A 54,816-nucleotide genomic window follows, 5' to 3' on the forward strand; every position below is an offset into this window, starting at 1 on the left:
ACGCTCTTCCGATCTGCGGCGCTCTGCGCGCATCAGATTTTCGACCTCGCCGATCGTCCCCGCGCCGACGAGGTGGATCGCGCCCGGGCCCAGTTGAAGGCGTCGCAGTTCATTGCAGCGGAGTCTCTCCTCTCCCGGGCTGAGAAGGCCGCGCATCAAGTCCTGACCCATGGTCGGCTTGTTCCCCCGTCCGAGATCGCAGACCGGATTGACGCCTGCGACTTGGCGGCGGTCCGGCGAGCCGGGTCGCGGGTGCTTGAGGCGGGAACCTCCGCAGCGGCCGTGCTTGGGCCGCGCCAAGCGCACGGAGCGGCCGAGCGGTTCAGGCTCGCCCTCGGGCGTACGGATCGGCGCACCGGACCGTGACTTGACGGGCCTGAAAAACGGCGGACTTTTCACCCATGGCGCTTCTGGACTGGATCACGCCGGGCGAAGGCCTCAGGCTCCAGGGGGACGGGATTGAGATACGTCCCCCTCGACCCTCCGACTTTCCGGAATGGAGCGAACTCAGGCGAGCCTCACGCGAGTTCCTCCAACCCTGGGAGCCCTTGTGGCCCGAGGATGACCTGACCCGGGCGGCCTGGCGGCGGCGCCTTGCGTCATATGCCCGGGACATAGACCTGGGGTCGGCCTATCCCTTTCTGGTGTTCCGGAAGGCCGACGGGGCCCTGACTGGCGGCATCACCCTCTCGAATATCCGCCGCGGCGTGGCTCAGATGGGGACGGTCGGCTATTGGTGCGGGTCATCCTATGCCCGGCAGGGCCTCACGCTCGCAGCGGTCCGGACCGTGACCCGCTTTGCGTTCAGAACCCTGTCATTGCACAGGCTCGAAGCCGCTTGCGTCCCCGAGAACGCGCCCTCCCGCACGCTGCTGGGTCGCGCGGGGTTTAAGGAAGAGGGCATGGCGCAAGCTTATCTGAAAATTAACGGCGAATGGAGAGACCATGTCCTGTTCGGGTTGGTCGCGCCCTCATCGCGCACCGACCCGCCGAAGGAAGTGTTTTCCGCCTGACCGGGACGCCGGATGTTCAACGACCGCTGGACTTGGGACCCGACGACGACGCTTGAGGCGCTTGGGGCCGCGATGGTGGCGCTGTGGCTGTGGGAGCCCGCGACGGATCGCCTGAGTTTCACCGGTCCCACCCGTTCGCTGGGCCTTGGACCACTTGCGCCCGAGTGCTCGGGCGGCGCCCTTCGGGCCCTGATCCAGGCGGAAGACCGTCCGGCTCTCTCTGAACTCCTTCAGATCCGGCCTCCCGGCGCCGAAATCGAGCTTCGCCTCCGTTTGCTTGGCGGGGTCGACCCCTGCCTCTGGCAGGGCGTCTGGCTCGAGGATGGTGTTCGGGCCGCCGGCATTGTGAGGGCTGAGTCCCGTCGCAGCGTCTCGGGGTTCGATGGCCTTACCGGCCTGCTTGATCGCCGGACCTTCCTCGCGAGGGCGCAGGAACAGCTCAGATCCTCCCGGCACAGCGTCCTTGTGGTGGCGGATCTGGATCGGCTCAGGCGGTTGAATGAGGCGCTCGGGCCTGAGCGTGCGGATCTGGTCCTTGCGGCCCTCGGCGCCCGACTCAGCGCCGCCTTCCCATCAGGGGCGCTGACGGCGCGGGTCGGGGAGGATGAGTTCGCTGTCCTGACCCCGATGAGCCAGCCCAAGCCTGAGGAGGTTCTTCGTCGCGCCCTTGAGCAGCCTCTTCGCATCTCCGGCCTGGACATTCATCCCACCCTTTCGCTCGGGGCGGCCGAGGCGGCGGAGGGTGACGAGGCGGAGGCCAGCGAACTCCTGCGTCGCGCCGAACTGGCGGTGGAGACAGCCAAGCTCGAGGGGCGCGGCGCGGCCGTGGCCTACGGTCGCACACTGGAATCAGACGGCCTCTCCCGGCTCGCCCTTGAGGGCGACTTGCGCGGCGCCATTGGTCGGGGGGAGTTGCGAGCCCACTACCAGCCCATCGTCAACCTGGGGACAGGCGCGCTCTCGGGATTCGAAGCCCTGGTGCGCTGGAGCCACCCCCGTCGGGGGCTCTTGGCGCCGGACGCCTTCCTTGGCGTCTGCGAGGAGATGGGCCTGATCAGCGAACTCGGCGCCTATATGCAGTGCGACGCCGCCGTCCAGCTGGCGCGCTGGCGAAGGGATCACTGGGCCGCCGGAGACCTGACGGTCTCGGTGAATCTCTCAACCGGCGAGATCTACCGGGAGGGACTGGTCAACGATATTCGCAGGATCCGCCGTGAGACCGGCCTGCCGCCGGGCGCACTGAAGCTGGAGGTCACGGAGGGCGACGTCATGCGCGACCCGGATTCCGCCGCCTGCATTCTCGCGGATCTCAAGGGCGCGGGCGCGGGCCTGGCGCTGGACGACTTCGGGACCGGTTTTTCATCCCTCAGCTATCTCGCCCGACTGCCCTTCGACATCCTCAAGATCGACCGCTATTTCGTCCGCACCATGGCGGTCAATGAGGGGTCGGCCAAGATTGTCTCGTCAGTCGTGAAGCTGGGGCGGGACCTGTCCATGGAAGTGGTCGCAGAGGGCGTGGAGAACGCCCAGATCGCCCGTCGGCTACGCGCCCTCGGCTGCAATTACGGCCAGGGCTACGGCTATGCACCGGCGCTCTCCGCCCAGGAGGCGGAAGTCTACCTGAATGAGTGCTACGTCGATGGAGCCGCCCCTCTGAAGACCCGGGGATGAGCCCGCAGGGTCAGGCCTGTCCGGCCTCGGAGGTCAGGAGGGAGGGGTCCACTCCAAGTCGAGCGAGCGCCGCTGTCCAGACCTTCGACTCCGGGGTTTCGAAGACGATCTCCTGATCCGCCGGACAGGTCAGCCAGACGTTCCGGCGGATCTCTTCCTCCAGCTGACCTGGTCCCCAACCTGCATAACCGAGAACCAGACGGGACTGGCTCGGTCGACCGGTGTCTCGGGAAATCGCCTCCAGAGCCTCCCGGGTCGGCGTGCAAGCCAGGCCGCCCGGCGCCAACAGCGTGGCCCCGTCCTTCGCCCGGAAGTCATCGCTGTGTATGACAAACCCCCTCTCTGGCTGGACCGGTCCCCCGATCAGGACGGGCTCCAGGCGACGGGATTCGGGGGAGGGGAGGCCCAGCTGCTCCAGCACTTCGCCGAGCCTGAGGCCTTCAAGGCGACGATTCAGAACCAGGCCCATCGCGTGGTCGGCATCATGAGCGAAGATGAGCGCCACCGCCCGATCAAAGCGGGGATCGCCGATCGCGGGAAGGGCGATCAGCAGCTGACCGGTCAGATAGGCTGCAGGCTCCATGGCGGGGTTCTCCGACTCTCTTGGGGCGGTTTCAAGACATCGCGTCGCACTTCGCCTTTGCAGGCGGTCCGTCAGGGCTCATCTGTGCGCCATCCCGAACTCACCGCCATCCGGAGACAGGCCCATGACCCTCAAGGTCGGAGACACCCTTCCCGCCGCCAATCTCATCGCCGGCACGGCCGAGGGGCCCAAGCCCACCACGGTCGACGAGATCTTCAAGGGCCGGAAGGTGGCCTTCTTCGCCGTCCCCGGCGCCTTCACCCCCACCTGCTCGGCTCGCCACCTGCCCGGCTACAAGGACCTGGCCGCCGACCTGAAGGCGAAGGGCGTCGACGCCATTGTCTGCCTGTCCGTCAACGACGCCTTCGTCATGAAGGCCTGGGGCGAGAACCAGGGCGTGCTGGGCGAGATCGAGATGATCGCCGACCCCGCGGGCGACTTCACCAAGGCCGTGGACCTGATCATGGACGGCTCCAAGTTCGGCCTCGGGCTGCGATCACAGCGCTACTCGATGTACGTCGTGGACGGCGTCGTGAAGCAGCTGAACATTGAGGCGGCGGGTGAGTTCAAGGTCTCGGCCGCCGACTACCTGCTCGCCCAGCTCTGATCTCGCCGGAGGCCCCGTCCGCCGCGGCGGGGCTTGACCGCCGCGCCTCCCCGGTCCGAAGTGTCTCCAGGCAACAAATGGGGGAGGTCGGCCCATGCCCTATGTCGAGGGTTTCACGGTCCATGACGCGGACTCACACGTCATGGAACTGCCCGGAGAGATCGACCGCTATGTCGAGCCGGGCCTGAGGGCGGCCTTCTCCGAGGCGATCCGCAAGCCGGGCGACCTGACCGGCTGGGCGGACAAGGCCCGCGCCCAGCACGATGACCCGGAGTTCCGGTCCGGCGATGAGGCCAACCTGCTCCTGCGCAAGAATTACCAGGCCCTGGGCGCCTTCCGCCGGGAGGACCGGCCGCGCTCCCTCGACCTCCTCGGCTTCGCCAGCCAGCTGGTCTTCACCACCCACGCCCTGGGCAACTATGGTCTGGAGGAGGCGGGCAGGGTCGAGCTCGCCCTGGCTGGCGCCCGGGCCCACAACCGGATGATGGCGGACTTCTGTTCGGTGGACCGCCGGTTGCTGGCGACGGGCTACGTGCCCCTCGTCGACATCGAGGCTGCGCCCCGGATCGCCCGCGAGGCGATCGAGCTGGGATGCCGGGGCCTGATGATCCCCTCGCGGTGCCCCCCCGGTCACAGTCCCAGCCATGTGGGCCTTGATCCTCTCTGGGCCCTGATCCAGGAGGCGGGCCTGCCGGTTCTCTTCCACGTGGGCGGCGAGGAGAAGATGAACCCCGCCTACTTCGAGAACGGCCTGCCGCGGGTCCTGGACTTCCATGGCGGCGCCGAGAACTTCACCTCGCTGTCCTTCATGACCATTCCGGTGGCGGTCTGGCAGACCCTGGCGGCCCTGGTCTTCGACGGGGTCTTCGACCGGTTCCCGCGCCTGAAGTTCGGAGCCATCGAGCTGGGCGCCTCCTGGGTCCCGAGCCTGATGAAGTTTATGGACTCCGGGGCCGCGGCCTTTGGTCGCGAGGAGCGGCTCCAGCGTCTGTCGGCTCGCCCGAGCGAAATCCTGCGCCGCCAGTTCCGCGCCACGCCCTATCCGCACGAGGATGTGGCCTGGATCATCGAGAACGCCGGAGAAGAGGTCTGCATGTTCTCGTCGGACTTTCCGCACATCGAGGGCGGTCGAAATCCGCTGAAGCGTTTCGGCGAGGCCCTCGAGGGCGTGCCCGAAGCGTCGCATCGCCGGTTCTGGCGCGATAACTTCATCGATCTGATGGGCGAAGGCCTGCCTGTCGAACTTCACGACCTGCCGGGCCTTGAGGCAGCCTGACATTTCGAGGACACCGTGGACCCATTCTCAGGGGTTGTTGGCGGCAGGGAAACGCCAGAACCTCAGGATGCCGAGCTCCGGGAGGTCGCCTTCGCCTTGAAACTGGAGTTCCCCGCCGCCAGATGACGAGCGCATCGCTCACTGATCTGGAAAAGCCTCTGATGATCGCCACCCTCAAGCGTGACCTTCAGTTCGCCTCGGGCTTGTTCCGCACCATGGGCCGGGTGCGCGGCATACACCCGTCGAACCCCCGCCGTATCTGCGATGACCTCGAGGCCGCAGCGGCGCGTTGGAGCGATCGGGAGGCCTTGAGGTTCGAGGGGCGGAGCCTGAGCTATGGGCAGATGGAAGCCTTGGCCAACCGGTTCGCCCGCTGGGCGCTCGAAGGCGGACTTCGGCCGGGAGACAGGGTGGCCATCTTCCTTCCCAACCGGATCGAGTATCTGCCGGCCTGGTACGGACTGTCCAAGGTCGGAGTGGTCGCGGCTCTCATCAACAACCAGCTCACCGGGAAGGCGCTCGCGCACTGCCTGGGCCTCTCTGAGGCTCTGGAGGTCATTGTGGACGCCGAGACTTCGCCCGCACTCCAGGATGTCCTCGGGGATCTGGAGCGTGTTCCGCGGCTGTGGAGCCTGGACTCTCCCCTGCCGGGCGAGGGCGACCTGACAGCCGTCCTGGAGGGGCTTTCGGAAGCCCCCCCGCCGCCCTCGGTGCGTGATGGCCTCACGGCCGCTGACACCGCCCTCCTGATCTACACCTCTGGGACGACCGGCCTGCCCAAGGCCGCCCGGATGACCCATGTCCGTGTCCAGCTCTACATGCGCGGATTCGCCGGCGCCACCGGAGCGAGACCGAAGGACCGGATCTATGTCGCCCTTCCCCTGTATCACGCCACCGGGGGGCTTTGCGGGATGGGCGCGGCGCTCCTCAACGGCGCCTGTGTCGTGCTGAAGCGTCGCTTTTCCGCGAGCCAGTTCTGGGAGGATGTCCGGAGGGAGGGTTGCACCCAGTTCGTCTACATAGGCGAGCTCTGCCGTTACCTTGCGAACCAGCCGCCCCACCCCGACGAGCGCCGCCACAGTCTGCGGCTCGCCTTCGGAAATGGCCTGCGACCGGACGTCTGGCCGGCGGTCGTCGACCGCTTCGGCCTTCCCTCGGTTCTGGAATTCTACGGATCGACTGAGGGTAATGTCTCCCTTTTCAACTTCGATGGTCATCCGGGCGCCATCGGCAGGATTCCCGGCTTCCTGAGGCGGCGGTTCAATGGTCGGATCGTTCGCTTCGATTATGAAGCGGAGGCCCCCCTGAGGGGGCCGGACGGCCTGTGCATCGAGGCGGCTCCAGGGGAGGCGGGAGAGTGCCTCGGGCGTATCGACAGCGCGGACCCCAGGGCGCAGTTCACCGGCTATCTGGACCCCGTCGCCTCGGAGAAGAAGGTGCTCCGCGACGTCTTCGCTCCCGGTGACGCCTGGTTCCGGACTGGCGACCTCTTGCGACAGGACGCGGATGGATACGTGTATTTCGTGGACCGTGTCGGAGATACCTTCCGCTGGAAGGGCGAGAATGTCTCGACAGCGGAGGTGGCTCTCTGTCTGCACGGCGCCCCCGGGGTGGTAGAGGCGAACGTCTATGGCGTAAGCGTTCCCGGGGCTGACGGCCGCGCGGGCATGGCCGCCCTGGTGACCGGGCCGGACTTTGACATCGACATGCTCGCCTCGCGTATCGCAGCCGACCTGCCGGAATATGCGAGGCCAGCCTTCGTCCGGCTTGAGCCCGAACTCGCCGTCACGGGCACCTTCAAGCAACGCAAGGCGGACCTTGTGGCGGACGGCTTCGATCCGGGAAGGGTCACGGCCCCCTTGTTCTATCGCGCCGCTGATGGCGGCTACAGGGCATTGGACGCCACCGCCTACGCAGCCATCACGAGCGGCCAGATCCGCCTCTGAGTCCCCAAGGCGTCGAAAGGCGGACCTTTGTCTTGGGGGTCTTCCGCCCCCTGGCGAACGAAGCCCCCGACGGGGTCCCCAGCCGGGCGGGAGTCGCCTATAGGTGAGGGATGTCCACGGACGTCGAAGCTCCAGCGCAGGCCGACGACCCACCCCTCACCGGGGCGGCCCTGATCCGCGATCAGGTGCGGAGGTTGCCCGACTCTCCCGGCGTCTACCGCATGATCGGCGAGGCCGGAGAGGTCCTCTACGTGGGCAAGGCCCGGTCACTGAAGAAGCGGGTCCTGCAATACGCCCAGGGCCGCTTCCACACCCAGCGCATCGCCCTGATGGTCGACCTGACCCGGGCCATGGAGTTCGTCACCACCCGGACCGAGACCGACGCCCTGTTGCTTGAGATCAACCTGATCAAGCAGATGAAGCCGCGCTTCAATGTCCTGCTGCGCGATGACAAGAGCTTTCCCGAGATCGTCATCCGGCGGGACCATCCCGCCGCCCAGCTGCGAAAGCACCGGGGCTCCCACACCCTCAAGGGGGACTATTTTGGCCCCTTCGCCTCCGCGAACGCGGTCAACCGCACCCTCAACACCCTGCAGAAGGCCTTCCTGCTGAGGTCCTGCACGGACAGTGTCTACGAGGGCCGGACCCGGCCCTGCATGCTTCACCAGATCCGCCGCTGCGCTGCGCCCTGTACGGGCGCGATCAGCCTTGAGGACTACGCCGCCCTGGTGGACCAGGCCGAGGACTTCCTGCGCGGCCGCAGCCGGGCGGTGATGACCCGGCTGTCCGAGGCGATGCAGGCGGCGTCCGACGAGATGGAGTTCGAGCAGGCGGCCCGCCTCCGCGACCGGATCCGGGCCCTGGCGGCCGTGAGCCAGGAGACCCTGGTCAATCCCGAAAGCCTGGAGGAGGCGGACGTCTTCGCCCTGCACAGCGATGGCGGTCAGGCCTGCGTCCAGGTCTTCTTCTTCCGCGCGGGCCAGAACTGGGGCAACCGGGCCTACTTCCCGCGGATTGACCGCACCGACCCGGACCCGTCGATCCTGGCGGCCTTCATCGGCCAGTTCTATGACGACCGGCCGATCCCGAAGCTCATCCTGGTGAGCTGCGAGCCCGACGAGGTTGATCTCCTGTCCGAGGCCTTCAGCCTGAAGTCCGGCCGCAGGGTCGAGATCCGCCGGCCGGAACGCGGCGAGAAACGCGCCCTGGTCGACGAGGCGCTGACCAACGCCCGGGAGGCCCTGGGCCGGCGCCTGGCGGAAGGGTCCGCCCACTCGAAACTCCTGGCCGGGGTCGCGGAGGCCTTTGGCTTGGACGCTTCCCCGGAGCGGATCGAGGTCTATGACAACAGCCACATCATGGGGACCAACGCCGTTGGCGGCATGATCGTCGCCGGGCCGGACGGCTTTCAGAAGGCCCAGTACCGCAAGTTCAACATCCGCAGCACGGACCTTACCCCCGGGGACGACTACGGCATGATGCGCGAGGTCCTCAGGCGACGCTTCGGCCGCCTGGTCCGTGAGGGCGGTTCCGGCGAAACCACGGTGCGACCGGACCTGGTGCTGATCGACGGGGGTGCGGGGCAATTGGCCGCGGCCCTTGAGGTCCTGACCGAGCTGGGGGTTGACGACATTCCGGTGGTCGGTGTGGCCAAGGGACCCGACCGTGACGCCGGCCTCGAGCGCTTCTTCCTGCCCGGCCAGCCGCCTTTCATGCTGGAGCCGAAAAGCCCGGTCCTCTATTTCCTCCAGAGGCTGCGGGACGAGGCCCACCGCTACGCCATCGGGAGCCACCGGGCGCGCCGGGCGGCCGACCTGAGGCGCAATCCGCTGGATGAGATCGACGGTATCGGGCCGGCGCGCAAACGGGCGCTGCTGCACGCCTTCGGGTCCGCCGCCGGCGTCGCCCGGGCCTCCGCCGAGGATCTGGAGAAGGTGGAGGGTGTCAGCCGGCCCCTCGCCGAACGCATATTCGCCGCCTTTCACAAGGAGCGTTGATGAAGGCCCTTCCCAATATCCTCTCGGTCGCCCGGATCCTGCTGACCCTCGCCATGTTCGCCGCCCTCGTGGCGGTCGGTGCTGGCCGTGATCCGGACGGGGGGCTGATTCACTTCGCCTTCTGGGGCTTCGTGATCGCGGCCATCACCGACTTTCTCGATGGCTGGCTCGCCCGCCGGTATGACGCCGTGACGGTTTGGGGGACCATCCTGGATCCGATCGGCGACAAGATTCTGGTCTGCGGCGCCATAGTGGGTCTGATGGCGGCCGGAGCTGGGCCAGCCTTCGCTGTTCCCGCCGGACTCATCCTGTTCCGCGAGTTCGCCGTGAGCGCTTTGCGCGAGGTCGGAGCGGCCAGAGGGCTGAAGCTGCCCGTCACCGGACTCGCAAAGTGGAAGACCGCATTCCAGCTTTTCGCTCTGGCGGTGGTGATGGGCGCCGGTCTGGTCACGGGCTTCCCGGAGGTCCTTGCCCTCGGACTTGTCTGGCTTGCCGCGATCCTGACCCTCTGGACGGGGCTGGACTACCTGCTGAAGACTCGCCGCGGTCTCAGCGAGCCATCCCCCGGCGATCCGGGTGCTAGACTTCCAGATAAGGCGTGACGAGGCCCAGCGGCGCGGCGGTCGTATTCTTGACGGACCGGATCACGATCCGGCTCTCGATATTCGAGACCAGGCCCAGCGACAGGAGCCTGTCGCGCAGAAAGGCGTCAAAGGCCGGCATGTCGCGGGTCACGACGCGCAGCTCGTAGTCCGCGGCGCCTGTGACCGTGGCGCACTGCACCACCTCCGGCATGTCCGAGATCGCCCGGTCGAAGGCGTCCAGGTTATCCTTGGTCGGCAGGGCGAGCTTCACCGTGCAATAGACCTCGAACGACAGGCCCAGCTTTTCACGATCCAGGATCGTGACCCGCTTCTGGATCACTCCGCTCTCCTCGAGCCGCTTGATCCGGCGCCAGCAGGGACTGGAAGAGAGGCCAACCCGGTCTGCGATCTCTGCAACAGACAGGGCGGCGTCAGCCTGGATCAGATCCAGGATCCGTGCATCGATGGCGTCCAGGGTTTCGGCCACGCAGGCTCCTTGCAGGATTACGTCTCAGTATCTCCTGTGCATGAGGAGACACGTCGCTTTCGCGCAGACTTTTGCCCGAAAAACGCTGTCTTGCGCAATACACTTCCTATGAGCTTCGAAGGAGAGGCGGCGGCTTGCTTTCCGCTCCCGGTCAGATAGGCCATGGGGCATGGTCAGCTTTGATTTCGATGCGGCGGTGGTGGGTGCGGGCGCGGTAGGGCTTGCCTGTGGCTACGCCCTTGCGCGGCGCGGTCAGTCTGTCGTCGTCCTGGAGGCCGGGGCGCGCTTCGGCGAGGGCGTGTCCTCGAGAAACTCCGAGGTGATCCACGGCGGACTCTACTATCCGACCGGATCCCTGAAGGCGCGGCTCTGCGTGACCGGCCGCAGGGCGCTCTACGCCTTCCTTGAGGCCCATGATGTCGCCTTCAGACGGTGCGGCAAGCTCGTGGTATTCAACGGTCCGGAGGAACTGGCGCGCATGGACGGCCTGCTCGCCCAGGCCCGCACCAACGACGTGGAGGGGATCGCGCCCCTCACAGCGGATCAGGCCCGGTCCCTCGAGCCTGAGCTCAGGTGCGACGCAGCCCTGATCTCCCCGGAAAGCGGGATTTTCGACAGCCATGGCTACATGCTCGCCCTGGTTGGAGAGATCGAGGCGCATGGAGGCGCCCTGGCCTTGTCGACTCCCTTCGAACGCGCCGAGGCTCTGCCCGGCGGGGGATGGTCCGTCCTCGCCGGGGGCGCTGACCCGACCCGGCTCTCCGCCAGGTGTCTGGTGACGGCCCCAGGTCTGGGAGCCCAGGCCGTCGCCGCCCTGATAGACGGCTTTCCCGCCGGGTCGATCCCGGCTGCGCATTTCGGCAAGGGCGTCTACTTCCGGCTCGCTGGCCGCGCGCCTTTTGATCGCCTGATCTATCCGCCCCCAATTCCCGGGGCCCTTGGGACACACTACCGCCGCGACCTGGGTGGGCAGGCCGTTTTCGGTCCCGACCTCGAGTTCGTACCCGCGCCTGACTATTCGGTAGATCCGGGTCGGGCGCGGGAGTTTGCGGCCTACATCCGCAAGTTCTGGCCGGGTCTGCCCGACGGGGCGCTGCAACCCGACTACGCCGGGGTCCGTCCCAAGCTGCATGGCCCGGGCGAGCCCCAGCCGGATTTCAGGATCGACGGGCCCGAGGCCCATGGCCTCGAAGGCCTTGTGGCGCTGTTCGGCATCGAGAGCCCCGGACTGACCAGTTCCCTCGCCATCGGCGAGGAAGTCGCCGGGCGGCTCGGCCTCTAGGCCGCCCAGCCGGCGATCCAGTCCGCCAGGGCCTGAGGCGACATGCCGCGTGCATTGGAGAGCGCAGAGAAGTTGTTTGGATTCAGGAGCTTGTCCGTCCGCGCATCGATCACCAACAAGGCGGGGACCCCAGGAAGGCGGCCGGTGATCCCGTACCGGGCTGGGATCTGCAGGTTGCGGTCGAAGCGGCCGACATCAACCATCACCGTCACGAAGTAGGCGTTGAGGAACCGGTCGAGTTCAGGAAGCGCCATGGTTCCCGCCAGAATCCGGCAATCCGGACACCAGTTCCCGCCCAGGTCGATCAGCAGGCGCTTGCCTTCGCGGCGGGCCTTGCGGCGTGCGGCGTCCACGGCGGCGGTGGCGTCCGCGCCCTCGTCGTACGGGAGCGGCAGGGGCGTCTTCAGCTCCGCAAAACTGCGGATCGAGAGGCGTGGGGCCGGCCGGGCCGCTAGGGCGGGGCCGGCGGTGAAGAGGGCGAGGGGCAGGGTCAGAAGGCTTCGGCGTTTCATGGGCGGTCTCCAGGCGGGCTCCCCAGACGGGCGAGGGCCTGTCCGGGGAGATCAGGATGGGGAGGAAGGCGGGTCCAGGCAACCGGCCCGGCGTCCCGCCCCAGCTGGGCGGTCAGGGTCTCCGGGGTGGCGTCGGAGGCGTCGCCCTCGCGGCGGGTGAGACGGTCCCGCAGGACGTCCTCTGGCGCCTCGAGCCACAGCCCCTCGAGGGCGAGGCCCAGCCGGGTGGCCAGGGTTCCGGCCTCAGACCGCCGACCGGCCTCCAGGAATGTTGCATCGAGGATCACGCTCCGCCCGGCGGCGACCAGCTCTGAGGCCTCGGCGAAGAGGGTGGCGTAGACCCGATCGGTCATCTCGGGATCGTAAGCGGACGCCGGCGCCCGCTCAGAAGGCCGCAGGCCGGCAAGGCGCTTTCGGACTTCATCGGAGCGCAGCACCACAGCCCCGGGCGAGGCGCCGAGGAAAGGGGCGATGGCGCGGGCGAGGGTGGTCTTTCCAGTCCCCGAGACGCCGCCGACCGCGACCAGCCGGGCCGGAGCCGGAGAGAGGTGTCGAAGGGCGGCGTTCAGGTAGTCGCGGCCCGTGGCGTCATGCCCGGAATTCGCCTCCACGTGCGCCCTCACGACCGCCCGTACCGAGAGCATCAGGGGAAGGGCGGCAAGGCCCAGGTGCAGGCCGGCGGACTCCCTGCGAGCGGATTCGTCCAGCCAGGCGTCGAGCACCCGGCAGGCGGCGTCACGCCGGTTCCGGAAGTCCAGGTCCATCAGCAGGAAGGCGAGGTCGTACTGGATGTCGATGTCCGAAAGCCGGTCGTTGAACTCGATGCAGTCGAAAAGGACCGGGCGTCCGCCCTCCAGGAGGATGTTCCCGAGGTGGAGGTCGGCGTGGCAACGGCGCGTGAACCCTGCGCCACGCCGGGCCTCAAGAAGGGGCGTCGCGGCGGCGAAGGCTGCGGCGGTCCCTGCGATGACCCTCTCCACCGCCTCGCGGCCAAGTCGATCGGCAAGCCCCGTCAGCAGGCGGGCGTTGGAGTCGACAGTGTAGCCAAGGCCCGCGGCGCCGCCTCCTTCGGGACGCAGGGGCGCCGATGCATGGAGCCGGGCGATCTCGCGACCGAGGGCTTCCGCCAGGACCCCGTCCACCGCCTGTGGTTTGGCCGAGAGCACGGCGTCCTCGTCGAACCGCCGCATCTCGACGGCGTAGTCGACCGTCTCGCCGGGACCGTCGAGCTCCAGGCCAGCGGCCGAGCGGGTGACGGCGTGGACCCGCCTGTAGATGTCAGGGGCGGCGGATAGGTTGAAGGCGATCTCCCGCTCGGCGGCCTCGCGCCTCTGCTCCAGGGTGGTGAAGTCCACATAGCCGAGGTCGACCGGGCGCTTGACCTTCCAGGCTGTGTCGCCGGCGAGGTAGATGCGGTTGCAGGCTGTCTCGATCCGCCGGCCTCCAAGGGCGGAGAAAAAGGCGTCGACCGCGGATTCGTCCGGCGAAGCGGAGCTCACGGATAGAGCCGACTCGTGGTCCAGCCGGCGGGAGTGGCGTCGAAGACAAGCCGTTCGTGGAGACGGAAGGGCCGGTCGCGCCAGAACTCGATATGCAAGGGGGTCAGCCGGAAGCCTGACCAGTGCGGAGGCCGGGGCGCCTTGCCCAGGCCGAACTTCAGTCCGTAGGCGGCGATGGCCTTCTCGAAGGCGAGGCGGTCGGGCAGGGGGCGAGACTGCTCAGAAGCCCAGGCGCCCAGCTGGGCGGGTCGCGCCCGGGTGGCCCAGTAGGCGTCGGCCTCGGCGTCGCTGACTGGCGAAACCGTCCCCCGGACCCGGACCTGGCGACGAAGGGACTTCCAGTGAAACAGGAGGGCCGCCTTGCCGCTCGCCGCCAGCTGGCGGCCCTTGGCGCTGCCGAGGTTGGTGTAGAAGACAAAGCCATCCGCCCCCGCGTCCTTCAGGAGGACCATCCGCACATCGGGCAGCCCGTTCTCGTCCGCCGTGGCCAGAGCCATGGCGTTGGGATCGTTCACCTCTGACTTCACGGCCTCGGAGAGCCATTCTGCAAACAGGGCGATCGGGTCGTCGGCCGTAAGGGGCGGCAGGTCCGCGGCGGCGACACCCTTGAGGTACTCGTCCTCTGTGGGGGAGGGGGGAATGGGAGGCTTCTTGATCATGCGCGCCCTATAGCGCAGGCCGGCCGCCGACGGTATGGCTAGCCGCACACGGGACGAAGGAGGGATCTCCATGGCCACGCGCGGACAGATGATCCGGATGACGATGAGCGACGGCGCCGAGATCGGCGTCTACCATGTCGAGCCGAGGGGACAGCGTCGTGGCGGCCTGGTGCTGATCCAGGAGATTTTCGGCGTCACCGAGCACATCCGGGAGCAGTGCGACCTGTTCGCCGAGCACGGTTACGAGGTCCTCTCACCTGCGTTGTACGACCGCGAGGTCCCGGGCTTCGAGGCCAGCTACTCCGAGCAGGATATCCAGCGCGCCATCCAGGTCGCCCGTCAACTTCATGACTTCGAGGTCTCGCTCAAGGATGCGCAGACCTGCGTCGACGCCCTCAAGGACAAGGGACCGGTCTTCATGACGGGCTATTGCTACGGCGGATCGGTGACCTGGGCCATGGCCTGCCGTTCAAGGGATCTGTCGGCGGCCTCCGGCTACTACGGCTCGATGATCCCCGCGATGGCCGACCGCAAGCCCAACTGTCCGACCATCCTGCATTTTGGCGAGCACGATCACGGCATTCCGATGGAGGGCGTGCGCAAGGTGGCTGAGCTGCACCCCGAAGTGGCCGTCCATGTCTATGACGCCGGGCACGGCTTCCAGTCCGACCGCCGAAGCGATTATCACGAGCCAAGTGCGAGCCTGGCCCGCGAGAGGACGCTTGCCCTTTTCTTCGCCAACGGCGGCTAGGCCGGGCGGAATGTCGCACAACACCTTCGGACACCTTTTCCGTGTGACGACCTGGGGCGAAAGCCATGGGCCAGCCCTGGGCTGCGTCGTTGACGGCTGCCCGCCCGGATTGCCGCTGACGACGCAGGACATCCAGGTCTTCCTCGACCAGAGGCGGCCGGGGCAGGGCAAGTTCGTGACCCAGCGCCAGGAGCCCGACGCCGTCCGGATCCTGTCGGGGGTTTTCGAGGATGAACGTACGGGCGGGCAGGTCACCACCGGAACGCCGATATCGCTGATGATCGAGAACGTCGACCAGCGTAGCCGGGACTATTCCGAGATCGCCCAGGCCTTCCGGCCAGGCCATGCCGACTATACCTACGCCGCCAAGTACGGGGTGCGCGACTACCGGGGCGGCGGGCGCTCGTCCGCGCGGGAGACTGCGGCCCGGGTAGCCGCTGGGGCTATAGCCCGCAGGGTCATTCCGGAGGTCGCGATCCGTGCGGCGGTTGTACAGATCGGCCCGCACGCCATCGACCGGTCGCGCTTCGACTGGGACCAGAGGACAGAGAACCCCTTCTGGGCGCCCGACGTCGGAATCGTCCCGGTCTGGGAAAAGCACCTGGAGACGGTGCGCAAGGCAGGCTCTTCCACCGGCGCGGTCATCGAGGTGGAGGCGACTGGTGTCCCCGCTGGCTGGGGCGCGCCTCTTTACGGCAAGCTGGACGCTGAACTGGCCGCCGCCCTCATGTCCATCAACGCCGCGAAGGGGGTGGAGATCGGCGACGGCTTCGCCGCTGCGGCGCTTTCCGGCGAGGAGAACGCCGACGAAATGCGCATGGGTCCGGAAGGTCCGGTCTTCCTGTCGAACCATGCCGGAGGAATCCTGGGCGGCGTCTCCAGCGGTCAGCCAGTCACGGCGAGGATCGCGTTCAAGCCGACATCCTCGATCCTCACCCTTCGCCGTTCAGTGAGCGAGGACGGGGAGGAGATCGATCTGCGCACCAAGGGCCGTCACGACCCCTGCGTGGGCATCCGCGCTGTGCCTGTTGTGGAGGCCATGACCGCCTGCGTCCTGGCCGATGCCTTCCTGAGGCACCGGGGGCAGACCGGCGGGTGAGGCGGGATCGGCGCGACCCGCCGTCACCAGGCCGCGCGGTAGAGGGCTTCCAGAGCCTCGGCATCCACGGGTCGCGGGTTTGACCGGTTCACGGGATCCGCCACGGCGTCCTCGACAAGCGTCCGGAGCAGGTCGTCCGCCCCGCCGAGCTCCCGGATCGATCTTGCGAGGCCGATCTCCTCGCGCAGCTTCAACACGGCGTCGACGGCATTGCTTCCGGATGCTGGCCGCCCGGGATCGAGGCACTCCGAGACGGCTGCATACTTCGCCTCCGCCACGGGCAGATTGTAGGCCATGACGTGCGGGAGCATGGTCGCAAGCGTCTGCCCGTGGGCGGCCGAGAGCCTCGCGGAGAGCGCATGCCCTGTTCCATGAGCCGATCCGAGACCCGCCACATTGAACGCAATGGCCGCCATGCTTGAGGCAAGAAGCATCTGCGACCGGGCTTCCAGGTTCGACCCGTCTCGAACAACGGTGCGTGCGTTCGCATGGACGCTCCGGATGGCCTCAAGGGCGACGGCGTCCGAGTAGGGGGTGGATCGCAGGGACACCAGGGCCTCGATCGCATGCGTCAGGACATCGAAGGCGCAGGTCGCTGTCGGATAGGCCGGAAGCCCGAGGGTCAGCTTGGGGTCCAGAACGGCGAAGGCGGGCGTGATGCTGGGGTGCATCACATAGGTTTTCCTGCCCATTTGACTGTTGGTGATGACGCAGGCGCTGTTGGTTTCCGAACCGGTGCCTGCGGTGGTGGGGACTGCGATGACCGGAGCTCCGGGATTGGCCGGTGGCCCGGCCTGGAGGGCGGGGACGGTCTCTGCGTTCCTCGCCAGGAGGGCGATGGCCTTGCCGCAGTCCATCGAGGAACCACCTCCGAATGCGATCACGCCCGCCGATCCCAGCTTTCGGAGCCTCTCCGCCCCTGCTTCCACATTCCGGTCCGTGGGATTTGGCTCGACCCCGTCGAAGACGTCGACCTCGATGCCCGCCATCCGCAGGGCGTCGATGACGGGTTCAGCCAGTCCGGTCCTGCGAAGGGACTGGTCGGTCACGAACAAGACGGCCTTCAGTCCTAGGGACTTTACGTGGCCTCCCAGCTGGAGGCTCGTATCGTCGCCGAAGACGAGGGTGGGAAGAGGACGTACGATAAAGGACTGTCCTGAGAGCATGGGGTTCCTGCTACGGAGTGTTAGGCGTCAAAGGTCTGTCGTGGCGAGGGCGGCCGCCCGATCTCCAAAAGGATCTGGTGGACAGCGTCCAGGATGGCCGACTGGGGAACCCATTCAGCCTGGGCCGCCGCAATTCCGGGGTCCAGCAGGCGCCGGGCGCGCTGAACATCCTCTTCGTGGACCATCCTGAGGAGTTCCTGTCTCTCCTCATCGCTGAGGCTCTGCCGGATCGACACTGAAGCCCTCCCGAAGTCGAAGACGGCCGCCAAAAAGCCGCCGTCAAAAGTAACATTATATCATAACATTCATGATCCCAGAACGTCTACTCTCGATGTGCGACTGGCGGGCGTCCGCCAGCACACGGGCGCCGTCGTCAGGTCGGGCGTTGCGGTCTCGTGGACTTCGCTGCAGAGCAGGACGCCAGACTTCCTTGGTCGGGGAAACACCGCGACATAAGCCCGCAGCGGGCCCATCCAAATGATCTGCCCTGATGTCCTGAGAGACCTTAGGGCCCTTCGAAGGTCTGCCGTGCGCGGTCCTTCAGAGGCTACCGCCCCGATGCGGGCTTGAATCTGCGGTACAGTCAGGGGGACCCTTGCCGAGCGCAGCGCGCCAAGGACGACGGCCTTCAGTTCCGACTTCCCGAGGGGGTGCGCATCATGCGGGGGGCGGAGGCGCCCCTCGCAAGCCAAAGTGACCTTGAAGGGCTCGATCATTGCGGCGGACTTGCCGCTCCCCAAGTGGGGAAGGGGTCCGGCAAGCGGGCCCAGGCCTTTGGACCCTTCTGCATCTCCGAGGGGGTGAGGAGGGCGGCGTCAAACATGGCGGTGAGCGCTGCCCGGTCCATATCCTTGCCAATCAGGACGATCTCCTGCCTCCGGTCGCCATACGGGCTGCGCCAGACATTTGAGAGGAACCGGCGGCTCTCGGTGTCCTGGGGGCGCCTCTCAGGCGGGATGGACGCCCACCAGTATCCGCCCCACTCATGCGTCGCAGCCGCTCCGGCCTGGCTCCATGAGCCCACAAAGCGCATTCGGGTCGCAAGCCAGAAGAACCCCTTTGATCTCCACACTCCCGGCCACTCGGAGTCGAGGATCGCTTTCAGGCGCATCGGGTGAAAGGGGCGTCGCGCGCGGTAAACAAAGCTGGAGACCCCGTATTCCTCGGTCTCGGGTGTTTTGCCGAACTCCAGTGCCTGCCGCCAGCCGGCAGCGCTCTGGGCGCGCGCCATGTCGAACAGGCCGGTGTCGAGGATATCCCCGAGGGGCGCAGCGCCACGCTCCGCATGCACGATCCGGGCCAGGGGGTTCAGCTGGCGACAGAGCGCCTCGACCACCGCCAACTCCGCCGGTGAGACAAGGTCGGTCTTGTTCAGGACCAGGACATCGGCGAACTCGATCTGGTCTACGAGCAAATCGACGACGGTTCGGGCGTCCTCCTCGCCGAGGCTCTCGCCGCGATCGGCAAGGAAGTCGCTGGAGCCATAGTCCCGGTGGAAGTTGAAGGCGTCCACCACCGTGACCATCGTGTCCAGCCGCGAGACGTCCCGGAGACTTTCGCCATCCTCGGAGATGAAGTCAAAGGTGGCCGCCACGGGCATGGGTTCGGAGATGCCGGTGCTCTCAATGAGGAGGTAATCGAAGCGCCCCTCGGCGGCGAGGCGGCGAACCTCTGCGAGCAGGTCCTCTCGCAGGGTGCAGCAGATGCACCCGTTGGACATTTCCACGAGGCGCTCTTCGGTCCGCGACAGGTCTGCGCCGCCCTGGCGGACCAGCGCTCCGTCGATATTGACCTCGCTCATGTCGTTCACGATGACAGCGACGCGGAGGCCTTCGCGGTTTCGCAGAACATGGTTCAGGAGGGTGGTCTTTCCGGCGCCGAGAAAGCCGGACAGGACAGTGACAGGCAGCTGGACCAAGGGCGCCCTCCGGGGCTAGACATTTGTTACAATATAACATATCTAATGAGCTGCAGTCGGCCGGGCAAGGTGAAACCAGTAATGTCAGTCTCTTCGAGCGGTGTGCCGGACGCCGTAGCCGTCGGAATTTCGGGCCTCTGCCTGGCGCACTGCCTGGCGCTTCCGCTCCTGGCGGCGGTCGTCCCCGTCCTTGGCGCACTGTCCCACGCCGGGTGGGTCCACATCCTTTTCTTCTGTGCGGCGACCCCGGTGTCCGCCCTGGCCCTGAGGGCTACGGGCGGCTGGCGTCATCCCGGCGTAAGGGCCCTGTTCCTTCTGGGCGTCACCGGCCTGGCCGCCGGCCTTCCCTGGGGTTGGCCTGAGTGGATCGAGGTCGCCCTGACCAGTCTCGGCAGCGCCGCCCTGGTCGCCGCCCACCTCCTCAATCTCCGTCGGCGCGCCGTTCATCCGGCGGTTGTGGCTATGGCTGCAGAGAATTGACGCGAGCGCCTGCGCCCACCATTTAACGGGCCGAGGGCGTCCGCGCTCTTCCTCCCCGTTCTTCCGAGAGAGCCAGGACCCCCGACATGCCCGCCGTAGTTCGCATCGCCGCCGCCCTCGCCCTCGGCCTTGCCGGTCCCGCCCTGGCCGCTCCCGCCCCGGCCGTTCCCGCTGTAACGACCGCCCCCGCGCCCGCCGCCGAGCCCTTCTCCCTAGCGCCACTGCCCTATGCCTTTGAGGCTCTCGAGCCGGCGATCGACTCCCAGACCATGCGTATCCATCACGGTCGGCATCATCAGGGCTATGTGAACAACCTGAACGCTGCCGTGAAGGCGACCCCCGCCCTGCAGGGCAAGTCCCTGGAGGCCATCATGGCCGAGGTGCAGAATTATCCGCCTGCAGTCCGCAACAACGGCGGCGGTCATTACAATCATACCCTCTTCTGGTCGCTGATGGCGCCGCCCGGGCAGGGCGGCGAGCCCTCCGCGGCTCTGGCGGCCCAGATCCAAAAGGACTTCGGCTCCATGCAGGCCTTCAAGGATGCCTTCCAGGCCGCCGGCGCCCAGCGTTTCGGATCCGGCTGGGCCTGGCTGGTGTGGACCGGCGACCGGCTCGCCGTCACCAGCACGCCGAACCAGGACAATCCCCTCATGGGCGACGCCCCCGTGAAGGGCGCCCCGGTCATCGCCAATGACGTCTGGGAGCACGCCTACTACCTGAAGTACCAGAGCAACCGCGGCGCCTACCTCACCAACTGGTGGAGCGTCCTGAACTGGAACGAGGCCAACCGGCTGTTCGCGGCGGCGACCCGATAAGCCAACCCGGACTCAGCCGAGGGTGAGGGTGCAGGACTCTCCGAGGGTGGGTCGGGACACCGTGATCCTCGAGAGATCCGGATAGCGCGCACAGAGCCGTTCGGCGAACCACGAGCAGAGAGTCTCCAGGGTCGGGCGTTCCAGCCCCGGCGTATCGTTGAGGAGGCCGTGGTCCAGCTCACCCGCCGCCGAGCGGAGGTCAGCGTCGAGGTCGGCGAGATCCGTGACCCACCCGACCGAGCCGTCAGGCGTCCCACGGACCGAAGCCTCCACGCGGAAAGAGTGGCCATGAAGACGACGATAGGGCCGCTCTTCCGGACCCTCGGGCAGGTAATGCGCCGCGTCGAAGGTCGCGGCCTTGGTGATCTCGAACTGTCTTGGGGTCATGTCTTGGGGACCGCCGGGCGGTCAGGGGATGCCGAGGGACTTGTGAGTCTGGACGCTTAAACGCCAGAGCGGGTGTGAAAGGCAATAGTCGATCGCGGCCTGCGTATTCTCCGCCAGCCGTGGGCCGTCCATGGGTTGGAGCCTGAAACTCTCGAAGTCCCAACCCACAAGGTCGGCCGGATCGATCCCGGGCTGGGGATAGACAAGCTTGAGCTCCTGCCCCGATCGCTGGACGACGGGGACGCGGCCCTTGGGGCTGACGCAGATCCAGTCGACGCCGGACGGGCAGGGCAGGGAGCCGTTCGTCTCGATAGCAATCCGGAACCCCCGGTCGTGAATCGCGGCGACCAGGGCGTCATCGACCTGCAGGAGGGGCTCGCCCCCGGTCAGAACAACCAGGCGGTTCTCCGGACCTCCGCGCCAGGCCGAAAGGATGGCCTCGGCCAGGTCCCCCGGCGAGGCGAACCGTCCCCCTCCGGGCCCATCCATCCCGACGAAGTCGGTGTCGCAGAACGTGCAGGCGGCGGTTGCGCGGTCCTCCTCGCGCCCGGACCAGAGATTGCAGCCGGCGAACCGGCAGAAGACAGCAGCCTGGCCTGCCTGACCGCCCTCGCCCTGGAGGGTCAGGAAGATCTCCTTGACGGCGTAGCTCATGGGGAAAGGGCGGGCCGGCCCGCCGCCTCCCACTCGCGCCAGCCGCGGGCGCGCAGGTCGCAGGCGGGGCAAACTCCGCAACCGTACCCCCAGTCGTGCCGATCGCCTCGCTCCCCGGCGTAGCAGGTGTGGGTGTCCTCCAAGGTGATGTCCACCAGCGCCTGGCCGCCCAGCCCATAGGTCAGGGCCCAGGTCTGAGCCTTTGTCAGATGCATCAAGGGCGTATCGATCACGAAGTCGCGGTCCATGCCCAGGTTCAGGGCGTTCTGCAGAGCGTCAAGCGTCCGCCGCCTGCAATCCGGATAGCCTGAGAAGTCCGTCTCGCACATGCCGCCCACAAGCCGGCCCAGCCCCCTTCGATCCGCCAGGGCCGCCGCCCAGGTCAGAAAGACCAGGTTCCGGCCGGGTACGAAGGTGTTTGGCAGGCCACGGGCGTCCATCTCGAACGCGCGTTCGGAGGTCAGCGCCGTCTGGCCGATCGTTCCGAAGGCGGTGAGGTCCAACCGGTGATCAGCTCCCAGTCGCTCCGCCCAGGCGGGGAAGCCGGACCGCACCTGGTCCAGCACCCTTGTCCGCTGGACCATCTCCACCCCATGCCTCTGTCCATAGTCAAACCCGACCGTTTCGACGTGGGCGTAGCGGTCAAGCGCCCAGGCGAGGCAGGCGGCGGAGTCCTGCCCTCCCGAGAACAGAACAAGGGCGCGGTCGTGATGGGTCATGCGCCTGAATACCCCCTGGCTTGCTGCAACGCAAAACTTCGGACTCCGCCGGCAATGGCGGGTCGGTCGAGGCCTTTGTGAAGGATGCGACTGACGGGGAGGCGCTCACGGACACCTACCTGACGGATGATTCCCAAGGCCTGTTCCGGAATGGGTTCTACACCGAGCCCCGGATGCTTGGCATCGGGGTCTCCAAGACCTGCCGGCGGTTTGGGCCAGTCGGCGCGTCCTCCACCCAGAGACCGAAGGGGCCCGCGGAACACTGCGGGCCCTTTTTCCGGCGCCGCGCATGCGGCTGGCGAGAGCCACAAGGCTTCCGAAGCCTTAACTTCAGCGAAACGCCTCGGCGTCATCGTGTGACGAGAAGCATAAGGCTCACAGCTTCCCATGTCGGCGCCCGATTATCTCTTCGACAGGGTCACCCGGGAGATCCGCCAGCAGATGGAGGGAATCCTGGCGCTGACGGCCCGTCTGGCCTCCCCCCTGTCTCCCGCTGACGCCAGAGCCTGTGTGCAGGGTGTCGCTGCAGCCGCGGAGACCGTCCGCCGGATTACAGCGGCGTCCTCCGATATTCGCGCCGCCCTCTCCGATACCCTCACCCTGACACCCGGCCCCGTCGCCCTGCGTGACCTCGTGGATCGTCTGGACGATCGCTGGCGTCAGCGCATACAGGGCTCACGGGTCACCCTTCTGGTGTCGTATGACGGGCCGCCAGAGGGCGCCGCCATGCTGGACGCAGACCGGGTTCTTCAGGTCTTCGATGGCTTTGTCGCCCATGCGCTCTCCGCCGCGAGCGGGGGTGCAGTCGAAGCTATGCTGCGGGTCAAGGAGACCGAGGGAGGCTTCATCCTTGAGGGCCGGGTCAGATCCGCCTCGACAGCGGCCCGCGGGGAGTTCGAGGTCGATGTGCGGGAGATCGAGGCCATGTTCGGCCTGGAGACGGCCCTTGGCTTCATGCTCGCAAGGCACATCCTTCGCAGGCTCGGGGGGCGTGCGCGGACCCTCCACAATCCCGGCCTGGGAGAGACCCTGAGCTTCGCCTTCCGCACCGAGTCTCCACCTGAGCTTCCCGTTGAGACGGCGGCTGAGGGTCTTTCTGCGCATATCCTGGTCGTCGATGACAACGCCACCAACCGGATGGTGGCTGAGACCCTTTGCAGCATGTTCGGCTGCACAACCGAGCCCGCCGCGGATGGAGAGGAAGCCGTGACCGCGGCCGCCTCCGGGCGCTTCGACCTGATCCTCATGGACATTCGCATGCCGCGGCTAGACGGCGTCGCCGCCACCCGCCGCATTCGCGCTCTTCCCGATCCGGTCGGCCAGATACCGATTATCGCCCTGACCGCTAACGCCGACGTCGAAGAGACAGCCGCCTATCTCCGTGCGGGAATGAACGGCGTTGTCGAGAAGCCGATGAAGCCTGATCAGTTGCTCCAGGTCGTCCTGGAGAACTTGCCCGGGGGTCCGGGTGGGGCCATCGCCGCTACCTGACGCCGGGCATTCGAAAGACCGTCGGATCGGGGTCGGTAAGTCCAGGGTCGGGTCGATGTGCGGATCGTCGCGTGCACCGGGAGAAGCCCCTCTTCACCTGCATGGTCCAGTATAGCGCCGAAGTTTCTTTTCTCCGGGTCAGCTCCCAACCCGCAGAGTCCCCGCGCTCATTCCCCTGTCCAACGAGGCAGGGGCTGGAGCAAAAGGGCTCACTGCGCCCACGGAAGTCCCTGTCCGAACCGCTCTAGGTTGGAGGTGCTCGACGCGCCCGACCCTTCGCCAGTCCCCTGGCGGCGTAAGTGGGCTTGCGGGTGTGCCCCGAACCGGCATTGTGGCGAGGTCGATCACCGGGGGAGAGGCCATGGCGAGCTGGTATGAGCGAACGATCCTGCCGAAGTTCCTGGCGTGCGCCTGCTCAGGTCCCGAGATGATGCGCCAGCGGGGGCGCCTCGTACCCCGCGCAAGCGGGCGGGTCCTCGAGCTGGGCGTGGGCATGGGCCTGAACCTCGTCTTTTATGATCCGGACAGGGTCTCGTCGGTGAGTGGCGTCGATCCGGCGCCTGAATTGAGGGCCATGGCCGAAGCCGCCCCTCGGCCGGAAGGGCTTCCGGTCGAGATTCTGGCCGGAGTCGCCGAGGACCTGCCCTTCGAGGCGGCCAGCTTTGACAGCGTGGTCTGTACCTTCACCCTGTGTTCGGTCCACTCGCCGGAGCGGGCCCTCGCGGAAGCCCGGCGCGTTCTCAAGCCGGGCGGCCGGCTGTTCTACTGCGAGCATGGTCTTTCCCCGGATGTGGACGTCGCCCGCTGGCAGAGACGGATCGAGCCGCTCTGGGAGCGTCTGGCGGGGGGCTGTCGACTGACGCGACCAATCCTGCCCCTGATTGAAGGGGCGGGATTCTCCGCCCTTGACGCGGAAAGCGCCTACCTGCCCAAAGTCCCGCGCTTTGCAGGATGGAATGTGCTCGGAGAGGCTGGCCTTCACCATCCCTCGGCATGAATCTGAATTCCGAGACCTCCCGAGGTTGGCTTCGATCATTGGCTTTCGTCACCAGTTTGGAGACGTAACGCTGGCTTAACCCAAACCCGCGATGATTTGACCTATGGGTGCATGAGAATGAGGATATGCAGCACTATCCATCCAGTATGTTGGGCGAGGAAAACTTCCTACTCCAGCTTTCAGGCGTAGCCGCATGGAAGTATTTTGCGGATGGCCGGTTCGATTGGTCGCCAGCCATGTACCAAATGTTTCAACTTGAGCCCGGATGTACGCCAAGTGAAGTTGTCTCACGCTATCATCCCGATGACCGGAATCACGTTACGCGCAGCTTGGCTAAAGCATTTATAAGCGACGAGCCTTTATCGACTTATTACAGAATTTTGTTGCCAAATGGAGATATCAGGCAAATACATTCGAGGGTAGTTTCAAGGTTGGGAGATAAAGGTCCTGAAGTCGTAGGAGTAAATATAGACGTTACATCTCATTGGAATGATATGAAGCTCGATGTCAATGAGCTGCGCAGATTTAAGTTTATCGCAGAAAACACAAAAGATCTAATAATAAGATATTCGTCAGATGGATTATTCACATTTGTATCCCCTGCAGTGAAGTCGATACTCGGATATGATCCTGATGAGCTGATCGGTAAGCCGATCATCAGTCTGATTGATAGCGAGGCTCATCCGAGGGCCTCAAAAATGCTGGAAAACATAACTATTTCGAAGCGTACTCCAGGTCCAACCGAGGTCCTGACAATACGCAAGGACGGAAGTCGGATCTGGTTAGAAGGAAATCCAAGGCCAGCCCATAATGTCTTTGGTGATCTGATAGAATGGGTGGACGTCTTGCGCGACGTTACGGAACGCAAGGACGCTGAGAGAGCCCTCGTCAAGGCGCTCTCGGAAGCTGATGCGGCTGCGGAGGCGAAGTCACAGTTCCTTGCAAACATGAGTCATGAACTAAGGACTCCATTAACAAGCATTATCGGATTTTCTGATCTAATCGAGAAAGAAGATATATCATCTGAAAGAGTGAAATCCTATACAAATAAGATTTCTATGGGAAGTCGTACATTATTGAATGTTGTAAATGATATTCTAGATCTCTCCAAACTTGAGAATGGAGCTCTTGAGCTCGATCTAAGGCCGTTCAATCCTGAACGTCTTGTGGAGGATGCAATAGCGCTTCTGGTTCCACAGGCGGAAGGAAAAGGACTTGTTGTTCGAGGTCATTTTCGTCCGTCCCTGGACGACGGAACGCCAGACTGGCTCTTTGGCGATGATATGCGGATAAACCAGGTTCTGTTGAACCTCCTGTCCAACGCCATCAAGTTCACGGATGAGGGGACGATCAAGGTCGCTGTGGCGGCTCAGCGACGCGATCCGGGCCGCGCCCTGCTCACGATCCAGGTTGCCGACAGCGGCCTGGGAATGTCGGAAGCACAGATTTCCAAACTCTTCGAACGGTTCTCCCAGGCCGATGGCTCCATCAGCCGGCGCTATGGGGGGACCGGCCTGGGGTTGGCGATCTCGCGCCGCCTGATTGACTTGATGGGGGGAAGCATAACCGTCGAGAGCGAGGTCGGACGGGGCTCGTGCTTTACCGTGACGGTCGAACTGGACGTCACCGAACCCGCGGAAGAGTCGGTTCGGGCGCCCGCCGTCAGTCTCGCCCAGCCGATCAGGATCCTGCTGGCGGAAGACAATCCGGCGAATCGCGAGTTGATGGACGCCCTGCTCAAGGATACCGGCGTGAAGCTGAGTTTCGCGGCCGATGGGGCCGAGGCCGTGGAGATGGTGACCCGGGAGGCGTTCGATCTCGTCCTGATGGACATCCAGATGCCTGTCATGGATGGCGTCTCTGCGACCCAGGCGATCCGGAGGCTCTCAGGCAGGGCCGCGAGCATCCCGATCATCGCCCTTTCCGCCAATGTCCTCCCGGGGCAGGTCCAGCAGTACGCGGAGCAGGGTTTCAGCGGCCACGTCGGAAAGCCGATCAACGTGGGGGCTTTGTTTGCAGCCATCTCGGGCGCGCTCGAGGAGGCCGATTGAACCTGTCGCCGTGGTTTGCCTGCGCTCGGCGTCAGCCGGGGCTTGCTTTTCGGCTCCTGCGCCCGGGAAAGCGGCCGGTTTCGAGTGAAAACACGCAGGTCGTCAAAAGGGCTTCGGACTCAAGCGGAGTTCTCAATCGGACATGGCTGCGGCTATTCCACCCCACGCGGTGACTCCGAGGAGGAAGCCGAAGTCGTACCAGCCGCCGTCGTTGGGGTAGGCGTAAATCCGGATCTCAGGGCTGAAGATGTGCGCAATCAGCGCAAACCAGCTGAGAAACCCGTGCAGGAGCCCCGATAGAAACCCGGGGGCGTCGGGTGACGGCGCATAGGGCTGGGTGGCGCAGGCGCCAAGGGTCACCATCACCGTGGCGAGGACCATCAGCGCCTTGCGTCGACCAGGCGGCGGCGTCTTCGATCCGCCCCGCGGCGCCCTGGTCCACATCCTCGTCTCCATGTCCGGAACGACCTGTCAGGGGCCTTCAGGCATGATCGCCGCCCCAAGGACCAGGGTGAGTTCATGCAACCAGCCGCGCAAGGTTAAAGGTGTTTATCCCTGTCGGTTCTCACGCTCTTCACTTTCGGCAGTGCACGGGTTGGAAAGCGCCTTGTCAGGGAGTCGTTCGTATGGGGACCTATTACGCAGCCGGTCACACCTACCAGATCGTCAAGACAGCCATGACCTGGTCGGCCGCCAGGACCTGGGCCGAGAGCCAGGGCGGACATCTCGCCTACATCACCAGCGCCTCCGAGAACCAGGCGCTGATCACCATGACGCAGCTGGCGACCGGACTCGACGCCGCACCGACCGCCACCGACGGGGGCGGCGCTCGTTACCTCTGGCTGGGTGGCTCCGACGCCGACATGGAGGGGACCTGGCGCTGGGGAGACGGGTCACTCGTCTCATCGGGCTATTCGAACTGGGGCGCCGGCGCCCTTGGCGCTGAGCCGGACAATTTCGGCGGCGTGCAGGACGCGCTGGCCTTCGGGCTTCAGTCCTGGCCACAGCCGTCGGGCGGGATCGGAACGGCTTACAAGTGGAACGACGTCAACCCGTCCAACAGCCTCTATTTCGTGGTGGAGTGGGACTATATCCGCGGAACTACAGGCGCTGACACCATCTCCCGTTCCGGCGGGGAGACGGTCTATGGCCTCGAGGGCAATGACGTCATCAGCTACGCCTCAGGTTATAGCTACCTGCGCGGCGATGCCGGCGACGACTCGGTATCCGGAGGCTCTGGCTTCGACGACATCAACGGAAACATGGGGAACGACACCCTGCGCGGCAATGACGGCGAGGACTGGGTGGTCGGCGGCAGGGACAACGACCTCCTGTTCGGCGACGCCGGCTTCGACATCGTCTACGGCAACATGGGCAATGACACGGTCGACGGCGGAGCCGGCAACGACTGGGTGCGCGGCGGCCAGGGCGACGACTCCGTGTCGGCGGGCGCCGGCGATGACTGGCTGTGGGGCGACAAGGGCGGCGACACCCTCAGCGGTGGTCCGGGGGCGGACCTGTTCCACAGTCTGGCCGGCGCCGGCATCGACCGGATCACAGACTTCAACTCCGCCGAAGGCGACCGCCTGAAGCTGGAAGGGAACCCCTCGCGGACAATCGCCCAGGTCGGCGCTGACGTTGTGGTCGACATGGGCAACGGCGACCAGGTCATCCTGGTCGGCGTCTCCCTCTCCAGCCTCGGAAACGGATGGATCATTTGAGGCCTGCGACATCTGCGAGCGTTACGATCCGGCTGGCCCGGGCATCGGAACTTCGCGCCATAGCCGCCATCGAGCGCGAGTCTGCGCAGAGGTTTCTGGAGACGCACGAAGCCTGGATCGCCCAGGACCCTCCAGCCCCGGAAGAACTGCTCGCGGAACGACTTGAGGCCGGTGGCCTGTGGGTGGCGACCTTGCCCGACGATCGCCCCGTCGCCGCGATCCGGTTCCGGCCCCTCGAGGCCGTCCTCTACATCGAACAGCTCGATGTCCTGCCGGAGTTCTCAGGAAGGCGGCTCGGCGCCGGCCTGCTGGACAAGGCCGGGTCCCTCGCCGGCGCGGCGGGCCTCGAGGCACTGGTGCTCTCCACCTTCCGGGACATTCCGTGGAACGCCCCCTGGTACAGCCGGATCGGGTTCGAGGTGATCGAGGTCCTGCCTGCGGCGCTTGACGACATCCGCCGCGAGAATCTGGCGCGCGGTCTGGACGAAAGCCGGCGGGTGTTCATGCGCCGGGAGGTCAACCACCCTCTGGAGGGTCGGGCGGATCGAACCGGCCAACGCCCTCCGAACTGGTAGCTGGGGGCGGGATCGAACCGCCGACCTGTGGGTTATGAATCCACCGCTCTAACCATCTGAGCTACCCAGCCGCCGGGCCCTTCGGCGAGGGGCGGGTTATAGGGTCTGGCGGGGCGCGCTTCAAGCCGCTTGGGAAGAGGGGCCGGGCTTGCTAGGGTCACCCCTGCGATGAGCGTCCTGCATCTCCTGGGAACGGCCGGCGAAGGCGGCGCGGAGACCTATTTCGTCGACCTGGTCACGGCCCTGGCCGGGGCGGGGGTGGCGCAATCGGCGGCCTTGCGCGCCAACCCCCGGCGACAGGCCGCCCTGCAGGCGGCCGGCGTGCCGACCCGGGTGCTGAGGTTCGGCGGACCCCTCGACCTCCTCACCACGCCCCTGACCGGGCGGTTCGCCCGCCGCACCAGGACCCGACTCGCCCTGGCCTGGATGAACCGCGCCGCCCGGCATGCGCCGAAGGGCCCCTGGGCCAGGGTCGGCCGGCTGGGGGGCTACTATAACCTCAAATACTATCGCGGCTTCGACGCCCTGGTCGCCAACACCGAGGACATCGCCGACTGGATCGTCGCCCAGGGCTGGCCGGCGGGGCGGGTCCGCTGCATCCCCAACTTCGCCGCCCCCGCCGCAGACGCCCGCCCTGTGGCCCGCGCCGGGCTCGATACGCCGCAGGACGCGCCCCTGCTGCTAGCCATGGGCCGGCTGCATGAGGCCAAGGCCCATGACGTGGCCCTGGAGGCCCTGGTCCGCCTGCCCGAAGCCTTCCTCTGGATCGCCGGCGCCGGCCCGGAGGAGGGACGGCTGAAGGCCCTTGCCGAGGGGTTGGGCCTGTCGCGGCGGGTGCGCTTCCTGGGTTGGCGCACCGACGCCTCGGCCCTCTACCGGACCGCGGACCTCTGCCTCTTCCCCTCCCGCTACGAGCCCCTGGGCAATGTGGTCATCCAGGCCTGGGCGCACGGCCTGCCCGTAGTGGCCGCCGCCTCTACCGGTCCGGCGGCCCTGATCCGCGACGGGCAGGACGGGCGCCTGGTCCCGGTGGACGACCCCGCCGCCCTGGCCGACGCCGCTCGCGACCTGCTGGACGATCCCGCCGCCCGCGCCCGCCTGGCCGGGGCCGGCCTCGCCCGGGTGGCCGGAGAGTTCTCTCCCGACGCCGTCGTCGCCCGCTGGCGTGAGCTTTTCACAGAGTACGGGGCGGGCTGATGTGCGGCATCGCCGGCGTCCTGAACGGCGAGCGTCTCGCCGCCGACCTGATCGCCGCCCTGGCGCACCGGGGCCCTGACGGGATCCGCACCGAGAGCCTGCCTGGCGCGAACCTCGCTCACGCCCGCCTGTCCATCATCGACCTGGAGGGGGGCTGGCAACCCCTGCACGCCGCCGGCTCCGTGGTGGTGGGCAATGGCGAGATCTACAACTACCTGGAGCTGGCCCAGGACCACGGGCTCGGACCCCTCCTGGCCACGGGCTCGGACTTTGAGCCCCTCCTGCACCTCTACGCCCGGGAGGGGCCGGACGCCTTCCGCCGGCTGCGGGGCATGTACGCCTTCTGCCTGGTGGGCGGCGACGGGCGCACCTGGCTGGTGCGGGACCCCTTCGGCATCAAACCCCTCTATATCCTGGAGCGGGACGGGGCGGTCATCTTCGCCTCCGAACCCCGCGCCTTCCTGGCCGCCGGCCTGATCGATCCGGTGATGGACGCCTCCGCGGCGGAAGACCTCCTGGGCCTGTCCTATACAACGGGGGAGGCGACCATCTTCCCGGCCCTGCGCCGGCTGGCGCCCGGCGAAATCCTGGAGGTGACGCCCGCAGGGCTTATCGCGCACGAGCCCCGGCCCAGCCTGCCGGCCCGCTCTCCCCGGCGGGCGAGCGACGAGGCCGCCCTCATCGACCAGCTCGACGCCGTTCTTGAGGAGAGCGTCCGGGTGCACCAGAGGTCCGACGCCCCCTTCGGCCTCTTCCTGTCCGGGGGGATCGACAGCGCCGCCATCGCCACCCTGATGGCCCGGCTGGCCGAGAGGCCGGTCACCGCCTTCACCTGCGGCTTCGACATGCCCGGCGCCGCCGACGAGCGCGGCCAGGCCGAGCGGGTGGCCCGGGCCCTCGACCTCGACTGGCGCGAGGTGCGCTTCGATGAAACCGAGTTCTGGCGTCTGATGCCTCGGGTGGCCCTGGCCCTGGACGATCCTACGGCCGACTACGCCGCCCTGCCCACCTACCGCCTGGCCGAGGCGGCCCGGGACACCTTGCGCGTGGTGCTGACGGGGGAGGGGGGCGACGAGCTGTTCGGCGGCTACGGCCGCTACCGCCGGGCGCTTCGGCCGGCCCTGCTGGGCGGACGGCCCGCCGACCCGCGCCCGGACCGCCCCGAGGTGCTTGCCCGCTGGCGCGAGGCCGGACGTGCGCCCCGGGGCCTGTCCCCTCTCCAGTCGGCTCAGTGGTCGGATGTGGCGACTTGGCTGCCCAACGACCTCCTGATCAAGCTGGACCGCTGTCTGATGGCCAACGGCCTGGAGGGGCGGACCCCCTTCCTCGACCCCGAGGTGGCGGACTTCGCCTTCACCCTGCCGGACCGGTTCAAGGTGCGCGGCCGGTTCGGGAAGTATCTTCTCAGGACCTGGCTGGCGCGCACCTGCCCGGCGGCGGCGCCCTGGGCCCGCAAGCAGGGCTTCACCGTTCCCGTCGAGGCCTGGATCGCCCCCCGCGCCGCCGACATCGCCCCGCGGGTGGCCGAGGTCTCCGCCGTCCGTCGCCTGCGCTCGCCCGAGGCCGTCGCCGCCGCCTTCGCCCCGGGAGGGAAGGGCGCCTGGCCCCTCCTGTTCCTGGCCGTCTGGTCCCTCATCCACCTGGAAGGCGCAGAACCCGCCGACGCCCTGGAGGCGTGTGCGGGCCGGGTCTAGGGCCCCTCGACGACCACCACCGACTATGCCTTACTCTGGGTAAGGCTTGATTTCGGCCAGAGGGGGAAAACATGACCGAGATTTCAATGGCGTCGGGTAAGCTGAATGTCGGCGGGGTCTTCAATCAGGCCTTTTCGACACTCAAGGCCAAGCCGCTTTTCTTCGTCTTCACGGGACTCATGTTCGGGATTGCGCATCTGGCGCTGTCACGTTCGGGAATCAACGGGCCCGATCCCTCCGCCATCTCCCCAGGGCTCGTCCTCGTTGGCGTCCTGCTCCTGGTGGTCCTGGGCGCCATCTCGCAGACCCTGGCCGCCCGGGCGACTGAGGGACCTCTCGGGACCAACGCCAGCCTCGACTTCGCCCCGGCGGTTCAGGCCGCCCTTCCGCGTCTGCCGAACGTGATCCTGACAACCCTGGCCCTCCTGTTTCTCGTCCTCCTTGGCTTCGTCGCCTTGATCCTTCCCGGCATCGTCATCCTCTTGATGCTGTGCGTGGCCCTTCCGGCCTTCATCCCTGAAGACCTTTCCCCGATCGCTGCGCTGAAACGGAGCCGGGAACTGACCCGTGGCAACCGGTGGCGCCTGCTGGGGCTGGTTCTTCTCAACGGCCTGATCCTGATCGGGGTCGGCGTCGTCGTCAGTCTGCCCTTGGGTCTCGCCAGCACCTTGCCCGGGCCCGCCGGCGGCGTCTTCTCGATCATTTCCTCCGCCGTCGAGGGCTTCGTCGGCGTATTCATCGCCGTCCTCTACACCCACGCCTTCCTCGACCTGCGCCGCCTGCACGAGGCTTCGGCCCCGGCGCCCCTGATCTGACGGAAGGATGCAAATGGCGGATGCAGCCCGCTCTCCCGGTCGTCTGGGGGTCTTCCAGACCCTCCGGGAGGGGCTGAGTCTGCTGCCCAGGGCCATTGGCCCCTTGCTGCTCCTCAACCTCGCCGCCCTGGGACTGATGGTCATCCTGGCGCTTGTGTTTGTCCTTCCTCTCCAGATCCTCAGGACGGTCCTTGAGGTCGGGGGGCTCGGGGCCTCGGGCCTGGGCGCCAAGGTTGCAGAGGCCCTGCCCCTGGTCAGCATTGTCCTCTGGTGGATTATCCAGGCCTATGTCGCCCTCTGCCTGCTCGTCGCCCAGTACCGGATCGCAGCCGAGGTCCGGGCCGGCTTGCGCCCGCAGTCCCGGGAGGTCTTCTACAGGCCGGACCCGCCCCTCCTGCCGCTCGCCTCGCTGGTCCTTGTCCTCGGCCTTGGCGCCCTGATGGGATTTTCGGCCCTTGTGGTCCCCGGCGTGGTCTTCCTCCTGGTCTTCGGGCAGGCCCTGCCGGCGATGATCTTCGAGGGGACGAATGTGAGGGGCTCCCTGGCCGCCAGCTGGAGGCTCACTGAAGGCAACCTCCTGAGCCTCCTGGGCCTGACGCTGATCCTACTACTCCTGGCCTTCGTCCCGTCCCTTCTCAGCTACCTCGTCGCCAAGGCGGTGGGGCCGGGCGCTTCCCTCTTCATTGTCCTACCGACGGTTACCGTCGCTATCGTCCTGCTCTTTGCCGTGTCCTGCCTGCCGGCCCTGGTCGCCGTGATTGTCTACCAGCACCTGCGCGCTCAAGTTGCGGGCTCCATCCCCGCTGAACAGCCAGAAACCGACGGAGTCCCCGCATGAGCGACATCGCTTTCGCCCCCGCCAAGCTTCCCGTATTCGCGACCCTCAAGAAGGCCTGCAGGGTCAGCCTGAAGGCGGTGGGACCGCTCTTACTCTTGAGCCTGCTTTTCACGCCAGTGTTCTTCTTCGCCATTCTCACTGTCTGGTTTGTCTCACTCCTTGTGGGGATGTTCTTCTCATCTTCGGCTATTACCTTGGGCTCCACGGCCCTCGTCGACCTCGCCATGCTGGCCGTGGCCGTACCTGGCTTCTTGGCGATCCTGGTCTTCACAATCAGGGTCCTGGTCGGATCGTTCCGGCTGGCCGATGCGGCCTGCGACGGGCGGACCCTGAAGTTCGCCGACGTCCTGCGCAATCGGCGGCCCAATGTCCTTGTCTTTTTCGCCCTCGTCTTGACTGTGGTCGTGATGACTCTCCTGGGCCTGGTCGCCTTCATCGTCCCGGGTGTCATGGTCGTCATGGCTTTTGGCCTCGCCCCCATCGCTATGATCCTGGAAGACAAAGGTTTGAGGGACTCGCTGACGCGGAGCCGGCAGCTCACGGAAGGCAACCGTTGGCAGTTCTTTGGCGTCTACCTCATTGCCAACTTGGTTTACTTGCCAGTTTACATCGCATCCAAGCCCTTAATGGCTGCACTCAATGAGACCGAGAACATCACGTCCATAATCGCCATGACCGTCGTAAGCTTCGTTGTCTCGCTCCTGTCGTCAGTATTCGCCACAGTGATCCCTGTCGTGGTCTTCCGCGAACTCCGCGCCTTGAAGGACCGCCCGGCCGAGGTCGTCGCCCCGGAGCCCGCCCCGGAACCCGCCCCGGAGCCTTCAGGCGCCGCCTGAGAGGCCCTGGCGCTCAGAGGCGAAGCCGCGGTCGCGGATGGCCTGCCACCAGGCCTGGTTTTCGACGTACCAGCGCACGGTCTCCTCCAGGCCCTGGGGGACCGGCGTTCGGGGGGTCCAGCCTAGTTCGTCGCGGATCTTCGAGGCGTCGACGTCGTAGCGGAAGTCGTGGCCGGGCCGGTCGGTGACGAAGCTGATCTTGTCCGCGTGCGGCGTGTTGGCCGGGGCGTAGCGGTCGAGGGCCTCGCAGAGCATGCGGACGATCTCGATGTTGCGGCGCGTGGAGTCGCCGCCAATGCAGTAGGTCTCGCCCAGCCGGCCGCGATCCAGCACGGTGAGCAGGGCCTCGGCGTGGTCGTCCACGTGCAGCCAGTCGCGCACCTGCCGCCCGTCGCCGTAGACCGGGATGGTCTTGCCCTCCAGGGCCCGCACCACCACCGTCGGGATCAGCTTTTCCGGGAACTGGAAGGGGCCGTAGTTGTTCGCGCAGTTGGTGATCACCACCGGCAGGCCAAAGGTCCGCCCCCAGGCCCGGACGAGGTGGTCGGCGCCGGCCTTTGAGGCGGAGTAGGGCGAGTTGGGGTCATAGGGCGTGGCCTCGCTGAAGGCGCCGGACTCGCCCAGGGCCCCGAAGACCTCGTCCGTCGAGACATGGTGGAAGCGGAAGGCCTCGCGGCGGCCGGGCGGCAGGGCCGACCAGTAGAGTCGCGCCGCCTCCAGCAGGACCGCCGTGCCCAGGACATTGGTGCGCACGAAGTCGATGGGGCCGTCGATGGCCCGGTCGTTATGGCTCTCGGCGGCCAGGTGCATGAGGGCGTCCGGCTGGTGGCGTTCGAAGATGGCGGCCACGGCGCCGGCGTCGCAGATGTCGGCATGCTCGAAGGCGTATCCGGGGTCGCCCGCCACCGAGGCGACATTCTCCAGGCTGGCGGAATAGGTCAGGGCGTCGAGGTTCACCACCTGGCGTCCCTCGCCGATGGCTCGCCGCACAACGGCCGAGCCAATGAATCCCGCGCCGCCCGTGACAATGAGTTTCATCTGGAACCCTGCCTTCGCTTGCCTTCGCTAATGTCCTAGCGGCGTTCGACCGGCAAGGGAATCCGCCCGGCGGGTTGAGGCGCCCGCCGCCGGGGCCTAGAGTAGTGACTCAGCAAGGGTCGCCCCGCAGGAGACAGGCCCTCAGATCGGGGAAGACCAGGGCATGGAGGCGGCGGTCGTCAAGCGCGAAAGCCCCACGGGCGGGTTCGGCGCCGGTCCGCCCCGCGGTCCCGGCGGTCCGGGGGGCTTCGGTCCCGGCGGTCCCGGCCGGCGTCCGGGAATGCCCGATCTGACCACTGGCCCGATCGGTCCGACCCTCGTGACCTTCGCCCTGCCGGTCCTGGGCACAAACATCCTCCAGTCCCTCAGCGGGACCTCCAACGCCTTCTGGGTCAGTCATGTGCTCGGCCCCGCCGCCCTGACGGCGACCACCAACGCCAACCAGGTCTTCTTCCTGATGATGGGCGCCATGTTCGGCGTCTCCATGTCCGCCAACCTGTTGATCGGGCAGGCGATCGGATCGGGCAACCGCGACCTTGCAAAGCGGGTCGTCGGCACCTGCATCATCTTCTTCCTGGCCATCTCACTGATGGTCGGACTCACGGGCTTCCTGGCCACGCCGGGAATCCTCGCCGCCATGGGCACGCCGGCGGACGCCCGGGCGGACGCCACGACCTACCTGCGGGTCATCTTCATGGCGATCCCCATCATGTACTTCTTCTCCTTCGTGCAGATGGCGCAGAGGGGGACAGGGGACTCGCGGACGCCCTTCTACTTCGCTCTGCTGGCCATCTCGATGGAGGTAGTCCTCAATCCGATGCTGATCACCGGCTTCGGGCCTTTTCCCCGGATGGGCATCGCCGGATCCGCCTCGGCCACCCTGATCTGCCAGGGCCTGACCCTGGCGGCGATCATCTTCTGGCTACACCGCAGGGACTCGATCCTGATCCCCCGTCCCGGGGAGTTCGGCTACCTGATCCCGGACCTCTCCATCATCCGCACCCTGGTCATGAAGGGCCTGCCCATGGGCCTGCAGATGTTCATCATGTCCTTTGCGGCCCTGACCATGACGAGCTTCGTCAACAGCTACGGGTCGACCACGGCGGCGGCCTACGGCGTGGCCATGCAGATGTGGGCCTATGTGCAGATGCCGGCCATGGCGCTGGGCATGGCGGTCTCATCCATGGCGGCGCAGAACGCCGGGGCGGGGCGGATGGACCGGGTCGACCGGGTGGCCCGGACGGGTATCGGGTACTCCGTTCTCCTGAGCGCCCTGCCGATCCTGCTGATCTATATTGCCGGTCCCCTGGCGCCGCGCCTCTTCCTGCCGGAGGGCAGCCCATCCATTCCCATCGCCCAGCACATCAACTACTTCGTCCTCTGGGGCTTCATTCCCTTCGGCATGAGCTTCATCCTGTCGGGCATCGTGCGGGCCACCGGCTCGGTCTGGCCGCCGCTGATCTCGATGATCATCGCCATGTGGGGCATCCGCATCCCGGTGGCCAGCCTGCTCCAGCCCGCCCTGGGCGCCGACGCCGTATGGATCAGCTTCCCCGTCGGCTCGATCGCCTCCTGTCTCCTCGCCTTCGCCTGGTATCGGTGGGGCAACTGGCGGAAGTCCAGCCTGCTCGCCGCCTTCGCCCCTGGAGGTGCGAAACCTCAGCCGGCCATGGCGCCCACCCCGTCCCGGGTGGACACCCCCTGAGCCCGGATCAGGGCTCCATCAGCGCGGCGTAGACCAGGGTCCGGAGCTCCCGCCGGATGGGGTAGGTGGACGATCCCATGAGCTGGGTGAGGAAGACGACGGCGATGTCCTTGACCGGATCGATCCAGAAGGCGGTGGAGGCTGCGCCGCCCCAGTAGTACTCGCCTGGGCTGGAAGTCAGCATGGCCCGGACCGGATCAAAGGTGACGGCGAAGCCGAGGCCGAAGCCCACCCCGGCGTTGGTCGCCTCCGAGAAGAGTGAGCGGGACAGCATGGTCAGGTCCTGGCCGCCAGGTAGATGGTTGGAGGCCATCAGGCGCAGGGTAGCGGGCGCGATCAGCCGTTCACCGCCCAGTTCTCCCCGGTTCACGAGCATCCGGCAGAACTTCATGTAGTCGTCCGCCGTGGAGACCAGCCCGCCGCCGCCCGAGTGGAAACGCGGCGTCTGGTGGTAGGCGCTGGTCACCGGGTCGTCCTGCAGGGTCAGGCCGCCTTCCGGCGTGGGCGCGTAGCAGGCCGAGAACCGGGCCGCCTGGTCGGCGCGGACGGAGAAGCCGGTCTCGGTCATGCCGAGAGGCGCAAAGATGCGCTGGGCGAGGAAGTCCTGGAACGGCTGGCCGGAGATTCGCTCGACCAGGACCCCGAGGACATCTGTGGAGATGGAATAGTTCCAGGCCTCCCCCGGTGAGAACTCCAGAGGCAGGCGGGCGAGGGCGTCGACGAAGCCCTGCATGTCGAGGGGCCCATGGGAGTCGGCGATTTTCAGCTTACGGTAGGCGGCGTCCACATTGGTCCGGGTCTGGAAGCCATAGGTCAGGCCGGAGGTGTGGCGCAGCAGGTCAACCATCTGCATGGATCGCGCCGGCGGGGTCGTCAGGTAGGGGCCGGTCCCGGCGGAGTAGACTGTAAGGTCCTTCCACTCGGGAATGAAGCGTGAGACCGGGTCGTCCAGGGCGACCTTGCCCTCCTCCAGCAGCATCATGAAGGCGAGGCTCGTGATCGGCTTGGTCATGGAATAGATGCGATGCACGTCTTCGCGCGTGGCGGCGCGGCCGCGCTCGCGGTCCGCAAGGCCCTGGACCGTCTCGTGGACCAGGTCGCCCCCCCTCATCACCTGGAGATGGACGAACGGCAGTCGTCCACTCGCCAGATAGGTCTCCTCGAGGAACTGGTCGATACGGGCCAGGCGGGCGGGGGAGAAGCCGAGGGCTTGCGGGCGGGTCATGGCGTTTCCTTGCCTTTGAGGTCTGCGAGGACCTTGCGGCGCCGGGCCCCTTTTCGCAAAGGCCGGCGTTGCGCAATCGGCCCTTCGGCCCGATAGTTGAACAAACAGTATGCCGCACCTCGGCGCTAGGGAGGACAATGATGGCCTGGGACTTCGAGACCGATCCTGAATTCCAGAAGAAGCTCGACTGGATCGAGGACTTCATGCGCGAGGAGGTCGAACCCCTCAGCCACCTGGGCATGGCCGCCCATGGCCCCCTGGGCCGCGAGAAGTTCATCAAGCCCCTGCAGGACAAGGTGAAGGCCCAGGGCCTGTGGGCCTGCCACCTGGGTCCTGAACTTGGCGGCCAGGGCTATGGCCAGCTGAAGCTGGGCCTGATGAACGAGAAGCTCGGCCGCAACGGCCTCGCACCCACCATCTTCGGCTGCCAGGCGCCGGATACCGGCAACGCCGAGATCATCGCTCACTACGGCACGGAGAAGCAGAAGGAGCAGTACCTCTGGCCGCTCCTCAACGGCGAGATCCGCTCGGCCTTCTCCATGTCCGAGCCGACCGGCGGCTCCGATCCCCTGACCTTCCGGACCCGCGCCGTCCTGGACGGCGACGAGTGGGTCATCAACGGCGAGAAGTGGTACTCGACCAACGCTCGCTGGGCGAAGGTCCTGGTCGTCTACGCCATCACCGACCCCGACGCGAAGGACCCCTACCGGCGCACCTCCATCTTCCTGGTGCCCACGGACACCCCCGGGGTTCGGATCATCCGCAACGTCGCCGTTGGCGCAGGCGGCGAGATCGGCGGCGGCAACGAGGGCTATGTCGAGTACAAGGACGTCCGCGTCCCCTACGACGCCCTGCTGGGCGAGCGCGGCGCAGCCTTCGTCATCGCCCAGGTCCGCCTTGGCGGCGGCCGGGTCCACCACGCCATGCGAACGGTGGGCGCCTGCAAGCACGCCCTGGACCTGATGTGCCAGCGGGCCGTCTCGCGCACCACCCGGGACGGGCGGCTGGCCGACCTGCAGATGGTGCAGGAGCAGATCGCGGACTCCTGGATCGCCCTGGAGAGCTTCCGCCTCCTGGTGCTGCGGACGGCCTGGCTGATCGACAAGCACAAGGACTACAACATGGTCCGCAAGGACATCGCCGCCATCAAGGTGGCCATGCCCAAGGTCTACAACGACATCGCCACCAAGGCCGCCCACCTGCATGGCGCCCTGGGCGTCTCGAATGAAATGCCCTTCATGCACATGGTGACCAGCTCGCTGGTCATGGGCATAGCCGACGGCCCGACCGAGGTGCACAAGGTCACCCTGGCCAAGCAGGTGCTGAAAGACTACCGGCCCGACAACGACCTCTTCCCCAAGTACCACATCCCGCGCCTGCGCGAGGAAGCCCAGGAGAAGTTCTCCAAGGAGCTGGCGGAGATCAAGGAAGAATACGCCCGCCGAGCGCGGGACGCGGCCTCGGCCTGAACCGCCCGCCTCGATCGGATCAGGGGGCGTCTTGGAAGGGGCGCCCCCGTGTTTTTGCTTGATCGTCGCGACGGAAGGCCGTCAGGGTCGTAGCGTTCCCCGCTTTCCCCCCGAGTTCCCCGAATGCCCTCTGTGTCTGCATCTGAATGGCCCGTCATGTCGATCACCGAGGCGCACGCGCGCCTGACGGCGCCGGGCCAGGGCTTCGAGATGGAGGAGCCGGTCATCCAGGGCGTCCGGCAGAGGACCTGGAAGAACGCGCCGCCGACCCTGCGGGACATCTTCCTGAACGGTCGGGCCTCCGCGGCGCGGGAATTTCTGGTCTACGAGGACGACTGCGCGACCGACGAGGCCTTCTTCCGCGCCGCCATCGCCCTGGCCCGCCAGCTCCAGGCTGACGGGGTGCGCGAGGGCGACCGTGTCGCTGTGATCATGCGCAATCTGCCTGAGAGGCCGGTGGCCTTCTTCGCCGGGGTCCTAGCCGGCGCCATCGTCACCCCCCTGAACGGCGGGTGGACCGGTCCCGCGCTACAGCAAGGCCTCGCCGACTCCGGGACGCGGGTGGCGATCGTCGACGACGAGCGACTCGAGCGGATCGCCCCCCGCCCGGGCGAGCTTCCCGAGCTGGAGCGGATCTATGTCGCCCGCCTGCCGGAGGACGCCGACCCTGGCCCCCGGACCATGCGCCTCGAGACTTTCATCGGCCCGGTGAATAGCTGGAAGGACCTGCCGGATTCGCCGCTGCCGGACGTCGCCATCGATCCCGACGCCGCCGCCGCCATCCTCTGCACGTCGGGCACGACGGGACGGCCCAAAGACGCCCTTTGCGCCCACCGCAACATGACCTCCAATGTCATGACCAGCGGCATCGCCTCAGCGCGCCACTTCATGCGGGCCAGCCAGCCCCTGCCTGAGAGCGACCCGCACAAGCTGCCGGGGCGCAGCTTGCTCCTGGTGGCGTCTCTCTTTCACGCGACCGGCTTGTCCGCGACCCTCGGTCCGACCACGAACGCCGGAGGTAAGATCCTGAAGACCGAGCTGAATTCGGTGTTCGGGGGGCGGGAATGACTGTCCCGGCGCCGCTTATCATCGGTCTTGGCGGCACAACCCGCGCCGGCTCCAGCACGGAACTCGCCCTGTCGGCCGCCCTTTCCGCAGCCGAGGGACTCGGCGCCCGCACCCGGCTGGTGGGCGGCGCCTTCCTGGCGGACCTGCCGATCTACGACCCTCGCCCCGGCGATCCTTCCGAGCGGCAGGCCGAGCTGGCCGACCTTGTCAGGGGCGCCGACGGCCTTATCCTCGCGACCCCGGGCTACCATGGATCCCTCTCCGGCGTCATGAAGAACGCCCTCGATACCCTCGAGCTCCTCCGCGGGGACGCCCGGCCTTATTTCTCTGACCGCGCCGTCGGCGTGATTGTCACGGCGGCTGGTCCGCAGGCTGCAGGCACGACCCTGACGGCGGTCCGGTCGATTATTCACGCCCTCCGCGGTTGGCCGACGCCCTATGGGGCCGCCATGACCGTGAACAGCGCCTCCTTCGGACCGGACGGCCGTCCGCTGGAAGCTCATGACGCCTGGCAGGTCGACACCGTCGCCGCTCAGGTGGTCCAGTTTGCAAAGATGAGGCTCACGTCATGAAGCGTCCCTATCTCGTTACAGACCCGCCCTCCGCCCCGAGGGGCGGAGAGTCCGCCATTAGTCCGATCGAGGACATCATCGAGGACGCCCGGAATGGCCGTCCGTATATCCTCGTGGACGCGGAGGACCGGGAGAACGAGGGGGATGTCATCATCCCGGCCCAGTTCGCCACGCCCGAGCAGATCAACTTCATGGCCAAGCACGCCCGGGGCCTGATCTGCCTGTCCATCACCGGCGAAAGATCGCGCCAGCTGCGCCTTCCGCCCATGTCCGCTGACAACCAGTCCGGCCACGGCACGGCCTTCACCGTCTCCATCGAGGCCAGGGAAGGGGTGACCACCGGCATCTCGGCCCACGACCGGGCCCGCACCATTGCGGTGGCCGTGGACCCGACCAAGGGTGCGGACGACATTGTCTCGCCGGGCCACATATTTCCCCTCGTCGCCCGCGATGGAGGGGTGCTGGTTCGCGCGGGCCATACAGAGGCGGCCGTTGACATCTCGCGGCTCGCCGGCCTGAACCCCGCCGGGGTGATCTGCGAGATCATGAAGGACGACGGGTCTATGGCCCGCCTGCCGGACCTGATTGTCTTCGCCCAGACCCATGGTCTGAAGATCGGCACCATCGCCGACCTGATCGCCTATCGCCGGAGGACGGAACGGCAGGTGGAGCGAGTGCTGGAGACCCCGGTGGAGAGCGCCTTCGGCGGCCGTTTCCGGATGGTCATTTACCGCAATATCCTGGACCGGACCGAGCACATGGTGCTCACCCGAGGCCGCATCGAGCCGGAGCGACCGACCCTGGTGCGCATGCACCGGCTCGACCTCGCTGCGGACGTCATTGGCGCCGGGGGCGCGAGGTCGGATTTCGTCCGCAAGGCGCTTGAGGCGCTGGCGGCCTCAGATGGGGCGGGGGTCGCAGCCTTCATAGCCGACTCCAATCCCGCATGGCTCTCCGAGCGTTACGGCGCCGACCCGGGGGTGGACCATGGCGCCAATGTCCTCAGGGACTACGGCGTGGGCGCCCAGATTCTGATCGACCTTGGCGTGCGGGACATGATCCTCCTTACCAACTCGGCCACGGTCCTTCCGGGCTCGGCGGGCTACGGCCTTCGTATCGTTGAGCGCCGCCCCCTCGACTGATCCCGGGATTCCGGCTTATAAGGCTTCCGCTTTACGCAGCGCCCGGCCGAAAGGTCGGGCGCCGTCATTTCAGGAGACCGCCATGGCCGACATTCTGATGCCGAAGGCGACCGCTGTCTGGCTGGTCGACAACACTTCCCTGACCTTCGAGCAGATCGCCGATTTCTGCGGCCTCCACCCCCTCGAGGTGAAGGGCATCGCCGACGGCGAGGTCGCCCGCGACATCCGCGGCGCGGACCCCATCGCCAACGGCCAACTCTCCCGCGAGGAGATCGATGCAGCTCAGAAGGACGCCAAGCGCCGCATGACGGCCCTGAAGAGCCGTCATGCCGAACATCTGAAGCCAGCCAAGAAGGCCCCGCGCTACACACCGGTCTCTCGCCGTCAGGATCGTCCTGACGCCATCGCCTGGTTCGTTCGCAACCACCCTGAAGTGCCGGACTCGCAGATTTCGCGCCTGCTCGGCACGACCAAGGCGACCATCGATCAGGTGCGCAACCGCACCCATTGGAACTCGGCCAACATCAAGCCCGTGGACCCGGTCAGCCTGGGGCTCTCGACCCAGCTTGAGCTGGACGAGATTGTCAGGAAGGCGGCTGAGAAGCGCGCCCGGGATAATGCCCGCAAGGGCATTGTCGAACCTGAGGGCCCGACACTCGAGCCGGCCGCCGAGACTACCGCAGAGACCTGGTCGGACGAGGATGACGCCGCCTGATCATGGATCAGGCGGCGGGGCGCGCTCGCGATCTCAACGCCTCGATTTCCTCCTTGATGCGGAGCTTCCGGCGTTTGATGTCGCGGATCGCGATGTCTTCAGAACTGGGGTGGGCAAGGGCGTCCCGCAGTTCGGTCTCAAGCGACCGGTGCCGGCGGTCCAGTTCGCGTATGCGAGCGTCAATGGACATGATCCAGAGTCTCCTTCCATGCGACTGCCCCCACTCAACACCCGCTGGCGCCCTTTGTCAGATCACATAAGATTGCACTGGAAGTCTTCCTAGACTTGGGAACACCCCATGATCACCCGGCGCCCATCCGAGACCGATTTCCCGGCGCTGCGAGGGCAGGTGGGGCCGTCTCTGAGGGCGAGACCGTGAACGCACCCCAGAATCCAGTTGACGAGGCGGAAGCCCGTCGTCGACTGGCCGAGCTTCAACTCGACCACAGCGACCTGGAGGTCGCCATCCTAGCAATCGGGCAGTCGCCTGTTCCCGACATGCTGGTGATCGGAAGACTCAAGCGGAAAAAGCTGGCTCTCAAGGATCAGATCCAGAGGCTTAAGGATCAGCTGACTCCTGACATTATCGCCTGAAGCGGGACGAAGGCCGGCTGTCAGGCCCTCCGCTCTCTGCGCCGGGCATACATGGCGGCATCCGCTCTTGCGAGGAGGTCTTCGCCTTCGACGTCCGGGTGAATTTCGCTCACCCCATAGGACACGTGGAGGGGCGCCGACCACTCCCCGAACTGGACCGGGGCGGCCTCAAGGCTGCGAGCGAGGTTCCTGGCCCGAACCTCGGCGGCGTGAAGCCCGGCCTGGGCGAGGATGACCGCGAACTCGTCACCCCCTACCCGAGCGACCAGGTCTCCCTCGGTCATCTGTGACTTCAGTCGGTCCGCGACAGCACGAAGCGCGAGGTCTCCCGCAGAGTGTCCGAACCTGTCGTTGACGGCCTTGAAATCGTCGAGGTCCAGATAAACCAGGGCCGCCGGCGATCGGTACCTGCGGCTGAAGGTCCGGATGCGCTCAAGCTCTCTCATCAGGGCCCGTCTATTCAGCACCGGCGTCAACGGATCCTCGTCCGCGAGGATCTCCATACGGGTGAGCTGCGCCTTCAGCCGCCCCACCTCCTGCCTCAGGTCGTCTATCTCGGTGAGCAGGGTCCGGATCGCGCCTTGGACAGCGGGGGTGAGTTCGGCCTCGGAAAGTCCCAGAAAGGCCGTCTGATCCGGCTTTGCGGGTCCCCGTCCAGCGACCTTGGCTCCGGCCTGCGCCAGGGCGCGCTTGCGGATATCCGAAAACGGCTGATTTCTTGACCCTGTGACCTTAAGAACCATGGAGGACCATCCGCGAATCTTTTCGGGACGTTAACACTAATTGCTTGCTGTGTGTGTTGACCCGACCGAGCCGGCGCCTATTCTCCGCCCCTCGCCTTTCCGGGGGGCTATCCTATGAGTGCTTCCGTCGCGCCCGTGGCCATCATCATGGGCAGCCGCTCGGACTGGCCCACCATGAAGGGCGCCGCCGACATGCTAGAGGCCCTGGGCGTCGCCTGGGAGGCGCGGGTCGTTTCCGCTCACAGAACGCCCCTTCGCATGGTGGAGTTCGCAAGGGGCGCCCGCGCCGCGGGGATCCGGGTCATCATTGCTGGCGCAGGCGGTGCCGCGCACCTGCCGGGCATGACCGCGGCCCTGACAGACCTGCCCGTTCTGGGAGTCCCGGTGGAGTCCAAGGCCCTGAAGGGGATGGATAGTTTGCTATCCATCGTTCAGATGCCGGCAGGGGTTCCCGTCGCGACTCTGGCCATCGGCGAGCCGGGAGCCCGCAACGCCGGACTCCTTGCCGTTCAGATCCTGTCGCTGTCTGACCCCGATCTTGCCCGGCGTCTGGCGGACTGGCGTACGGCCCAGACCGCCTCGGTCGCAATTTCGGTCGCCGACGACTGAGAGCGCCGTGACGCCCCTTCCTCCAGGCTCCATGATCGGCATACTCGGCGGAGGCCAGCTTGGCCGGATGCTTTCGGCCGCAGCCGCGCGGCTGGGCTTTGATGTGACCATCCTGGATCCTGAGCCGGACTGTCCCGCCGCCCGGGTCAGCGCCCGGCATCTTGTCGCCGCTTACGATGACATTGAGGCCCTCAGGACATTGGCAGGGCTTAGCGCCGTGGTGACCGTTGAGTTTGAGAATGTCCCTGCGGTGGCCCTGGAACGCCTGATGACACTTGGCGTCCCTGTGGCGCCCGGGCCTCGCGCCCTGGCCATCGCCCAGGATCGGGTGGATGAGAAGACCTTCCTCAACGGCGTCGGGGCGCCGACCGTACCGTTCGAGGCGGCCTCTGATCGGGAGGGTGCGGCGCGCGCCGCCGCCCAACTCGGGGGCCGGGTGCTGATCAAGACCCGCCGGGACGGTTATGACGGCAAGGGGCAATCCTGGGCGACCTCACCCGACCAGGCCGCATCGGTGTTTGCGGCTCTCGGCGGCCGGCCGGTCATCGTCGAGGCACCGGCGGTCTTCCGCAGGGAGCTGTCGATCATCGCCGCCCGTGGCTGGGACGGCGCCTTCGCCGCCTATCCCCTGGCCGAAAACGAGCATGAGAATGGCGTTCTCAGGCATTCTATAGCCCCTGCCGAGACGGCGCCTGGGACTGGACGGCAGGCTCAGGAGATCGCTGGAAAGGTGTTGCAGGGTCTGGACTATGTCGGCGTGGCCGGCATTGAACTCTTCGAGCTGGAAGACGGCAGCCTCCTGGTCAACGAGATCGCCCCCCGAGTCCACAACAGTGGTCACTGGACCCAGGACGGGGCGGCCACGGACCAGTTCGAACAGCAGATCCGCGCCGTCGTCGGCTGGCCCCTGGGGCCGGTTCACGCCACGGCGCGCGTGCGCATGAGCAACCTCTTGGGTGACGAAATCCTCCAGTGGCCAGTCCTGGCCTCGGACCCGGCATGCCGGCTTCACCTGTACGGGAAGCGCGAGGCCCGCGCGGGGCGCAAGATGGCGCACGTCAACCGGGTCTCGCCGCTCTAGCGGGTTCAACCCTCCGGAGGAATGGCCTGGAGGGCTTCCTCGAGCTCCGCGAAGGTCGGTTGCGTCATGCTGGGAACGCTGCCGCGACCAATCTCTACCGAAATCTGAGCGGCGTTGCCGTGCAAGTGGGCGACGAGAACCGACTGGATGATCCGGTAGAAGGCGGATTCTTCTTCGACGATGGCGTTCAGCCGTGTCGCGAACGGGCCCACCAGGCCATAAGCGAGGAACACGCCCAGGAAGGTTCCGACGAGGGCGCTGCCGATCATGCCGCCCAGGACGGCGGGGGGCTCGGTGATGGAGCCCATGGTCTTGATCACCCCCAGAACGGCCGCCACGATCCCCAGGGCGGGCAGGGCGTCGGCCATGTTCTGCAGGGCGTGGGCCGGGCCAAGGGCCTCATGGTGGTGCTTCTCGAGCTGCTTCTCCATGGCGTCCTCGACCTGGTGGGGATCCTCCAGGTTCATCGTCATCATCCGCAGGGTGTCGCAGATGAAGTCCACAGCGAAGTGATCCTTCTGGATCCGGGGAAAACGACCGAAGAGGGTTGAGTCCTGGGGGTTCTCGATATGACTCTCGAGGGCGATCACCCCCTTGGCCTTCATCGTCTTGGTCAGAAGAAAGAGCAGGGACAGGAGGTCCCTGTAGTCCGTGGCCTTCCATTTGGGGCCGGCGAAGATCTTGCCCATGCCGCTGGCGACGCCCTTGATCACGTTCGTCGAGTTTCCGATCAGGAGGGCCGCAATGCCGGCGCCCAGGATCATCGCAATTTCGTAGGGCGCGGCCTTGATGATGACATCCAGCTTGCCGCCATGGATGAGGTAGACGCCGAAGACGCAGACGAAGAGCAGCACTATGCCGATGATCTGGAACATGCATTCAGGCGTCCGGTGGAACCTTCCTGACGTGTAACCTCGGAATGCTTAACGTCAGGTGATCATGTTCCGGGTAGCGCCCGGCGGGGGCGGGCCCTATCAGGGGCCGATGTCCAGCGACTCCCCTCAAACCTCCGTCTCGCCGACTGGACTGCCGCGCTCGACCTTCGCCATCATCTTTGCCGTTTCGATGGTCACCGCCATCGGAAACACCGGCATGATCTCGGTGCTCCCGGCGATCGGCCGTTCCATCGGCATGCCCGACGCCATGGTTGCGGCCATTTTCTCGCTCTCGGCCCTTCTGTGGGCCTTTTCCTCTCCCTTCTGGGCGCGGATGTCCGACCGGTTCGGGCGTAAACCTCTGATGATCGTCGGTCTGGCCGGTTTCATGGTCTCCATGGCCTTGTGCTCAGCCGTCGTGGCGGCCGGTCTCCATCACCTGGCTGCGCCCTTCGTCATCTTTGTCCTGTTCCTGCTGGCGAGGGCGCTCTTCGGCCTGTTCGGAGCCGCGTCCAATCCTGCGACACAGGCCTATGTCGCCGAGCACACGCCGGAGGTGCAGCGGACCCAGGCCATGTCCGGCCTCGCCGGGGCCTTCAGTCTCGGCACCGTGATCGGTCCCTTTGTCGCGCCACTCTTCGTCCTGCCCTTTCTTGGTCTTGCAGGTCCTATGGCCTGCTTTGCGCTCATGGCGGGGATCATGCTGGTGGTCGTCTGGAAGCGTCTGCCCGAGAGTCGCTTCCGCCCTGAGCCCACGTCCGTTGGCCCCATCTTCCGGCGCGAGGCCTCTTCCGGTCCGCCCATGTGGCGGGACCCCCGGATGACTCCCTTCCTGATCTACGGTTTCATCGTCGCCGTCAGCCAGACTGCCCAGGGACAGACTCTCGGGTTCTTGATCATCGACAAGCTGGCCTTGTCGCCGACGGCGGCCCAGGGGTTCATCGCCATCGCCATGATGTTCGGCGCGATGGCGGGCCTCCTCGCACAATGGGGTCTGATTCCCCGGTTCGAAATGACCCCGCGTCAACTCCTACGCTGGGGAGTCGCGGTCGCTGCGATCGGCAACCTGATCGTAGCGGCGGCTCCGGACTACTGGGGTGTGGTTGCAGGATACGCGATCTCCAGCCTGGGCTTCGGCCTCGCCCGGCCTGGCTTCACGGTCGGCGCCTCCCTCGCGGTCCGGATCGAGGAACAGGCGCGGGCTGCAGGCGCCATTGCTGCGGTCAACGGCATCAATGTCGTGCTGGCGCCCGCCTTCGTGCTTCTTTACGAAAGGGTGCAGGCTGCGCCCTTCATCCTGAACGCGGCGCTGATGGTCGCCATGCTGGTCTACGCCTACACCAACCCGCAGCTGAAATCCGCCAACCCGCGGCCGGCCAGGATCGAGGGCGCCGACGACCCCCTCGTCTAGCTCGGGGGCGACTTCAGGAGGCCCAGGATTTCCGGCGACAGGTACCCGTCCGCCACAAGGCCGCGGCTCTTCTGCCAGGCGCGAAGCGCCGCCCGGGTCCTCTGCCCGACGACGCCGTCCGGCTCTCCGACGTCGTATCCCGCAGACTGGAGCGCGATCTGGGCGCCGATCCTGTCGGCTCTCGAGAGGGGAGCTTCCTCGGGCCAGGCGCGGACGAGGCCGGCCCTGCCAGCGATCCCGTCCGCCAAGAGACCTGTGGCGAGGGCGTAGGTCACCGCATTGTTGTAGCGTCGGATCACGAAGTGATTGCCGAGCAGCAGGAAGGCCGGGCCCTTTGCGCCCGTCGGGACAATCAACGTCGCCTCCGCCGCCGCCTCGTCCAGGTCCAGGTTCGACCCATCCGCCTGGCGCAGGCCCAGGTCCCGCCAGACCGGGAGGGGTGCGCTGAGGGCCTCCGCGACCGAGAAGTCGAAGGCCTCCGGAGTCGTGACTTCGATCGCCCAGCCTTGACCCCGTCCCCAGCCCGCCCGGACAAGGAGGTTCGCCGAAGACGCGAGGGCGTCCAGCGCGGACCCCCACAGGTCGCGGCGACCATCACCGTCGGCATCGACCGCGAGGCTGAGGAAACTGGAGGGGATGAACTGGGTCTGCCCCATGGCCCCGGCCCAGGATCCCACCAGTCGGCCCCGCGGCCATTCGCCTGAAGCGATGATGCGGAGGGCTGCCAGAAGCTGGTCCTCAGCGAAGCCCCGGCGCCGTCCATCGGCCGCCAGAGTCGCCATGGACCTGATCACGTCATGGTCTCCGAGGTTGGCGCCGTAGCCGGACTCCATTCCCCAGATCGCAACCAGGATCTCGGTCGGAACGCCCAGGGCGGATACGGCGCTCGAGAGGCCCGGTTCCAGTTCCGCCATGCGGCGCCGTCCGATCGCCGCGCGGTCCTCGCTCGCGGCGCGTCGCACATAATGGCTGAAGGGGCGGGAGAACTCCGGCTGGTTTCGGTCGGAACCGCGGACCCGGGGGTCAGGGACGAGGCCCGAGAGCTCCCGTTCCACGACCTCTGCAGGAAGACCGGAGGCAAGGGCGGTGATCCTGAAGGCCGACAACCACTCGGTGAAAGCCGTCTGCGCGGCAGCCTCAAGGTCGCCGGCGGACCTTGCACCCAGGGCAGGTGTGACGAGGGCTGCGGCGGCCGTGGCGAGGAAGGTTCGGCGCTTCATCCACCCTGAGTTAGGATGCTCCGGGGCCCGGGGCAACGGCGGCGTCGCCGCAAGGTCCGGTGACCGGAATTGACTTGCCGCCCTCGGTTCCGTATACGCGCCGCTCACTCGGTCGCCGGGGCTCTGCTCCGCCCGTACGGAAGACGAAGGTCATGAAGGTCAGAAGCTCGCTGAAGTCGCTCAAGACTCGCCACCGCGACTGCAAGCTGGTGCGCCGCAAGGGCGTCGTCTACGTGATCAACAAGACGGACCCCCGCTTCAAGGCCAAGCAGGGCTGAGGCGCCGTCGGCGGCGGTCCGCGGATCGTCCAAAGACCTTCTGTATCCCGCCCTTCGCGACGCCTCGCGGTCAGGGTACAGGCGCTTCAGTCCGCAGCGCCCACGCGCCTCACCTCAGACACATTCCTGCAGGAGCCTCCGGTCATGGCTGGTGATGACGCCCAATCCGATATCCTTAACCAGGACGCCCAAGGGCGCCTGCGCAGCATTGTCGAGCGCATAGAACGCCTTGAGCATGAGAAGGCGGAGGTCATGGAGCAGATCAAGGAAGTCTTCGCCGAGGCCAAAGGCGCCGGCTTCGACGTCAAGATTCTCCGGAAGGTGGTTCGCCTGAGAAAGCAGGACCGGGCAAAGCGGCAGGAGGAGGAGGCCATTCTCGACCTCTATCTTTCTGCGATGGGCGAGATTTGAGAAGGACGCCCGCCGATCCCCGTAAAGCCGCCCGGCGGGCCGCCCTGAACGCCCTCCGACGCACGCGGCGCAAGGCGGAACTCTCAGGCGTAGACCTCTCCGACTGGGAGGGGGAGTTCCTCGGTTCGGTGGAGTCGCGGGTCCAGACTTATGGCCGGGCCTTTGGCGATCCTGAAAAGGGCGTCCCGGGACAGGCTCTGTCGGCCCTGCAGCAACGCAAGCTCAAGGAGATAGCGGCGAAGGCCGCTGGTCATCCGCCACCCTCGTCGGCCGGCCGCCGCCCTCTGCGTCGAAAACGGGACCGTGAGGCAGGGTCCGGTGAGGATCAGGACTGAGCCGGAGGGCCTTCAGCCGCCATCCAGTCCCGCCAGGTCTCCAAGGCCATTTTCCCGGACCTTCCGGTAGAGGGTCGAGCGTCCGATCCCAAGGCGACGGGCCACCTCGCTCATATGGCCCTGGTATCGCTCAAGGGCCAGCCGGATCAGGTCGCCCTCGATGGCCTCAAGCGCCCTCATGTGGCCGTCCTCATCAAGGATCCGTACGGGATGTGCGGCGGTCTCGGCGTCAGGGTCCTCCGCCGGGGCGGGAACCAGTCCCGGCGCCATAGGCGGCGGCGGGGATGCCAGGTGCGCCTCCGACGGGGGCGAGAGGCCCGAGATTGCGGGGAAGTCGTAGGGTCGAAGCTGATGGCCATCCGAGAGCACAATCGCCCTGTAGACTGCATTCTCGAGCTGGCGGATGTTCCCCGGCCAGTCATGGCGCACGAGGAGTTCAAGCGTCTCGGGGGTTGCACCGGTGACGGTCCGGCCCTCCTCAAGGCTGATGCGCCGAATGAAGGATTCCATAAGGGCGGGGATGTCTTCCCTGCGCTCCCTGAGGGGCGGAGCTTCGATGGGAAACACGTTGAGGCGGTAGAAGAGATCTTCGCGGAAGCCGCCCTCCGCGACGGCCCGTGAGAGATCTCTGTTCGTAGCCGAGATGATCCGGACATCCACCTTGCGCGACCGGCGGGAGCCCACGGGATCGATTTCTCCCTCTTGGAGAACACGCAGCAGCTTGACCTGAACGTCCATCGGCAACTCACCGACCTCGTCAAGCAGAAGAGTGCCGCCGTTGGCCTCCTGGAACTTTCCCGCGTGCTTTTCCGTTGCGCCGGTGAAGCTTCCCTTTTCGTGGCCGAAGAGGAGGGACTCGACGAGGGCGCCGGGAATGGCTCCGCAATTGACGGCGACAAAGGGCCGGCCCGCGCGATCCGAGGACCCGTGAACGGCCCGTGCGATGACCTCCTTGCCGACGCCGCTTTCTCCAGTAATCAGCACCGGTATGGAAGATCGGGCGGCGCGCTCGCCCATCCGCCTCACGATCTGCATGGCCGGCGAGTCCCCGACCAGGTCGGAGAAGGTCGTCTTGCCCTCGGCGCGCTTCCGCAGCTGTGCCACCTCGGATTTGAGGGCGCCAATCGACAAGGCGTTATTGATGGAGATCGTGATCCGCTCCGGCGAAGCGGGCTTGACGAAGAAGTCCGTGGCTCCCGCCTGCATGGCCGACACGACCGTGTCGATACCTCCCGAGGCGGTCAGGACGATCACTGGATGCTGATGTCCCCGAACCCGCAGATCACCGAGGGTTTCCAGTCCTGATCGGCCGGGCATGACCAGGTCGAGGAGGATCAGGTCGCAGGCGCCTCCTGAGTCCAGCCGCTCCAGCAGAGCGTCGCCGCTGGGCAGGACCCCGGCGACAAAGCCCTCCCGCTCGAGAACCGCCTGAATGAGGCGTCTCTGGGTTGGATCATCATCCACAACAAGGATCGTCTTGCTCAAGGACCGGCTTCCCCAGAGTTTGCGACCGGGTGTCGGACCCGTCGGTCCGGGAAGGTCGCGTACGCCGGTAAAGGCGAGGTTTCTCTTCCAAGAACACCAGGTCCCGCACTGTGGCAAGTGACGCCATGTCATGGCTTGCCGTTGCCACGGTGTCGGGCATATTCACCTGGCGGCCGGACTTGGGGCCCAGTGGGGAGGAGACAACCATGCTTCAACGCCTTTTGGCGGTGTCCGCCTTGTGCATCCTGGTTGCTGCGTGCGGTCAGGCTGGCGGCAAGGCTGGGCGGGTGGATGGAGAGCGCCTCGCGGCGGCCAGCGGCAATGGCGAATGGCTGGCCGTGGGGCGGACCTATGACGAGCAGCGTTACAGCCCCCTCGACAAGATCAATATCTCCAACGTCAAGGACCTGGGCCTTGCCTGGTACTACGAGTTCGACACCGACCGCGGGCAGGAAGCCACACCGGTCATGGTTGACGGCGTGCTCTACACAACGACCGCCTGGTCAAAGGTCTATGCCTTCGACGCCCGCACCGGGGCCGTGAAGTGGTCGTACGATCCCAAGGTTGACGGATCCAAGGGCATGGACGCCTGCTGCGACGTCGTGAACCGGGGCGTCGCCGTCTGGAAGGGCAAGGTCTACTTCGGGGCCCTCGACGGGAGACTCATCGCCCTGGATGCGGAGACCGGGAAGCCCGCCTGGACCGTCCAGACCACTGACACCTCCCGCCCCTACACCATCACGGGCGCCCCGCGCATCGTGAAGGACAAGGTGCTGATCGGGAATGGCGGAGCCGAGTACGGCGTTCGCGGCTATGTCTCAGCCTATGACGCCGACACCGGCAAGATGGTCTGGCGCTTCTATACGGCCCCCAATCCGGACGGTAAGCCCGATGGTGCGGCCTCCGACAAGATCATGGCCGAGAAGGCCGCGGGAACCTGGTTCGGAGAGACCTGGAAGAAGACCGGCGGCGGCGGGACCATCTGGGATTCCATGGCCTACGATCCGGCCCTGGACATTGTCTATCTCGGCGTTGGCAACGGAACGCCCTGGAACCACCAGGAGCGTTCTGACGGCAAGGGCGACAACCTCTTCGTTTCGTCCATCCTGGCCCTGAGGCCCGACACAGGCGAGTATGTCTGGCACTATCAGACGACCCCGGGCGAAAGCTGGGACTACACAGCCACCCAGCACATGATCCTGGCCGACATCACGGTGGGCGGGCAGCCGCGCAAGGTCCTGATGCAGGCGCCGAAGAACGGCTTCTTCTATGTCATCGACCGCGCGACCGGTCAGCTGATCTCGGCCACGCCTTACGCGCCCGTCACCTGGGCCAAGGGGGTTGACCTGAAGACCGGACGGCCAATCGAGGTGGAAGGCGCGCGCTACGAGAACGCGCCCGCCATGGCGCTGCCGGGCCCGCTGGGCGCCCACAACTGGCACCCCATGGCTTTCAATCCGAAGGAAGGCCTTGTCTACATTCCGGCCCATACGGCGCCCTTCGCCTACACCCGCGTGAAGGACTTCAAGTATCGGCCCGGCGCCTGGAACCTGGGCACCGACTTCCTCGCCAACGCTCTTCCTGACGACGCCACGCAGCTGAAGGCGATCAAGGCCCTGTACAAGGGCCAGCTGATCGCCTGGGACCCCGTCGCGGGAAAGGCGCGCTGGACAATTGAACATCCCTTCTTCTGGAATGGCGGCCTCCTGTCGACGGCCGGCGGTCTCGTCTTCCAGGGCGCGGGCGAGGGCGACTTCGTCGCCTATGAGGCGGCCACCGGCAAGAAGCTCTGGAGCCTGGACACCGGCAACGGCATTGTCGCGGCCCCGTCCACCTACGAGCTCGACGGTGAGCAGTATGTCGCCCTCATGGTGGGCTATGGCGGCGCCGCCGCGACCTCGGCCTCCATCATGCTCAAGGATCGTCCCCGCCTGCCCGGAAGGCTCATGGTCTTCAAGCTGGGCGGCAAGGCGACGGCCAAGCCCTATGTCATCCCCGAGATCCCGGCCCTCGACCTCACCCAGGTCGTCGCCGGCAAGGGTGACGTGAAGAACGGCTTCGCGCTCTATCACGAGAACTGCCAAGTCTGTCATGGCCCCAGCGTTTCGGGGACCTTCCTGCCTGACCTCAAGAAGTCGCAGATGCTGCTCACCGCCGACAGCTTCAAGTCCGTGATGCTCGACGGCGCCCTGGCCAGCCGGGGCATGGCGAGCTTCTCGCGCTTCCTGAACGAGAAGGAAGTTGAGGACCTCCGCGCCTACATCCTGACCGAGACCAGGAAGTCGCAGACCCGGACCGCCGGCGCGTCGTCCGCGTCGCCGAAGGGCTGACCGTCCTTCGCAGGAGGACCTACGGGGCGGTCGCCGGTCCGGCGGCCGCCCTTTTCCTTTCCAGGTCCCGCGTTTCGCTCTAGGGTCGGGCTGTCCTCGGGGAGCCGCGCTCAGGCGGCTGAGAGGCGGGCGAGCCCGCGACCCGCAGAACCTGATCCGGGTCATGCCGGCGAAGGGAAAGGCGCCTCGA

55 protein-coding genes, 1 tRNA gene, 1 pseudogene and 1 riboswitch are annotated in these 54,816 nt (G+C 66.6%); of the genes and pseudogenes, 37 read left to right on the forward strand and 20 right to left on the reverse strand.

The features are described from left to right. The 3 genes and pseudogenes from INE98_RS07180 to INE98_RS07190 form a co-directional block, all read left to right on the forward strand. Positions 1-366 (forward strand): annotated as a pseudogene (locus tag INE98_RS07180) (insulinase family protein); the annotation flags it as partial. A 35-nt stretch (positions 367-401) separates the two neighbouring features. Continuing rightward, the gene (locus tag INE98_RS07185; protein WP_293537754.1) at positions 402-1,013 is read left to right on the forward strand and encodes a GNAT family protein; all 612 of its coding nucleotides are present in this window, start codon (positions 402-404) and stop codon (positions 1,011-1,013) included. Positions 1,014-1,025: 12 nt separating this feature from the next. Next, on the forward strand, positions 1,026-2,684 hold the full coding sequence (locus tag INE98_RS07190; RefSeq protein ID WP_293537755.1) for a bifunctional diguanylate cyclase/phosphodiesterase: 1,659 nt from the start codon (positions 1,026-1,028) through the stop codon (positions 2,682-2,684). A 10-nt stretch (positions 2,685-2,694) separates the two neighbouring features. Here INE98_RS07190 and INE98_RS07195 read toward each other — a convergent pair whose 3' ends face one another. After that, positions 2,695-3,267 carry a YqgE/AlgH family protein gene (locus tag INE98_RS07195; RefSeq protein WP_293537756.1) on the reverse strand — a complete coding sequence of 191 codons (573 nt, stop codon included), beginning with the start codon at positions 3,265-3,267 and terminating at the stop codon, positions 2,695-2,697. Positions 3,268-3,391: 124 nt separating this feature from the next. Here INE98_RS07195 and INE98_RS07200 point away from each other — a divergent pair, with 124 nt between their 5' ends. From INE98_RS07200 to pgsA, 5 genes are all read left to right on the forward strand, one after another. After that, positions 3,392-3,874 carry a peroxiredoxin gene (locus tag INE98_RS07200; RefSeq protein WP_293537758.1) on the forward strand — a complete coding sequence of 161 codons (483 nt, stop codon included), beginning with the start codon at positions 3,392-3,394 and terminating at the stop codon, positions 3,872-3,874. Between the two features lie 94 nt (positions 3,875-3,968). Next, positions 3,969-5,150, forward strand: a complete 1,182-nt coding sequence (locus INE98_RS07205; protein ID WP_293537760.1) for an amidohydrolase family protein — start codon at positions 3,969-3,971, stop codon at positions 5,148-5,150. 122 nt (positions 5,151-5,272) lie between these two features. Continuing rightward, positions 5,273-7,096 carry a long-chain-acyl-CoA synthetase gene (locus INE98_RS07210; RefSeq protein WP_293537762.1) on the forward strand — a complete coding sequence of 608 codons (1,824 nt, stop codon included), beginning with the start codon at positions 5,273-5,275 and terminating at the stop codon, positions 7,094-7,096. A gap of 110 nt (positions 7,097-7,206) precedes the next feature. Further along, positions 7,207-9,093, forward strand: coding sequence for an excinuclease ABC subunit UvrC (gene uvrC, locus INE98_RS07215; protein WP_293537763.1), 1,887 nt, complete (start codon positions 7,207-7,209; stop codon positions 9,091-9,093). After that, on the forward strand, positions 9,093-9,695 hold the full coding sequence (gene pgsA, locus INE98_RS07220; RefSeq protein WP_293537764.1) for a CDP-diacylglycerol--glycerol-3-phosphate 3-phosphatidyltransferase: 603 nt from the start codon (positions 9,093-9,095) through the stop codon (positions 9,693-9,695). Before uvrC ends, pgsA begins: the two co-directional genes overlap by 1 nt. Here the strand turns inward: pgsA and INE98_RS07225 are convergent. Next, positions 9,673-10,164, reverse strand: coding sequence for an Lrp/AsnC family transcriptional regulator (locus INE98_RS07225; RefSeq protein ID WP_293537765.1), 492 nt, complete (start codon positions 10,162-10,164; stop codon positions 9,673-9,675). The two genes, pgsA and INE98_RS07225, sit on opposite strands and share 23 nt — an antisense overlap. Before the next feature lie 169 nt (positions 10,165-10,333). Here INE98_RS07225 and INE98_RS07230 point away from each other — a divergent pair, with 169 nt between their 5' ends. Next, positions 10,334-11,446, forward strand: coding sequence for an NAD(P)/FAD-dependent oxidoreductase (locus tag INE98_RS07230; protein WP_293537766.1), 1,113 nt, complete (start codon positions 10,334-10,336; stop codon positions 11,444-11,446). Here INE98_RS07230 and INE98_RS07235 read toward each other — a convergent pair. Genes INE98_RS07235 through pdxH form a run of 3 tightly spaced genes read right to left on the reverse strand, consistent with a single transcriptional unit; the run spans position 11,443 to position 14,116 of the window. Then, positions 11,443-11,958 carry a thioredoxin family protein gene (locus INE98_RS07235; RefSeq protein WP_293537767.1) on the reverse strand — a complete coding sequence of 172 codons (516 nt, stop codon included), beginning with the start codon at positions 11,956-11,958 and terminating at the stop codon, positions 11,443-11,445. The genes INE98_RS07230 and INE98_RS07235 overlap by 4 nt on opposite strands. After that, entirely contained in the window at positions 11,955-13,457 is a 1,503-nt protein-coding gene (locus INE98_RS07240) for a bifunctional aminoglycoside phosphotransferase/ATP-binding protein (protein WP_293537769.1), read from the reverse strand. Before INE98_RS07240 ends, INE98_RS07235 begins: the two co-directional genes overlap by 4 nt. After that, positions 13,454-14,116, reverse strand: a complete 663-nt coding sequence (gene pdxH, locus INE98_RS07245; RefSeq protein WP_293537771.1) for a pyridoxamine 5'-phosphate oxidase — start codon at positions 14,114-14,116, stop codon at positions 13,454-13,456. The genes INE98_RS07240 and pdxH overlap by 4 nt, the downstream gene beginning before the upstream one ends. A 70-nt stretch (positions 14,117-14,186) precedes the next feature. On the opposite strand from pdxH, the gene INE98_RS07250 reads away from it, so the two are divergent. Both INE98_RS07250 and aroC read left to right on the forward strand, forming a co-directional pair. Then, positions 14,187-14,867, forward strand: coding sequence for a dienelactone hydrolase family protein (locus INE98_RS07250; RefSeq protein WP_293537773.1), 681 nt, complete (start codon positions 14,187-14,189; stop codon positions 14,865-14,867). Between the two features lie 10 nt (positions 14,868-14,877). After that, positions 14,878-15,966 (forward strand): chorismate synthase, encoded by a 1,089-nt coding sequence (gene aroC, locus INE98_RS07255; RefSeq protein WP_293537774.1) that lies wholly within the window; start codon positions 14,878-14,880, stop codon positions 15,964-15,966. 23 nt (positions 15,967-15,989) lie between these two features. Here the strand turns inward: aroC and INE98_RS07260 are convergent, their stop codons facing one another. The 3 genes from INE98_RS07260 to zigA form a co-directional block, all read right to left on the reverse strand. Beyond that, positions 15,990-17,132, reverse strand: a complete 1,143-nt coding sequence (locus INE98_RS07260) for an iron-containing alcohol dehydrogenase family protein (protein ID WP_293537775.1) — start codon at positions 17,130-17,132, stop codon at positions 15,990-15,992. Positions 17,133-17,152: 20 nt separating this feature from the next. Beyond that, entirely contained in the window at positions 17,153-17,368 is a 216-nt protein-coding gene (locus tag INE98_RS07265) for a hypothetical protein (RefSeq protein WP_293537776.1), read from the reverse strand. A gap of 476 nt (positions 17,369-17,844) precedes the next feature. Beyond that, positions 17,845-19,050 (reverse strand): zinc metallochaperone GTPase ZigA, encoded by a 1,206-nt coding sequence (zigA, locus tag INE98_RS07270; RefSeq protein ID WP_293537778.1) that lies wholly within the window; start codon positions 19,048-19,050, stop codon positions 17,845-17,847. 81 nt (positions 19,051-19,131) lie between these two features. Here zigA and INE98_RS07275 point away from each other — a divergent pair, with 81 nt between their 5' ends. Together INE98_RS07275 and INE98_RS07280 are read left to right on the forward strand one after the other, a co-directional pair. Then, entirely contained in the window at positions 19,132-19,530 is a 399-nt protein-coding gene (locus INE98_RS07275; protein WP_293537779.1) for a MerC domain-containing protein, read from the forward strand. 86 nt (positions 19,531-19,616) lie between these two features. After that, positions 19,617-20,345 carry a superoxide dismutase gene (locus INE98_RS07280; RefSeq protein WP_293537781.1) on the forward strand — a complete coding sequence of 243 codons (729 nt, stop codon included), beginning with the start codon at positions 19,617-19,619 and terminating at the stop codon, positions 20,343-20,345. A 12-nt stretch (positions 20,346-20,357) separates the two neighbouring features. On the opposite strand, the gene INE98_RS07285 is transcribed toward INE98_RS07280, so the two are convergent. Genes INE98_RS07285 through queC form a run of 3 tightly spaced genes read right to left on the reverse strand, consistent with a single transcriptional unit; the run spans position 20,358 to position 22,105 of the window. Continuing rightward, positions 20,358-20,732: a 6-carboxytetrahydropterin synthase gene (locus INE98_RS07285; protein WP_293537783.1), complete on the reverse strand. Its 375-nt coding sequence runs from the start codon at positions 20,730-20,732 to the stop codon at positions 20,358-20,360. A gap of 21 nt (positions 20,733-20,753) precedes the next feature. Further along, on the reverse strand, positions 20,754-21,386 hold the full coding sequence (gene queE / locus INE98_RS07290) for a 7-carboxy-7-deazaguanine synthase (protein ID WP_293537785.1): 633 nt from the start codon (positions 21,384-21,386) through the stop codon (positions 20,754-20,756). After that, complete coding sequence (gene queC / locus INE98_RS07295) at positions 21,383-22,105, reverse strand: 7-cyano-7-deazaguanine synthase QueC (RefSeq protein ID WP_293537786.1); 723 nt, start codon at positions 22,103-22,105, stop codon at positions 21,383-21,385. Before queC ends, queE begins: the two co-directional genes overlap by 4 nt. Positions 22,106-22,492: 387 nt before the next feature. Here queC and INE98_RS07300 point away from each other — a divergent pair, with 387 nt between their 5' ends. From INE98_RS07300 to INE98_RS07310, 3 genes are all read left to right on the forward strand, one after another. Then, positions 22,493-23,596 carry a response regulator gene (locus tag INE98_RS07300; protein WP_293537788.1) on the forward strand — a complete coding sequence of 368 codons (1,104 nt, stop codon included), beginning with the start codon at positions 22,493-22,495 and terminating at the stop codon, positions 23,594-23,596. Between the two features lie 361 nt (positions 23,597-23,957). Next, positions 23,958-24,593 carry a class I SAM-dependent methyltransferase gene (locus INE98_RS07305; RefSeq protein WP_293537789.1) on the forward strand — a complete coding sequence of 212 codons (636 nt, stop codon included), beginning with the start codon at positions 23,958-23,960 and terminating at the stop codon, positions 24,591-24,593. 125 nt (positions 24,594-24,718) lie between these two features. After that, positions 24,719-26,644: an ATP-binding protein gene (locus INE98_RS07310; RefSeq protein WP_293537791.1), complete on the forward strand. Its 1,926-nt coding sequence runs from the start codon at positions 24,719-24,721 to the stop codon at positions 26,642-26,644. 132 nt (positions 26,645-26,776) lie between these two features. On the opposite strand, the gene INE98_RS07315 is transcribed toward INE98_RS07310, so the two are convergent. Further along, positions 26,777-27,088, reverse strand: coding sequence for a hypothetical protein (locus INE98_RS07315; RefSeq protein WP_293537792.1), 312 nt, complete (start codon positions 27,086-27,088; stop codon positions 26,777-26,779). 182 nt (positions 27,089-27,270) lie between these two features. Here INE98_RS07315 and INE98_RS07320 point away from each other — a divergent pair, with 182 nt between their 5' ends. Both INE98_RS07320 and INE98_RS07325 read left to right on the forward strand, forming a co-directional pair. Beyond that, the gene (locus INE98_RS07320; protein WP_293537794.1) at positions 27,271-28,365 is read left to right on the forward strand and encodes a lectin-like protein; all 1,095 of its coding nucleotides are present in this window, start codon (positions 27,271-27,273) and stop codon (positions 28,363-28,365) included. After that, positions 28,353-28,940 carry a GNAT family N-acetyltransferase gene (locus INE98_RS07325; RefSeq protein WP_293537796.1) on the forward strand — a complete coding sequence of 196 codons (588 nt, stop codon included), beginning with the start codon at positions 28,353-28,355 and terminating at the stop codon, positions 28,938-28,940. The genes INE98_RS07320 and INE98_RS07325 overlap by 13 nt, the downstream gene beginning before the upstream one ends. Here INE98_RS07325 and INE98_RS07330 read toward each other — a convergent pair. Beyond that, positions 28,935-29,011, reverse strand: a tRNA-Met gene (locus tag INE98_RS07330). The genes INE98_RS07325 and INE98_RS07330 overlap by 6 nt on opposite strands. A gap of 97 nt (positions 29,012-29,108) precedes the next feature. Between INE98_RS07330 and INE98_RS07335 the strand changes: the two genes are divergently transcribed. The 5 genes from INE98_RS07335 (at position 29,109) to INE98_RS07355 (ending at position 34,320) form a co-directional block, all read left to right on the forward strand. Continuing rightward, positions 29,109-30,137 (forward strand): glycosyltransferase, encoded by a 1,029-nt coding sequence (locus INE98_RS07335; RefSeq protein WP_293537797.1) that lies wholly within the window; start codon positions 29,109-29,111, stop codon positions 30,135-30,137. Further along, on the forward strand, positions 30,137-31,831 hold the full coding sequence (gene asnB / locus INE98_RS07340; protein ID WP_293537798.1) for an asparagine synthase (glutamine-hydrolyzing): 1,695 nt from the start codon (positions 30,137-30,139) through the stop codon (positions 31,829-31,831). Before INE98_RS07335 ends, asnB begins: the two co-directional genes overlap by 1 nt. 71 nt (positions 31,832-31,902) lie before the next feature. Beyond that, complete coding sequence (locus INE98_RS07345; RefSeq protein WP_293537800.1) at positions 31,903-32,646, forward strand: glycerophosphoryl diester phosphodiesterase membrane domain-containing protein; 744 nt, start codon at positions 31,903-31,905, stop codon at positions 32,644-32,646. 13 nt (positions 32,647-32,659) lie between these two features. Continuing rightward, entirely contained in the window at positions 32,660-33,484 is an 825-nt protein-coding gene (locus tag INE98_RS07350) for a hypothetical protein (RefSeq protein WP_293537801.1), read from the forward strand. Continuing rightward, positions 33,481-34,320 carry a hypothetical protein gene (locus INE98_RS07355; protein ID WP_293537803.1) on the forward strand — a complete coding sequence of 280 codons (840 nt, stop codon included), beginning with the start codon at positions 33,481-33,483 and terminating at the stop codon, positions 34,318-34,320. Before INE98_RS07350 ends, INE98_RS07355 begins: the two co-directional genes overlap by 4 nt. Here INE98_RS07355 and rfbB read toward each other — a convergent pair. Continuing rightward, complete coding sequence (gene rfbB / locus INE98_RS07360; protein WP_293537805.1) at positions 34,306-35,358, reverse strand: dTDP-glucose 4,6-dehydratase; 1,053 nt, start codon at positions 35,356-35,358, stop codon at positions 34,306-34,308. The two genes, INE98_RS07355 and rfbB, sit on opposite strands and share 15 nt — an antisense overlap. A gap of 280 nt (positions 35,359-35,638) precedes the next feature. On the opposite strand from rfbB, the gene INE98_RS07365 reads away from it, so the two are divergent. Beyond that, positions 35,639-37,063 (forward strand): MATE family efflux transporter, encoded by a 1,425-nt coding sequence (locus tag INE98_RS07365; protein ID WP_293537806.1) that lies wholly within the window; start codon positions 35,639-35,641, stop codon positions 37,061-37,063. A gap of 7 nt (positions 37,064-37,070) precedes the next feature. Here INE98_RS07365 and INE98_RS07370 read toward each other — a convergent pair whose 3' ends face one another. Beyond that, the gene (locus INE98_RS07370) at positions 37,071-38,288 is read right to left on the reverse strand and encodes a serine hydrolase (RefSeq protein WP_293537808.1); all 1,218 of its coding nucleotides are present in this window, start codon (positions 38,286-38,288) and stop codon (positions 37,071-37,073) included. A gap of 140 nt (positions 38,289-38,428) precedes the next feature. On the opposite strand from INE98_RS07370, the gene INE98_RS07375 reads away from it, so the two are divergent. The 5 genes from INE98_RS07375 (at position 38,429) to INE98_RS07395 (ending at position 43,254) form a co-directional block, all read left to right on the forward strand. Continuing rightward, the gene (locus INE98_RS07375) at positions 38,429-39,757 is read left to right on the forward strand and encodes an acyl-CoA dehydrogenase family protein (protein WP_293537810.1); all 1,329 of its coding nucleotides are present in this window, start codon (positions 38,429-38,431) and stop codon (positions 39,755-39,757) included. 156 nt (positions 39,758-39,913) lie between these two features. Continuing rightward, the gene (locus INE98_RS07380) at positions 39,914-40,825 is read left to right on the forward strand and encodes a class I adenylate-forming enzyme family protein (RefSeq protein ID WP_293537812.1); all 912 of its coding nucleotides are present in this window, start codon (positions 39,914-39,916) and stop codon (positions 40,823-40,825) included. Continuing rightward, positions 40,822-41,397: an NADPH-dependent FMN reductase gene (locus INE98_RS07385; protein WP_293537814.1), complete on the forward strand. Its 576-nt coding sequence runs from the start codon at positions 40,822-40,824 to the stop codon at positions 41,395-41,397. Before INE98_RS07380 ends, INE98_RS07385 begins: the two co-directional genes overlap by 4 nt. After that, entirely contained in the window at positions 41,394-42,539 is a 1,146-nt protein-coding gene (gene ribB / locus INE98_RS07390) for a 3,4-dihydroxy-2-butanone-4-phosphate synthase (protein ID WP_293537816.1), read from the forward strand. The genes INE98_RS07385 and ribB overlap by 4 nt, the downstream gene beginning before the upstream one ends. Before the next feature lie 82 nt (positions 42,540-42,621). After that, complete coding sequence (locus tag INE98_RS07395) at positions 42,622-43,254, forward strand: DUF1013 domain-containing protein (RefSeq protein ID WP_293537818.1); 633 nt, start codon at positions 42,622-42,624, stop codon at positions 43,252-43,254. Between the two features lie 7 nt (positions 43,255-43,261). Here the strand turns inward: INE98_RS07395 and INE98_RS07400 are convergent, their stop codons facing one another. Then, positions 43,262-43,444 carry a DUF465 domain-containing protein gene (locus INE98_RS07400; protein WP_293537820.1) on the reverse strand — a complete coding sequence of 61 codons (183 nt, stop codon included), beginning with the start codon at positions 43,442-43,444 and terminating at the stop codon, positions 43,262-43,264. Positions 43,445-43,629: 185 nt separating this feature from the next. Between INE98_RS07400 and INE98_RS07405 the strand changes: the two genes are divergently transcribed. Beyond that, a complete protein-coding gene (locus INE98_RS07405) occupies positions 43,630-43,848 on the forward strand; it encodes a DUF465 domain-containing protein (RefSeq protein ID WP_293537822.1) in 219 nt (72 codons plus the stop codon). 20 nt (positions 43,849-43,868) lie between these two features. Here INE98_RS07405 and INE98_RS07410 read toward each other — a convergent pair whose 3' ends face one another. Then, positions 43,869-44,591: a GGDEF domain-containing protein gene (locus INE98_RS07410; protein ID WP_293537824.1), complete on the reverse strand. Its 723-nt coding sequence runs from the start codon at positions 44,589-44,591 to the stop codon at positions 43,869-43,871. A gap of 114 nt (positions 44,592-44,705) precedes the next feature. Between INE98_RS07410 and purE the strand changes: the two genes are divergently transcribed. Beyond that, entirely contained in the window at positions 44,706-45,200 is a 495-nt protein-coding gene (gene purE / locus INE98_RS07415; RefSeq protein ID WP_293537825.1) for a 5-(carboxyamino)imidazole ribonucleotide mutase, read from the forward strand. A 7-nt stretch (positions 45,201-45,207) separates the two neighbouring features. Next, positions 45,208-46,281 carry a 5-(carboxyamino)imidazole ribonucleotide synthase gene (locus INE98_RS07420; RefSeq protein ID WP_293537827.1) on the forward strand — a complete coding sequence of 358 codons (1,074 nt, stop codon included), beginning with the start codon at positions 45,208-45,210 and terminating at the stop codon, positions 46,279-46,281. A 5-nt stretch (positions 46,282-46,286) separates the two neighbouring features. Here the strand turns inward: INE98_RS07420 and motA are convergent, their stop codons facing one another. Then, positions 46,287-47,156, reverse strand: coding sequence for a flagellar motor stator protein MotA (gene motA / locus INE98_RS07425; protein WP_293537829.1), 870 nt, complete (start codon positions 47,154-47,156; stop codon positions 46,287-46,289). A gap of 109 nt (positions 47,157-47,265) precedes the next feature. On the opposite strand from motA, the gene INE98_RS07430 reads away from it, so the two are divergent. Further along, positions 47,266-48,567, forward strand: coding sequence for an MFS transporter (locus INE98_RS07430; protein WP_293537830.1), 1,302 nt, complete (start codon positions 47,266-47,268; stop codon positions 48,565-48,567). On the opposite strand, the gene INE98_RS07435 is transcribed toward INE98_RS07430, so the two are convergent. Further along, positions 48,564-49,787, reverse strand: coding sequence for a lytic murein transglycosylase (locus tag INE98_RS07435; protein WP_293537832.1), 1,224 nt, complete (start codon positions 49,785-49,787; stop codon positions 48,564-48,566). The two genes, INE98_RS07430 and INE98_RS07435, sit on opposite strands and share 4 nt — an antisense overlap. Positions 49,788-49,939: 152 nt before the next feature. On the opposite strand from INE98_RS07435, the gene ykgO reads away from it, so the two are divergent. From ykgO to INE98_RS07450, 3 genes are all read left to right on the forward strand, one after another. Then, the gene (ykgO, locus tag INE98_RS07440) at positions 49,940-50,065 is read left to right on the forward strand and encodes a type B 50S ribosomal protein L36 (protein WP_056023006.1); all 126 of its coding nucleotides are present in this window, start codon (positions 49,940-49,942) and stop codon (positions 50,063-50,065) included. A 144-nt stretch (positions 50,066-50,209) separates the two neighbouring features. Beyond that, positions 50,210-50,476: a DUF2312 domain-containing protein gene (locus tag INE98_RS07445; RefSeq protein WP_293537834.1), complete on the forward strand. Its 267-nt coding sequence runs from the start codon at positions 50,210-50,212 to the stop codon at positions 50,474-50,476. After that, the gene (locus tag INE98_RS07450) at positions 50,473-50,811 is read left to right on the forward strand and encodes a hypothetical protein (protein WP_293537836.1); all 339 of its coding nucleotides are present in this window, start codon (positions 50,473-50,475) and stop codon (positions 50,809-50,811) included. The genes INE98_RS07445 and INE98_RS07450 overlap by 4 nt, the downstream gene beginning before the upstream one ends. A gap of 12 nt (positions 50,812-50,823) precedes the next feature. On the opposite strand, the gene INE98_RS07455 is transcribed toward INE98_RS07450, so the two are convergent. Further along, a complete protein-coding gene (locus tag INE98_RS07455) occupies positions 50,824-52,296 on the reverse strand; it encodes a sigma-54 dependent transcriptional regulator (protein WP_293537838.1) in 1,473 nt (490 codons plus the stop codon). A 206-nt stretch (positions 52,297-52,502) separates the two neighbouring features. On the opposite strand from INE98_RS07455, the gene INE98_RS07460 reads away from it, so the two are divergent. Then, positions 52,503-54,626, forward strand: coding sequence for a PQQ-dependent dehydrogenase, methanol/ethanol family (locus INE98_RS07460; protein ID WP_293537840.1), 2,124 nt, complete (start codon positions 52,503-52,505; stop codon positions 54,624-54,626). A gap of 94 nt (positions 54,627-54,720) precedes the next feature. Further along, positions 54,721-54,808: riboswitch (TPP riboswitch) on the forward strand. Positions 54,809-54,816: the final 8 nt, after the last annotated feature.

The organism is Phenylobacterium sp. (genome assembly GCF_020253645.1).
GTDB lineage: Bacteria > Pseudomonadota > Alphaproteobacteria > Caulobacterales > Caulobacteraceae > Phenylobacterium.

Bases quoted from the DNA above. Each gene is read 5' to 3' on its own strand.
- INE98_RS07335 (WP_293537797.1), top strand. From the start codon at position 29,109: ATGAGCGTCCTGCATCTCCTGGGAACGGCCGGCGAAGGCGGCGCGGAG.
- INE98_RS07230 (WP_293537766.1), top strand. From the start codon at position 10,334: ATGGTCAGCTTTGATTTCGATGCGGCGGTGGTGGGTGCGGGCGCGGTA.
- INE98_RS07320 (WP_293537794.1), top strand. From the start codon at position 27,271: ATGGGGACCTATTACGCAGCCGGTCACACCTACCAGATCGTCAAGACA.
- INE98_RS07410 (WP_293537824.1), bottom strand. From the start codon at position 44,591: ATGGTTCTTAAGGTCACAGGGTCAAGAAATCAGCCGTTTTCGGATATC.
- INE98_RS07400 (WP_293537820.1), bottom strand. From the start codon at position 43,444: ATGTCCATTGACGCTCGCATACGCGAACTGGACCGCCGGCACCGGTCG.
- INE98_RS07375 (WP_293537810.1), top strand. From the start codon at position 38,429: ATGGCCTGGGACTTCGAGACCGATCCTGAATTCCAGAAGAAGCTCGAC.
- INE98_RS07315 (WP_293537792.1), bottom strand. From the start codon at position 27,088: ATGTGGACCAGGGCGCCGCGGGGCGGATCGAAGACGCCGCCGCCTGGT.
- INE98_RS07250 (WP_293537773.1), top strand. From the start codon at position 14,187: ATGGCCACGCGCGGACAGATGATCCGGATGACGATGAGCGACGGCGCC.
- INE98_RS07185 (WP_293537754.1), top strand. From the start codon at position 402: ATGGCGCTTCTGGACTGGATCACGCCGGGCGAAGGCCTCAGGCTCCAG.
- INE98_RS07210 (WP_293537762.1), top strand. From the start codon at position 5,273: ATGACGAGCGCATCGCTCACTGATCTGGAAAAGCCTCTGATGATCGCC.
- INE98_RS07325 (WP_293537796.1), top strand. From the start codon at position 28,353: ATGGATCATTTGAGGCCTGCGACATCTGCGAGCGTTACGATCCGGCTG.
- INE98_RS07370 (WP_293537808.1), bottom strand. From the start codon at position 38,288: ATGACCCGCCCGCAAGCCCTCGGCTTCTCCCCCGCCCGCCTGGCCCGT.
- INE98_RS07445 (WP_293537834.1), top strand. From the start codon at position 50,210: ATGGCTGGTGATGACGCCCAATCCGATATCCTTAACCAGGACGCCCAA.
- rfbB (WP_293537805.1), bottom strand. From the start codon at position 35,358: ATGAAACTCATTGTCACGGGCGGCGCGGGATTCATTGGCTCGGCCGTT.
- INE98_RS07275 (WP_293537779.1), top strand. From the start codon at position 19,132: ATGTCAGTCTCTTCGAGCGGTGTGCCGGACGCCGTAGCCGTCGGAATT.
- INE98_RS07310 (WP_293537791.1), top strand. From the start codon at position 24,719: ATGCAGCACTATCCATCCAGTATGTTGGGCGAGGAAAACTTCCTACTC.
- aroC (WP_293537774.1), top strand. From the start codon at position 14,878: ATGTCGCACAACACCTTCGGACACCTTTTCCGTGTGACGACCTGGGGC.
- uvrC (WP_293537763.1), top strand. From the start codon at position 7,207: ATGTCCACGGACGTCGAAGCTCCAGCGCAGGCCGACGACCCACCCCTC.
- ykgO (WP_056023006.1), top strand. From the start codon at position 49,940: ATGAAGGTCAGAAGCTCGCTGAAGTCGCTCAAGACTCGCCACCGCGAC.
- INE98_RS07305 (WP_293537789.1), top strand. From the start codon at position 23,958: ATGGCGAGCTGGTATGAGCGAACGATCCTGCCGAAGTTCCTGGCGTGC.
- INE98_RS07430 (WP_293537830.1), top strand. From the start codon at position 47,266: ATGTCCAGCGACTCCCCTCAAACCTCCGTCTCGCCGACTGGACTGCCG.
- INE98_RS07195 (WP_293537756.1), bottom strand. From the start codon at position 3,267: ATGGAGCCTGCAGCCTATCTGACCGGTCAGCTGCTGATCGCCCTTCCC.
- INE98_RS07345 (WP_293537800.1), top strand. From the start codon at position 31,903: ATGACCGAGATTTCAATGGCGTCGGGTAAGCTGAATGTCGGCGGGGTC.
- pdxH (WP_293537771.1), bottom strand. From the start codon at position 14,116: ATGATCAAGAAGCCTCCCATTCCCCCCTCCCCCACAGAGGACGAGTAC.
- INE98_RS07380 (WP_293537812.1), top strand. From the start codon at position 39,914: ATGTCGATCACCGAGGCGCACGCGCGCCTGACGGCGCCGGGCCAGGGC.
- INE98_RS07350 (WP_293537801.1), top strand. From the start codon at position 32,660: ATGGCGGATGCAGCCCGCTCTCCCGGTCGTCTGGGGGTCTTCCAGACC.
- queC (WP_293537786.1), bottom strand. From the start codon at position 22,105: ATGACCCATCACGACCGCGCCCTTGTTCTGTTCTCGGGAGGGCAGGAC.
- queE (WP_293537785.1), bottom strand. From the start codon at position 21,386: ATGAGCTACGCCGTCAAGGAGATCTTCCTGACCCTCCAGGGCGAGGGC.
- INE98_RS07460 (WP_293537840.1), top strand. From the start codon at position 52,503: ATGCTTCAACGCCTTTTGGCGGTGTCCGCCTTGTGCATCCTGGTTGCT.
- INE98_RS07260 (WP_293537775.1), bottom strand. From the start codon at position 17,132: ATGCTCTCAGGACAGTCCTTTATCGTACGTCCTCTTCCCACCCTCGTC.
- INE98_RS07285 (WP_293537783.1), bottom strand. From the start codon at position 20,732: ATGACCCCAAGACAGTTCGAGATCACCAAGGCCGCGACCTTCGACGCG.
- INE98_RS07200 (WP_293537758.1), top strand. From the start codon at position 3,392: ATGACCCTCAAGGTCGGAGACACCCTTCCCGCCGCCAATCTCATCGCC.
- INE98_RS07435 (WP_293537832.1), bottom strand. From the start codon at position 49,787: ATGAAGCGCCGAACCTTCCTCGCCACGGCCGCCGCAGCCCTCGTCACA.
- ribB (WP_293537816.1), top strand. From the start codon at position 41,394: ATGAAGCGTCCCTATCTCGTTACAGACCCGCCCTCCGCCCCGAGGGGC.
- INE98_RS07365 (WP_293537806.1), top strand. From the start codon at position 35,639: ATGCCCGATCTGACCACTGGCCCGATCGGTCCGACCCTCGTGACCTTC.
- INE98_RS07190 (WP_293537755.1), top strand. From the start codon at position 1,026: ATGTTCAACGACCGCTGGACTTGGGACCCGACGACGACGCTTGAGGCG.
- INE98_RS07280 (WP_293537781.1), top strand. From the start codon at position 19,617: ATGCCCGCCGTAGTTCGCATCGCCGCCGCCCTCGCCCTCGGCCTTGCC.
- INE98_RS07205 (WP_293537760.1), top strand. From the start codon at position 3,969: ATGCCCTATGTCGAGGGTTTCACGGTCCATGACGCGGACTCACACGTC.
- INE98_RS07300 (WP_293537788.1), top strand. From the start codon at position 22,493: ATGTCGGCGCCCGATTATCTCTTCGACAGGGTCACCCGGGAGATCCGC.
- INE98_RS07235 (WP_293537767.1), bottom strand. From the start codon at position 11,958: ATGAAACGCCGAAGCCTTCTGACCCTGCCCCTCGCCCTCTTCACCGCC.
- INE98_RS07355 (WP_293537803.1), top strand. From the start codon at position 33,481: ATGAGCGACATCGCTTTCGCCCCCGCCAAGCTTCCCGTATTCGCGACC.
- pgsA (WP_293537764.1), top strand. From the start codon at position 9,093: ATGAAGGCCCTTCCCAATATCCTCTCGGTCGCCCGGATCCTGCTGACC.
- purE (WP_293537825.1), top strand. From the start codon at position 44,706: ATGAGTGCTTCCGTCGCGCCCGTGGCCATCATCATGGGCAGCCGCTCG.
- INE98_RS07385 (WP_293537814.1), top strand. From the start codon at position 40,822: ATGACTGTCCCGGCGCCGCTTATCATCGGTCTTGGCGGCACAACCCGC.
- motA (WP_293537829.1), bottom strand. From the start codon at position 47,156: ATGTTCCAGATCATCGGCATAGTGCTGCTCTTCGTCTGCGTCTTCGGC.
- INE98_RS07395 (WP_293537818.1), top strand. From the start codon at position 42,622: ATGGCCGACATTCTGATGCCGAAGGCGACCGCTGTCTGGCTGGTCGAC.
- asnB (WP_293537798.1), top strand. From the start codon at position 30,137: ATGTGCGGCATCGCCGGCGTCCTGAACGGCGAGCGTCTCGCCGCCGAC.